The 43,963-nt window shown below is 62.0% G+C and carries 39 protein-coding genes; 12 read left to right on the top strand and 27 right to left on the bottom strand.

The window, feature by feature from the left end; translation table 11 throughout:
* Positions 1–58: 58 nt before the first annotated feature.
* Entirely contained in the window at positions 59–958 is a 900-nt protein-coding gene (gene folD / locus CN311_RS21555) for a bifunctional methylenetetrahydrofolate dehydrogenase/methenyltetrahydrofolate cyclohydrolase FolD (RefSeq protein ID WP_097575726.1), read from the bottom strand.
* A gap of 229 nt (positions 959–1,187) precedes the next feature.
* Positions 1,188–3,893 carry a Wzz/FepE/Etk N-terminal domain-containing protein gene (locus CN311_RS21560; protein WP_097575727.1) on the bottom strand — a complete coding sequence of 902 codons (2,706 nt, stop codon included), beginning with the start codon at positions 3,891–3,893 and terminating at the stop codon, positions 1,188–1,190.
* A 193-nt stretch (positions 3,894–4,086) separates the two neighbouring features.
* On the opposite strand from CN311_RS21560, the gene CN311_RS21565 reads away from it, so the two are divergent.
* The gene (locus tag CN311_RS21565) at positions 4,087–5,382 is read left to right on the top strand and encodes a lipopolysaccharide biosynthesis protein (protein ID WP_097575728.1); all 1,296 of its coding nucleotides are present in this window, start codon (positions 4,087–4,089) and stop codon (positions 5,380–5,382) included.
* A 311-nt stretch (positions 5,383–5,693) separates the two neighbouring features.
* Here the strand turns inward: CN311_RS21565 and pdxR are convergent, their stop codons facing one another.
* Entirely contained in the window at positions 5,694–7,100 is a 1,407-nt protein-coding gene (gene pdxR, locus CN311_RS21570; RefSeq protein WP_097575729.1) for a MocR-like pyridoxine biosynthesis transcription factor PdxR, read from the bottom strand.
* Positions 7,101–7,207: 107 nt separating this feature from the next.
* On the opposite strand from pdxR, the gene CN311_RS21575 reads away from it, so the two are divergent.
* The gene (locus tag CN311_RS21575) at positions 7,208–8,125 is read left to right on the top strand and encodes an NADP-dependent oxidoreductase (RefSeq protein WP_097575762.1); all 918 of its coding nucleotides are present in this window, start codon (positions 7,208–7,210) and stop codon (positions 8,123–8,125) included.
* A gap of 111 nt (positions 8,126–8,236) precedes the next feature.
* Here the strand turns inward: CN311_RS21575 and CN311_RS21580 are convergent, their stop codons facing one another.
* The 3 genes from CN311_RS21580 to CN311_RS21590 are packed head-to-tail and all read right to left on the bottom strand — an operon-like array spanning position 8,237 to position 11,126.
* On the bottom strand, positions 8,237–9,154 hold the full coding sequence (locus CN311_RS21580; protein WP_097575730.1) for a DUF6492 family protein: 918 nt from the start codon (positions 9,152–9,154) through the stop codon (positions 8,237–8,239).
* Positions 9,151–9,957, bottom strand: a complete 807-nt coding sequence (locus tag CN311_RS21585) for a WecB/TagA/CpsF family glycosyltransferase (RefSeq protein ID WP_097575731.1) — start codon at positions 9,955–9,957, stop codon at positions 9,151–9,153. Before CN311_RS21585 ends, CN311_RS21580 begins: the two co-directional genes overlap by 4 nt.
* A complete protein-coding gene (locus tag CN311_RS21590) occupies positions 9,954–11,126 on the bottom strand; it encodes a glycosyltransferase (RefSeq protein WP_097575732.1) in 1,173 nt (390 codons plus the stop codon). The genes CN311_RS21585 and CN311_RS21590 overlap by 4 nt, the downstream gene beginning before the upstream one ends.
* Before the next feature lie 172 nt (positions 11,127–11,298).
* On the opposite strand from CN311_RS21590, the gene CN311_RS21595 reads away from it, so the two are divergent.
* Positions 11,299–12,297 carry a glycosyltransferase family 2 protein gene (locus CN311_RS21595; RefSeq protein WP_097575733.1) on the top strand — a complete coding sequence of 333 codons (999 nt, stop codon included), beginning with the start codon at positions 11,299–11,301 and terminating at the stop codon, positions 12,295–12,297.
* Positions 12,266–13,585: an O-antigen ligase family protein gene (locus tag CN311_RS21600; protein WP_097575734.1), complete on the top strand. Its 1,320-nt coding sequence runs from the start codon at positions 12,266–12,268 to the stop codon at positions 13,583–13,585. Before CN311_RS21595 ends, CN311_RS21600 begins: the two co-directional genes overlap by 32 nt.
* Positions 13,586–13,817: 232 nt before the next feature.
* On the opposite strand, the gene CN311_RS21605 is transcribed toward CN311_RS21600, so the two are convergent.
* Entirely contained in the window at positions 13,818–14,705 is an 888-nt protein-coding gene (locus CN311_RS21605; RefSeq protein ID WP_097575735.1) for a DDE-type integrase/transposase/recombinase, read from the bottom strand.
* A 111-nt stretch (positions 14,706–14,816) separates the two neighbouring features.
* On the opposite strand from CN311_RS21605, the gene CN311_RS21610 reads away from it, so the two are divergent.
* Positions 14,817–15,953, top strand: a complete 1,137-nt coding sequence (locus CN311_RS21610) for a HigA family addiction module antitoxin (protein ID WP_097575736.1) — start codon at positions 14,817–14,819, stop codon at positions 15,951–15,953.
* 13 nt (positions 15,954–15,966) lie between these two features.
* Positions 15,967–16,443 carry a hypothetical protein gene (locus tag CN311_RS21615; protein ID WP_097575737.1) on the top strand — a complete coding sequence of 159 codons (477 nt, stop codon included), beginning with the start codon at positions 15,967–15,969 and terminating at the stop codon, positions 16,441–16,443.
* On the opposite strand, the gene CN311_RS21620 is transcribed toward CN311_RS21615, so the two are convergent.
* Positions 16,440–16,658, bottom strand: coding sequence for a histone H1 (locus CN311_RS21620; protein WP_097575738.1), 219 nt, complete (start codon positions 16,656–16,658; stop codon positions 16,440–16,442). The two genes, CN311_RS21615 and CN311_RS21620, sit on opposite strands and share 4 nt — an antisense overlap.
* Positions 16,659–16,847: 189 nt before the next feature.
* Between CN311_RS21620 and proC the strand changes: the two genes are divergently transcribed.
* The gene (proC, locus tag CN311_RS21625) at positions 16,848–17,663 is read left to right on the top strand and encodes a pyrroline-5-carboxylate reductase (protein ID WP_097575739.1); all 816 of its coding nucleotides are present in this window, start codon (positions 16,848–16,850) and stop codon (positions 17,661–17,663) included.
* 1 nt (position 17,664) lies between these two features.
* On the opposite strand, the gene CN311_RS21630 is transcribed toward proC, so the two are convergent.
* From CN311_RS21630 to CN311_RS21695, 14 genes are all read right to left on the bottom strand, one after another.
* Positions 17,665–18,057, bottom strand: a complete 393-nt coding sequence (locus CN311_RS21630) for a type II toxin-antitoxin system VapC family toxin (protein ID WP_097575740.1) — start codon at positions 18,055–18,057, stop codon at positions 17,665–17,667.
* Positions 18,057–18,299, bottom strand: coding sequence for a type II toxin-antitoxin system VapB family antitoxin (locus CN311_RS21635; RefSeq protein ID WP_097575741.1), 243 nt, complete (start codon positions 18,297–18,299; stop codon positions 18,057–18,059). The genes CN311_RS21630 and CN311_RS21635 overlap by 1 nt, the downstream gene beginning before the upstream one ends.
* Positions 18,300–18,400: 101 nt before the next feature.
* Complete coding sequence (locus CN311_RS21640; RefSeq protein WP_097575742.1) at positions 18,401–19,714, bottom strand: NAD(P)H-dependent oxidoreductase; 1,314 nt, start codon at positions 19,712–19,714, stop codon at positions 18,401–18,403.
* 173 nt (positions 19,715–19,887) lie between these two features.
* A complete protein-coding gene (locus CN311_RS21645) occupies positions 19,888–21,282 on the bottom strand; it encodes a multicopper oxidase family protein (protein WP_097575743.1) in 1,395 nt (464 codons plus the stop codon).
* A 343-nt stretch (positions 21,283–21,625) separates the two neighbouring features.
* Positions 21,626–23,482 (bottom strand): D-apionate lactonase family protein, encoded by a 1,857-nt coding sequence (locus tag CN311_RS21650; protein ID WP_097575744.1) that lies wholly within the window; start codon positions 23,480–23,482, stop codon positions 21,626–21,628.
* On the bottom strand, positions 23,479–23,853 hold the full coding sequence (locus CN311_RS21655; RefSeq protein ID WP_097575745.1) for a putative quinol monooxygenase: 375 nt from the start codon (positions 23,851–23,853) through the stop codon (positions 23,479–23,481). Before CN311_RS21655 ends, CN311_RS21650 begins: the two co-directional genes overlap by 4 nt.
* Positions 23,850–24,926 carry a Gfo/Idh/MocA family protein gene (locus tag CN311_RS21660; protein ID WP_097575746.1) on the bottom strand — a complete coding sequence of 359 codons (1,077 nt, stop codon included), beginning with the start codon at positions 24,924–24,926 and terminating at the stop codon, positions 23,850–23,852. The genes CN311_RS21655 and CN311_RS21660 overlap by 4 nt, the downstream gene beginning before the upstream one ends.
* A 3-nt stretch (positions 24,927–24,929) precedes the next feature.
* Positions 24,930–25,784, bottom strand: coding sequence for a fumarylacetoacetate hydrolase family protein (locus CN311_RS21665; RefSeq protein ID WP_097575747.1), 855 nt, complete (start codon positions 25,782–25,784; stop codon positions 24,930–24,932).
* The gene (locus tag CN311_RS21670; protein WP_097575748.1) at positions 25,785–26,801 is read right to left on the bottom strand and encodes a zinc-binding alcohol dehydrogenase family protein; all 1,017 of its coding nucleotides are present in this window, start codon (positions 26,799–26,801) and stop codon (positions 25,785–25,787) included.
* A 3-nt stretch (positions 26,802–26,804) separates the two neighbouring features.
* A complete protein-coding gene (locus CN311_RS21675; protein ID WP_097575749.1) occupies positions 26,805–27,623 on the bottom strand; it encodes an MBL fold metallo-hydrolase in 819 nt (272 codons plus the stop codon).
* A 123-nt stretch (positions 27,624–27,746) separates the two neighbouring features.
* Positions 27,747–28,766, bottom strand: coding sequence for a substrate-binding domain-containing protein (locus tag CN311_RS21680; RefSeq protein ID WP_097575750.1), 1,020 nt, complete (start codon positions 28,764–28,766; stop codon positions 27,747–27,749).
* An 86-nt stretch (positions 28,767–28,852) separates the two neighbouring features.
* Positions 28,853–29,869 carry an ABC transporter permease gene (locus tag CN311_RS21685; RefSeq protein WP_097575751.1) on the bottom strand — a complete coding sequence of 339 codons (1,017 nt, stop codon included), beginning with the start codon at positions 29,867–29,869 and terminating at the stop codon, positions 28,853–28,855.
* On the bottom strand, positions 29,866–31,398 hold the full coding sequence (locus CN311_RS21690) for a sugar ABC transporter ATP-binding protein (protein WP_097575752.1): 1,533 nt from the start codon (positions 31,396–31,398) through the stop codon (positions 29,866–29,868). The genes CN311_RS21685 and CN311_RS21690 overlap by 4 nt, the downstream gene beginning before the upstream one ends.
* 6 nt (positions 31,399–31,404) lie before the next feature.
* Complete coding sequence (locus tag CN311_RS21695; protein WP_097575753.1) at positions 31,405–32,340, bottom strand: ketopantoate reductase family protein; 936 nt, start codon at positions 32,338–32,340, stop codon at positions 31,405–31,407.
* A gap of 192 nt (positions 32,341–32,532) precedes the next feature.
* Between CN311_RS21695 and CN311_RS21700 the strand changes: the two genes are divergently transcribed.
* From CN311_RS21700 to otnC, 3 genes are read left to right on the top strand one after another with little or no spacing between them, the layout of a single operon-like run.
* The gene (locus CN311_RS21700) at positions 32,533–33,285 is read left to right on the top strand and encodes an FCD domain-containing protein (RefSeq protein WP_097575754.1); all 753 of its coding nucleotides are present in this window, start codon (positions 32,533–32,535) and stop codon (positions 33,283–33,285) included.
* A complete protein-coding gene (gene otnK / locus CN311_RS21705) occupies positions 33,282–34,538 on the top strand; it encodes a 3-oxo-tetronate kinase (protein WP_097575755.1) in 1,257 nt (418 codons plus the stop codon). The genes CN311_RS21700 and otnK overlap by 4 nt, the downstream gene beginning before the upstream one ends.
* Positions 34,535–35,173: a 3-oxo-tetronate 4-phosphate decarboxylase gene (gene otnC / locus CN311_RS21710; protein ID WP_097575756.1), complete on the top strand. Its 639-nt coding sequence runs from the start codon at positions 34,535–34,537 to the stop codon at positions 35,171–35,173. Before otnK ends, otnC begins: the two co-directional genes overlap by 4 nt.
* A gap of 24 nt (positions 35,174–35,197) precedes the next feature.
* Here otnC and CN311_RS21715 read toward each other — a convergent pair whose 3' ends face one another.
* The 4 genes from CN311_RS21715 to CN311_RS21730 all read right to left on the bottom strand — a co-directional run bounded on the left by CN311_RS21715 (position 35,198) and on the right by CN311_RS21730 (position 40,679).
* Positions 35,198–35,992, bottom strand: coding sequence for a glutamine amidotransferase (locus CN311_RS21715; RefSeq protein WP_097575757.1), 795 nt, complete (start codon positions 35,990–35,992; stop codon positions 35,198–35,200).
* Between the two features lie 85 nt (positions 35,993–36,077).
* Positions 36,078–37,079 (bottom strand): rhamnose ABC transporter substrate-binding protein, encoded by a 1,002-nt coding sequence (locus CN311_RS21720; RefSeq protein ID WP_097575758.1) that lies wholly within the window; start codon positions 37,077–37,079, stop codon positions 36,078–36,080.
* 46 nt (positions 37,080–37,125) lie between these two features.
* Positions 37,126–38,115, bottom strand: a complete 990-nt coding sequence (locus CN311_RS21725; RefSeq protein ID WP_097575759.1) for an ABC transporter permease — start codon at positions 38,113–38,115, stop codon at positions 37,126–37,128.
* Positions 38,112–40,679 carry an ATP-binding cassette domain-containing protein gene (locus tag CN311_RS21730; RefSeq protein WP_245440905.1) on the bottom strand — a complete coding sequence of 856 codons (2,568 nt, stop codon included), beginning with the start codon at positions 40,677–40,679 and terminating at the stop codon, positions 38,112–38,114. The genes CN311_RS21725 and CN311_RS21730 overlap by 4 nt, the downstream gene beginning before the upstream one ends.
* Before the next feature lie 263 nt (positions 40,680–40,942).
* Between CN311_RS21730 and CN311_RS21735 the strand changes: the two genes are divergently transcribed.
* Positions 40,943–42,139 carry an ROK family transcriptional regulator gene (locus CN311_RS21735; protein ID WP_245440906.1) on the top strand — a complete coding sequence of 399 codons (1,197 nt, stop codon included), beginning with the start codon at positions 40,943–40,945 and terminating at the stop codon, positions 42,137–42,139.
* 946 nt (positions 42,140–43,085) lie between these two features.
* Here the strand turns inward: CN311_RS21735 and CN311_RS21740 are convergent.
* Positions 43,086–43,565 carry a hypothetical protein gene (locus tag CN311_RS21740; RefSeq protein ID WP_133117232.1) on the bottom strand — a complete coding sequence of 160 codons (480 nt, stop codon included), beginning with the start codon at positions 43,563–43,565 and terminating at the stop codon, positions 43,086–43,088.
* Between the two features lie 152 nt (positions 43,566–43,717).
* Here CN311_RS21740 and CN311_RS21745 point away from each other — a divergent pair.
* Positions 43,718–43,963, top strand: a 246-nt coding sequence (locus tag CN311_RS21745; protein ID WP_133117233.1) for a helix-turn-helix domain-containing protein, incomplete at its 3' end; no start/stop codon positions are given.

Here is a 43,963-nt window from a genome sequence, read left to right on the forward strand (position 1 = left end):
CAACAGGAGCGGTGAGATTCGGCAAAGCTGCGACTTTCCAGGGTTCGGACCCGATGAACTAGAACGACGGCCGTTTCAATCCGGCCGCGAGATAGGCGGAAGCTAGCGTGTTGGCCATCAGCATGGCAATGGTCATCGGCCCGACGCCGCCCGGCACTGGCGTGATGGCGCCGGCTGTCTTCGCCGCCTCGGCATAGGCGACGTCGCCGACGAGGCGGGTCTTGCCCTCACCTCTTTCGGGCGCCGCGATGCGGTTGATACCGACATCGATGACGGTGGCGCCCGGCTTGACCCAGTCGCCCTTGACCATTTCCGGGCGCCCAACAGCGGCCACCAGGATGTCGGCGGTGCGGGCGAGCGCCGGCAAATCCCTGGTACGGCTGTGCGCGATGGTGACGGTGCAGTTGGCGGCAAGCAGAAGGTTGGCCATCGGCTTGCCGACGATGTTGGAGCGGCCGACGACGACGGCGTTGAGCCCGGACAGATCCTTGCCGCGAACCCGTTCGATCAGCAGCATCGAGCCGGCCGGCGTGCAGGGAACAAAGGCGGTCACGAGTTCGCCGGTGCCGAGCTTGCCGACATTGATGAAATGGAAGCCGTCGACGTCCTTTTCCGGTGCGATGGTCTGGATGACCTTGCCGGCGTCGACATGGCGGGGAAGCGGCAGCTGTACCAGGATGCCGTTGATGGCCGGATCGGCGTTGAGTTCGCCGATGACAGCAAGCAATTCCTGCTCGGAGGTGTCGGCCGGCAGCGTGTGCTGGAGCGAATGAAAGCCGCATTCCTTGGCGGTGCGGGATTTGGAGGCGACGTAGACCTGGCTAGCCGGATCCTCGCCGACGATGACCACGGCGAGACCGGGCTGGCGCGTGCCCTTTGCCACCAGTTCGGCGGTCAACTCCTTGACCCGCCGCACCACATCCGCGGCAACGCTTTTGCCGTCAATCACTTCTGCCATGAACCACCTTCAACACCGTTCCGCCCAAAGCACGTCGCGTCTAAAAGGATTCATGCGGCGCGCTTCGGATCTTGTCCCATGCAGGTCGTTGCCCTGCTTGCTCTCGCGGTCCGAGGGCAAGCTTCTGGGTACCATGCAGCGCGGCATTTTCACGAAAAATCGACCGGGCAATCCCGCCAAAGCGCCGTCTGATGCCGCTAACTCGAAACCGGCGGTGTTTATTCAGGGTTCAGAAATAGCGGCGGCGCGAGCGGTTCTCGGTGAGTTCGCGAACCGCTTCGCGGAATTCACGCAGGCTGGCGCGGATTTCGTCGACCGAGCTTTGCTGTTCATCGGCGTCCGAAGCGTGACGGGTCTCCTCCAGCGGGGCCTGAGGATAGGCTGGCGGCGCGGGCTGCTGCGGATAAGGCCCCTGCCCCGGATAAGGCATCATAGCCGGCGGATAGGGATAGTAGCCGGCTGGCGGCGGCTGCATCTGCCAGGGATAGCCCACCGGCTGTTGCGCAGAGGGGTATGGTTGCATGGGCGGGGCCGGATAGACGGCCTGCTGCTGCATCATCTGATGGGGTAGAGGCGGCTGCGGATACGGAGCATAGGCGCCTTGTTGGGGCTGCGGGTGACCTGCAGACGCCGTCTCGGGCGGGTAGTAGGGGGACGGATAGACGGGATGTTCCTCCATTGGCTTCTCGCTCTCGGCGACAGCGGGGGAGATGGGATTCCTGGAACGCGCAGTTTGTTCGCTTGATGTCCCTTTTTCGCTTGCCGCCTTACCGGGCATAATCTTGCGCACCGCCGACAGCAACGCGCCGACCGGACCCGAACGTTGCGTGCCAACGGCCTCGGCCGGCGGGACTGTCGGGGGCGCGGCCTGGTATGCCTTGTCCTCAAAGTGTGTCGGGCGCTCGTCGGCCCTGCGGCGCGAGCGCGAATTGGCGGTTTCGCGCAGGCTCTCATAGGCGCCGCGCATAGCGCCGAGACCGATACCGGAGGCAAGCCCTCCCAGCAACCCAGCCAGCACCATCACGGCGCGCGAGGGGCCGTTCGGTTCGAGCGGAGCAAAGGCCTTGGAGATCACGTTGATGTTGGCGGTGTTGATGTCCTTCTGCTCGCCGGTTTCCTTGGCGCGCAGAAGGTATTGTTCATAGACGGAGCGCTTGGCGGCGGCTTCGCGCTCGAGTTCGCGCAAGGAGACCAGGTCGCTGTTGACGTCGCCGCTGCGGACCTTCAACTGCGCCAGGCGGGAGGCGAGATCCTGCTCGAGCTGCACAGCGCGCTTCAGGTCGACCTGCAGCGAGGAAGCGATGCGGCGCAGTTCGGCGGCGATGCGGTCGCGCGACCCGGCAAGCTGGGCACTGAGCGCCTGGAGTTCGGGGTGGCGCGGCCCGAGCCGGATCGCGGCGCGATCGGCCTCCTGTTTGAGCGTCGCATATTGCGAGCGCAGTTCGCTCATCGTGTTGGAGTTGATCTCCTCGGGCAAGGTGCCGCTCAGAACCGAGTTCACGTCGGTCGAACGCGCGGACGCCGCACGAGCATTGAGTTCCAGCGTGCGGGCGCGGGCGATGGAAAGCTGCTCGTTGAGCTTGAGCATCTCGTCGTCGCTGATCAAATGGCCTTGCGCGTCGACCAGATCGTGCGTCGCCCTGAAATCCTCGACCTTGCGCTCGGCCGTTTCCACGCCCTTGCGCAGTTCATCGAGCCTGGCCGTCAGCTCGTCGGTCGCGCGGCCGGCGGTTTCGGACTGGATCTGGCCGAAGGTCTGCAGGAAGACATCCGTCATCGTGTTGGCGATGAGGGCCGACTTCTCGCCATTTTGCGTGGTGGCGCTGACGGAGATGACGAAGGTCTTGCCGCCGCGCTCGACCGAAAGGCTTTCGGCCAGATTGCTGACCGCCAGCGCCCGGCGGCGGACTTCGTCGGCGGCGCCCGGCCCGTCATTGCGCGCCAGGATAGACCGGATCAACGACATGACGCCCAGGCCGCCGGATTCTTGCCCATTGAACTCCGGGTCGTTGACGAGATTGAGCTTGTCGACAACCTTGTTGAGAACCGTGCCGGAGGTAAGCACGCGAACCTGGTTTTCGACGATGGCCAGCGTCGCGTCGGACGCGACCACCGATTGGGTGAGGTCGCGGTCGGTGAGCTTCAGGTCGCGCGGGTCGACGATCAGTTCGGTGGTGGCTTCGTATTTCTTCGGTGTCGAGAGCGCGACCGCGACGCCAAGCGCGGCGCCCAGTACCGTCATGGCAACGATCAGCATCTTCGACCGGGCAATGCCGCGTACGACCTGCATCGGATCGATCAGCGGCTTCCATGCGTCGGCATCCTCTCGGGAAGGCCGTTGCTCCTTGCTCGCATATCGAGGCTCGGGAGCGGCAGGCGGACGGCGGGCCTGGGAAACATCCGCGGTGACCGGTCGTTCCGGCTGCCAGGCTTGAGTGTGGCCGCCGCCTCTGACGGCTTGGTCGCGTGAAGGCGGTTGTTCCTCAGTCGCGTATCGAGGCTCGGATGCGGCAACGGGGGGCGCCTCGGCCGGCGGTTCCGGCTGCCGGGCTTGAGTGTAGCCGCCCCTGACGGTTTCGTCGCGTGAAGGTGGTTGCTCTTCACTCGCATATCGAGGCTCGGGAGCGGCAGGGGCCGGCCGCCGGTTGTATGTATAGCTATCTCCGGCAGCCTCGTCGGCGTCATGCGGCGTCTCGGCAGCCGAAATGGGATCGGCCTCGAATTGTGCCGTCTCGGCGGCCAGCAAAGGGTTCAGTCGCGCCTCGCGGCGCGAGCGGGCGAGCTGATGGCGTGTCGCGGCGTCCTCGCGCCATGACGGGTCCGCACGATCGCCGATCGAGACCAGCGAAGCGTCGTCCTCGCCGCGCACGGCCCGGCCGAGCGCCAGCAGGGAGCGCTCGCGCCTCCAATCCTCACGGTTTTCCCTGTCGACCATTGTCTCGGAGCTTGCCCTTGGCGGCTTGGGAGCGGCTGCAAATCGTTAAGCCACGCTAAACTGGCATAGGAAACAAAAGGTTAATTTCGAAAGGCAGAGGATGAAATTTCTCGCAAAGGTTGTGCATATTCTTGACACATCCAGAGGCTGCCGAACGGCACGTTAAGCTTTGCAATCTATGCTTTTGCGACGCATGACCGAGACCAGTGACATACCGCAAAGGCGGCCCCTCGCCCGGATCGGCGCTTTTGTGACCGAACGACGGGGGCTGGTTCGCGACTATCTCTCGGCGATCAGCGGCGCGGGCGGGCGGCTGGTGTTTTCGCTGGCCTATTTCATCGCGCTGGCCAACACGCTGTCCATCGCCGAGTTCGGCATGTTCGCCACCGCCTCGGCGGCCGGCGTGATGCTGTCGCGCATCCTGGCCTTCGGCTTTATCTCGGCGCTCTATCGCACCGCCACCATTCGCCCCAACCTCATCGGCACCTTCACCGCCGGCTTCCTGCTGCTTGGCGTCATATCGCTGCCGCTGCTGGCCGCAGCCTCCTACGGCGTCTACCTGATCTTCTTTGCCGGCACCGTGCCGCTGTCGGTCTTCGCGGCGATCGTGTTTGCCGAAGCACTTCTGTGGCGGCCGGTCGAAGTGGCGCTGATCGTCAACAACGGCCTCGGCAAATTCGGCCGCGCCGCCTTGCTGACGATCCTGGCGACAGCCCTGCGAGCGGTCGGCGCCGTGCTGTTCATGCTCGCAGCGCAGCGGACCATAGGTGTCTGGTCCTGGTATTATATCGGCGCCAATGCCGCCTCGCTGCTCGTCGCTTTCGGATTCTTCTATCCGCGCCAGAGGCTGCGGCTCAGGCTGGAACTTTATCTCAGGCGGCTCGCCGATTCCATCTATGTGGCCGGCGCCGAGGTGCTGTTCTACCTGCAGATGGAATTCGACAAGTTGCTGGTGCTGGCGATCGGCGGGCCGCATCTGGCCGGCATCTATGCCATCATCATGCGGTTGGTCGACCTGACGGCGATTCCGATCCGCACCTTCTCGATGATGCTGGCGCAGCGCATGATGCGGGCGCCGGAAATGCTGTCGCGCCTCGCGGTCAAGAGCGGCATCGAAGGCGGCGTCTTCCTGGTCTCGACGCTGGCGCTGGCGGCGCTCGGCATCGTGCTGCATTTCTTCCCCAACGCACTGGGCAAGAATGTCGCGGAGGCGGCCCCCCTGGTGGCGCTGGCGATCTTGGTGCCGGGATTGCGCAATCTGGTCGAATACCAGGCCGAGCTTCTGTTCGCACGCGGCCAGACAGCGGTCAGGGCGCTCAACCTCGGCCTGCTTGCCGGGCTGAAGGCAGTGCTTTTGACCTATGTGCTGACCACGATTGCCGACACGCCCAATCTGGTGCTGTCGCTCAACATCGTCTTCCTGCTGCTCTATCTCGCCTCCATGCTGCTGACCTATTCGGCGATGCGCAGACCGGCGAAGGCGATCTAGGGTAAAATTCAGCTAGCGGGCTGCCGCCAATGGCCGGGATGGGTGGAGTGTTGTCGCACCTGTTGTCCATCGGAACGGGCAAGGAACGCCACGAGCCATCATAGACACTTTCGCGGCGGACTGACTGAGTTGGGCAGACTGCAGATGGTCGGCTTTGGCGTTTGAAGAAACATTGCGGACGTTCAGCCCGGCGGACCAAGGTTCTGAAGCTCGGCCTAACGGTCCTTTTGACTGTTCCGGCGGAATGACTGCTATAGGTGGCTTGTGGACAAGGCCGTGTCCCCTTCAAGGATCGCTGAGCGCAAGTGGCGCTATTGCGCCGCCGCTTCCGCAAGCTGTCGGCAATACTGTGCAAGCCGACGTGTATCCAAGTTGGTCACGCCGAGCAGGAGCCCCTGCCACGGCTGTGATCGGACGCACCATTGAGAGAGTGGCGACGGAGCCAAGCCGAACGAGCGGGCGCGGCGGGCGATCTCTACGTCCGACAGAGAGGCTTTTGTCGAGACAATGACCGCCAAGCCGGCGGTGGCTTCGACTTTCAGCGACTCCGACCCGACCTGTGCGAGGCCCTCGAGCAGGGCCTGCCGCCGAGACGCGTAGAGGCGCTTCATGCGCCGCAAATGCCGAATATAGTGCCCCTCGCGCAGGAACTCGGCCACCGAGCCTTGGAGCGCCAGGGCCGGAGCCGGCGCCAGACAGGCGCATACGTCACCGAACCGGCCAGTCAGTTCGATAGGCGCAACGACGAACCCAAGGCGCAGAACTGGGCTGATCGTCTTGCTGAAGCTGCCAATATGGAGGACCCGTCCACCGTGATCGAGCGAAGCGAGCGCTGGAGCCGCCCGGCCGGTCAGCTGCAGCTCGCTCAGATAATCGTCCTCGATGATCCAGGCGTCGCTCCGCCGAGCCCAAGCGAGCAACGCTAGCCTGCGGCTCAGCGACATCGTCATCCCGAGCGGCGCATGTTGCCCTGGCGTGACGATCGCCAGCGCTGCGTCCTGAGCCCTCCGGACGCCGGAAGCGACATCCAAGCCTTCAGCGTCGACCGGAACGGCCGTCACGGTGATGCTGGCCAGATCGAGCGCTTTGCGTGTGATCGGGAAGCTCGGATCCTCGATCAAGGCTCGCGATCCCTCGACCTGCAAAGCGCGCACCGCCAGACCGATCGCCCCGGAATAGCCTGCCGCGATGAACACCTGGGCGGGACTACACCGAAGACCCCGCGCGATCCCGACATAGGCCGCGATCTCCTTTCGCAGCTGCGGATCACCCCGGGGATCGGGATAGCTGACCGGCAAGGCCGCTGCCCGCCGCGCCGCTCGCGCGAAGACGCGCGACCACAGCTTGAACGGAAAGGCGTCTTGCGAAGGTACGCCCATCTGGAAGGGCAGAGGCGGCGTTCCATAAGTATGGAACAGCTCCGGCAGGGGCGGCACGTCTGGCGGCCACAGGGGCGCCGATGAAGGCGACGGGCCCTCAGCGACGCGAGTGCCCGCCGCCCCCGCGCCGACCGCGAACTGCTCGTCGATGAGGCGCTGGTACGCGACGCGTACGGTGCCGCGCGAGACGCCGAGCTGAGCAGCCATGTCACGCCAGGAAGGAAGCTTTGCTCCCGGGTCTAGCCGCCCCGTCTCGATGGCGTCCCGGACCGCCCGGTAGATCTGCGTCGCCAGCGGCATCCTTGCGGCGCGGTCGAGATGGATGGACACAGTGGTCATGGCGCGATGGTACCATCATTCCCGCCAATCTTGGTCCTGTTTCATGACCAGAGCCGGACATATGTACCGACCACGCCACGTGACAGATGACCAAGGAGACAACTCCGATGAAGGCAATCGCAGTAACGGATCAGGCTGCGGGAACGGCCGGGATGAAGCTGGCGGAGCGCCCCGAGCCACAGGCAGCGATAAACGACGTCGTCGTTCAGGTTCATGCGTCGGGATTCGTCCCGACCGAGCTGACGTGGCCCTCGACCTGGACCGATCGCGTCGACCGTGACCGGACGCCATCGATCCCCGGGCACGAGCTGGCCGGAGTGGTCACCGCCCTCGGCTACGGTACGACGGGACTGTCGGTGGGTCAGCGGGTGTTCGGCCTCACCGATTGGTATCGCGACGGCACCCTGGCGGAGTATGTGGTCGTCGAGGCACGTAACCTCGCGCCGCTGCCGGGCGACGTCGACTTCGCGGTAGGCGCTAGTTTGCCGATCTCGGGCCTCACTGCGTGGCAGGGTCTGTTCGACCATGGCCGCCTTCAGGCCGGGCAGAGCGTCCTCGCGCATGGTGCGGCCGGCGCGGTCGGGTCGATGGTGACGCAACTCGCACGACAGGCCGGCGCCTATGTCATTGGCACCGGACGCGCTGCCGACCGTCTGAAGGCGCTCGACTTCGGCGCGAACGAGTTCGTCGACCTCGAGAACGACGCACTGGAAGACGTTGGCGGCGTCGATCTGGTGTTCGATGTCATCGGCGGCGACATCCAGAAACGGTCCTCGGGCCTGATTCGAGCCGGAGGGACACTGGTGACCGTCGTCGGGCCGCCCGACGCGCGGCCCGCCAATGGCCTAGCGATCGACTTCGTTGTCGAGTCCGATCGTTCACAACTGAATGAGATCGTCCAGCGGGTGCGGGACGGACGACTGCGGACGAACATCAGCAACATCTCCACCCTCGACGATGCCGTTTCCGCCTTCAACCCGACCGAGCGGCGCTCGGGGAAGACGATCATCCGCGTTCGTCCGTGAGCGACACGCGCCTGACCGAGATGAGGCGCTAAGCGGTCATATGCAGTACGGGGAACGAAGGTCGCCAACGGATCAACCCCGTCTTTCAGGTGATCGGATTTGACCCAAGGCCTAATCGAGCCCGATCAGGCGGCGGATGCGGCCGATGTCGGTGCCGATGAAGGACTGCATGCCGATGGCCACCTGTTCCGGCGCCATGGCGGCGACGAAGCGGCGGAACTCGTCATCCGACAGCGCTTCGCCTGTCCAGTGGACGCGGCAGAATTCCTCCGAACCGTGGAAATGGCCGGCGCCGTCGAGCACGTCGTCGACATAGCGGCCGTAGATCATGCATTCGGAAAATTTGCGCGCCGAACCGACGACCTCGACCCAGCCGCGCGCATGCACCTTCTCGATGCGGGCGCACATGGCCGTCACGGTTTCGCGGCGCCAAGCGATCAGCGTCGAGATATAGTCGTGCGTCGAGGATGCCTCGATGCCGAGCGCCAAGCCTGCATTACGCGACCAGATGCGATGCTCCTCATGGCCTTCGCTGGAAAGCGCCTCGTCACGGCGGAACAGGCGCACCTTGCCATCGCGCCAGAAGGCGTTTGTGTCGAAAGGCTTGAGGAAGGCCACGTCGGAGTCGCAGAAGATCAGCACGTCCTCGCGCGCATGCGCCGCTATCGCGATGCGGCGAAGCTGCTGCACATGCCAGCCGCGCAGCGGCATCGTCCTTGGGCTGAGCCAGATGCGCCGGCGAAACAGGCTGAGTGGATCGTCGAACGCGCGCAGCCAGCGCGGCAGGAGTTCCCGCTCGTCCACAATGGTCCGGCGGCTGTTCTCCAGCTGGCGAAACAGCGCCACGTCGCGATGCTCGACAAGGATGTAATGCTGCGCCACGCCGGAGACGTGGCGGTCGAGGGTCTCGCACAACAGGCGGCAACGTTCGAAGTCCGGCGCGTAGCTGGCCGTCACCACCGCCGCCGCTGGGATCTGGCGAAGGAGATCGGGCTCGATGTCGGCGCCGGGCACGAACCTGTTGTTCAATGGCCTGCTCCGGGGCTTGCTCCGGCAGGTTCGGGCTTGCCAAACAATTTCTGACGAATGACGCGCAACAGGAACACAGGGTTGCCGACGACGTAGCGGCGCCAGAGGCGACCCGGTTCGATCCACAGCCGAAACAGCCATTCGAGCCTGAGCCGGCGCATCCATAGCGGCGCCCGCGGCACCGTGCCGCTGAGGAAATCGAGCAGCGCGCCGACGGCGATCGGCAATGTGCAATGGCGCGCATCGATGTGGCGGGCGATCCACAATTCCTGGCGCGGCACGCCCATGGCGACGAGCAGAACGTCCGGATGCAATCTGGCGATCCGATCAATGATCGCCGGCTCTTCGGCTGGCGGGAAATAGCCATCGTGAATGACGACGAATCTGTGCTGCACCGCCAGCGCGGCTAGTTTTGTCGATGCAGCCTCGGCATTGACGCGCGTGGCGCCGAGCAGTCCCACGGTGAGCGGCCTGGTGGATGCCTGCAAAAAAGCCGGGACGAAATCGGTGCCGTTGAGATTGTCGGGAAACGGCGCGCCGTAGAGCAGTTTCGCCGCCATGTCGACGCCGACGCCGTCGGGCAGGATCAGAAAATCGTCGAGCGCTTCGGCAAAGACCGGATCCACACTGGCGATGTTGGCGTTGTGGGCATTGAGAAAGCTTACCTTGGTGAAGCGCCGCTCCGCGATCAACCGTGTCAGCAGGGCGACCGCCTCGTCCCAACGGATGGCGAGCACCGATATGCCCAGGATCGTCTTCAAACTGTCGACCCCAAAGGCGGTCTGGGCAGAATGCATGTTCACGCAAACGCCTCCTGCCTGACGGGGTTGAGCTTCTCCAGGCCAAGCCTGATCGCGGCATCGAGCGCTTTCACCTGCCGGCGATGGAAGGCGCTGCCATCGACATCCCTGACGTCGGCGGCCGCGGCTTCGAGCGCGGCGGCAAAGGCAAGCGGATCGTCGGTGACGACGCAATTGTCCGGACGATGGTCGATGCCGCGCAGCGAATGGCTGGTGGCGACGGAAGGCAGGCCGAGCTCGAAGGTCTCGATGGTCTTGAGCTGGACGCCGCTACCGGCCGTGCTGATCAGCGGGATGACAGCGGCGGCGCGCACGAAAGCCTGCGCGTCGGGCACACGGCCGACGAATTCGACGCCCGGATGTTTCGAGGTGACGCCCGACGGCATATTGCCGGCGATCCTGATCCGAAAATCGGGTTTGAGATGCGGCACTACTTTTTTCAGGAACCAGTCCAGGCCAATGCGGTTCGGCTGCCAGGTCCAGGTGCCGATCAGCGCCGCGTCGCAGTCGATGCGGCGCTTGCCCCTTTGCTTCGGCGCCTCACTGAACGTCACCAGAGGCAGCACTGCCGAGCGGTCGTCGGAAGCGACGCCGAGTGCCGCGCGATCTTCCTCAGCCAGGGTGAAGACGAAGCGCGCGCGGCGGCAGAGCCGTTCTTCCACCGTCTCGAGCAGCTTCGCTTCGCGGCGAAACAACAGGCGCTGGAAAATACTGCCCGCGGCCGCAGCGTTCTCCTCAGCCGAACTATGCTCGACATTGTGGGCGACGAAGATCGACGGCCGGTCGTCGAAGAGTTTTTCGAAGGCGCCGGCGAACTGCACCGAATTCAGGACATAGCCGTCGAAGGGCCCGGCGCGCTCGATGGCGGCACGGACCTCGCTGTCGGAAACGACGCGCAGCTTGACCGACGCGAAAGTAAGGCCGGAAAGCATCGCCCTTGCAACCCAGGCGAGCTTTTGTAGCGATGATGCACTTTCAGTGCGGACATCGACGGCGCCGAGCACGATGGTGTTTTGCGGATCGCTCGCCGGCTTGCCCGGCCAGGTGAAGCCGATCACGGTGACGCGCGCACCGGCGCGCCGCAAAGCAGCGATGATCGCGGCGTTGGCAATCTCGTAGCCCGAGGCAAGAGCACCGTCGGGCACGATCGATGTGGCGAACAGCAGATGCATCTCACCTATCCTGTCCGATGCAGCTAGCAAAGCGGGGTGAAGCGTTGATTAAGCGGCAACAATCGAGGGTTGAAGGCCACGGGTTTTGCCCGCCCGTCCACGAAAGGTGATTAACGAAACGTTATCATCGCGGTGCTATCGAGGGCCAAACTCACTTCTGGGCTGGATACGGATGATCCCTTCGCCATCGGACGGTTCGGTATCGATCGCGGGGCGGTCTCCGAAACTTGCCGTGGAGGCCGTCGAAGCCGTCGTCACGCTGCCGACCTTCAAACGGCCGCAACAGCTGCTAGCGACGCTGGCATCGCTCAAGGTCCAGGAAACCGGCAGACGCTTCGCCGTGATCGTCATGGAGAATGAAGCGGAAGCGCGCGAGGGCGCCAGGGCGGCGCTGCCGTTGTTCGAGCGCGGCGAGATGTCAGGCATGGTGATCGTCGCGCATGAGCGCGGCAATTGCAGCGCCTACAATGCCGGCTGGCAGACGGCGATCCTGCATTTTCCTGCTTTCAGGCACCTCCTGGTCATCGACGACGACGAGATCGCCGACCCGCAGTGGCTGGAGCGGATGTGCAAGGCGGCCGAGACGCTTCGAGCCGACATTGTCGGCGGCCCGCAAGTGCCCGACTTTGCCGAGGCGGCGCATGCGAGATGGGCTACGCACCCGGTCTTTGCGCCGCCCTACCGGGAGACCGGGCGTGTGCCCGCGCTCTATTCGTCGGGCAATCTCCTGGTGGGTCGCAACGTGCTCACCGCCATGGGCCCGCCCTTCCTCGACCTGAAATTCAACTTCATGGGCGGCGGTGATTCCGATTTCCTGAGCCGCGCCGCGCAAAGAGGCTTCGTGCTCGGCTGGTGCGCCGAGGCGAGGGTCAAGGAAAGCGTGCCGGCCCGGCGCGTCGAGGCCGACTGGATCCGTGCCCGCAGCCTGCGCAACGGCGTCATCTCGACACTGGTCGAGAAAAAGAAGCGGGCCGGCACGCCATTCGCCGGCGCCAAGGTCTTCCTGAAGAGCCTGGCGCTGCTTGCCGCCTCGCCGTTTCGCGGCGCGATCAGGCTGGCGCGGACGCGATCGCTGGCGATTGCCCTTTATCCCCTCCATGTAGCGCTGGGCCGCGTGCTTGCCGAATTCGGATATGCCAATGAGCAGTACCGGCAGCCTGAGAAGAACTGAGCGCGCGCCGCTCAGCGCTGCCTTCACGCGCGACGGCGTCGCCACGGCGATCGCCGCGCTGCTGTTCACCGTCATCCTGGTATCGTTCCGGCCTTTCCAGCCGGCCGGCGCCGAACTGACCGGCGACGGCGGCGACATCGTCAACCAGCTCGGCTTCGGCTCGCTTGGCGCGATCTCGATCTTCTCGCTCATGACATTCGCCGACCCCCGCGTGGTGCGTTCGCTGCTCAGCCCGTCCTGGCTGTTGATGCTGGGTTTCTTCATGCTGTCGGTGGTGATGGCGACCGATCCGCCGTCGGCGATGCGCGCTGCTTTCTTCACGCTGATCGGCATCATGACGATGGCGACGATCCTGGCGCTTCCGCGCGACGCCGAGGCGTTCTCGAAAGTCATCATCTTCACCATCGTCGTCGTCATGGGGCTGTCCTACATCGGGCTCATCGTCTTTCCGCACGAGGCCCTGCACACCGCCGATTCGCAGGAGCCCGAACATGCCGGCCTGTGGCGCGGCGTCTTCACCCACAAGAACATCGCAGGGCCGATCATGGCCTGCTTCAGCTTCGCCGGCCTGTATCTCTATCGGCGCGGGCAGCGGCTATGGGGCGCGGCAATCTTTTGCGCGGCCATGTTCTTCATGTTCCACACGGGGTCCAAGACGACCGCCGGACTGGTTCCCTTTTCAATCCTGATCGTCGTCTTGCCGAGCCTCATCGGCATGCGGCTCGGCACACCGATCCTGTTTGGTCTGGCGATCATCGCCACGGCAGTGGGAACGCTCGGCATCGTCTTCCTGCCGCCGGTGAAACATCTGGCGTCGATCTATTTCCCGGACCTGACCTTCACCGGACGCACGACGCTGTGGGAGTTCGCCGGCGACATGCTGGCGAAGCGACCGTGGACCGGTTATGGCTATGAGAGCTTCTGGGGCACGCCGCTGCTCCTGAACCAGGACCAGCCCTTCGACCGGCCCTGGGACATCAGAACCATCGTGCACGGCCATGACGGCTATCTCGACATCGCCGTGCTGATGGGCATCCCGGCGCTGTGCGTGGCGGTCTATACTTTCCTCATCGTGCCGCTGCGCGACTACATGCGCATTCCCCTGCGCAAGGAGAACATCTATCTCAGCGACTTCTTCATGATGGTGGTGCTGTTCACCGCGTTGAACGCCTTCCTCGAAAGCTTCTTCTTCCACCGCGCCGACCCGGTCTGGATGTTTTTCGTCTTTGGTGTCCTTGGCCTCAGGCAAGTGTCGCTGCGGCCGCTCGCGGTTCGTCTCCAGTCCTGATTCGCCCCAATCGAAGGGCTTTCCGGTAGTGGGTCAGTTTGAATTTTCGGGGTAGAGAATTTGAGTGCCTTGGTTGCATTCAGGGCAGTGTAACCACCTCTCGAACCTTCCTTTGTTACCGATTGGCACATCATAAACAGCGAGAGTTGCCTCGCAGAAAGGGCACGGTACGGGTTCTTTCAATGGCGACCTGTCAAGCTTTGACATTAAGGCCACCCATTTTTTAGAACTCTCAGACATCATTGGTCCGCTTCTTGTAAGGTCCGCGAGTTGCCGGCCTTTCGGCTTCCTTCGCTTCGATAAGCGCCACAATATCCGCGATTTCCCAAAGCTTGTCAGTAACGCCAGCGGCCATAGCCGGCGTAACGCGCAACGTCTTATGGATGCGGACGAAATTGTAATACATGAAGTGGAGCGCGACCGCGTTGGCGTGGGCTTCCACCTTCTTTGAGAAGCCGTTGGTCAGGCGCGTGAAGCGGCGCATATGCATCCGCATGGTGAAGTTTTGGCGTTCGGCAAATGACGTGCTGACATGCTTGATGTCTGGGTTGCCTTCGATCCGTTCTTTCCGCGCACCAGTGCATTCGGCAGGGCTGTAACGGCCCTTGGCGCTGTCCGGCGACGTGCCGTAAATCTTGACCAGCATGGCGTAATCAACGTCGCCGCCGAAAGCGCCCTCCACCGCTTCAAGGTAAGCCCTGTGGCCGTCGCTGGTCAGCTGGACGCGATTGGCGAGGCGGCGCGAAAGATCGTCAATGAAGGCCATCGCGTATTCGCTATCGCGACCGCCGACCAGCCAAGACATGACAAGCTTGGTGTCGGCATCAATGGCCGTCCAAGTCCAGGTATCGCCGGCACATTCCGGGGCGGCCTTGTCGGCCCGCACGTTCTTTTCCTTGGCATAGGTGAAGCTCCAGATTTCGTCTACCTGAATGCGCTTGCTGGTCAGGTTGCGAAGGGCTTCGTCCTGATAGGCCGCACACGCCGCGCCAGCATCCGAAAGGAGTTTGGCGACGGTGTTCTTGCTCATGCCCATGACGCGGGTGATGGCGCGGATCGATTGGCCCTCGACCAAGAGGTGGAGGATTTTGGAACGGGTCGCGGTGTCGAGCTTGTTCATGGATCGACAATACGCTTTTCCGATGCATAGTCAAGCATAAAGGTCAGTTTGCGATTTTGCGCGGGTTGGCCTATAAGACGGAATCAGAGTGCGGGGGCACAGGGGCAAAGCATGGAATACAGGACACCGGGCCAATTGATTGAAGCGCTCTTGAACGAAAGGGGTTGGTCGCAGCGTTCGCTTGCCGTCATTTTGGATAAGGGCGAAACGAGCATCAACAAATTGATTTCCGGGCAAAGCCGCGTCAGCGCGGAGATGGCTCTCGCGTTGGAAGAGGTTTTTGCAGTTGATGCCGAGCGCTTCCTAGAGCTTCAGCACCAATACGATCTAGCCAAAGCCAGGATTGAAGCCCGCCCCGATCCGGGGCGAGCAAACCGCGCCAAAATATATGGAGACCTTCCCGTAGCAAAAATGATTGAGCGCGGCTGGATCCAAGCAGAAGGCATCCGCGATACCGAAAATGTTGAGCGTGAACTACGCCGATTTTTTGGGGTCAATCGCTTGGAGGACGCCGAGATTATGCCGCACGCCGCGCGGAAAACTCAAACCAGTATTGAGGCAACGCCAGCACAAATGGCTTGGCTCTACAGGGTGAAGTCCATTGCAGAAGGAATGCTGGTCGGGACCTACTCGACAAAAGCCGTCGAAACCGCCATCGCGAACATAAAGCCCCTTTTGGGCCATCCTGAGCATATGCGGCGTGTTCCGCGCATCCTCGCTGAAGCCGGTATTAGGTTTGTAGTGGTTGAAGGGCTGCCCGGTGGCAAAATTGACGGTGTATGCCTTTGGCTCAACGAACGATCTCCGGTTGTCGGAATGACACTCAGATTTGACCGCATCGACAACTTCATTTTCGTCCTGCGGCATGAGTTAGAGCACGTCAAGAATCGTGACGGCATGAACGGTGGAGCAATGCTGGACGTTGACCTTGGTGGCGATGTCCATGTGGAGCTGGAAACAACGGTAGCTCAGCAAGAGATGGTCGCAAATGCTGCCGCCGCCGAGTTTTGTATTCCGTCAAAAATGATGGACGCCTTCATTAAGCGAAAGGCGCCTTACTTTTCTGAGCGTGACCTCATTGGCTTTGCTCGAACAATGAAAGTCCACCCCGGCATTGTCGCTGGTCAGCTTCAACGAAGAACTGAGCAATACCACAAGTTCCGCCAACATCTGGCGAGTGTTCGTGAGTACGTTATCCCAACAGCCGAAACGGATGGTTGGGGCGATATCCATCCAATCGAACCATAGGAACAAATCAACAATGGCCGGCCCAAAGACACTTCAAAAATTGATTGCTCTCTACCGGGTAAAGACCGGAGAGACGGAAATGGACCCTTCTAAAATCGCGGATTTTGCACTGGCAAATGGGGTAACTCTTCCGACCCCTGCGGACCCTAAGAAATTGCTTGTGCAGCAGATTAGCCAAGCGGCTCGCGAAGAAATGCGCGTTGATAGGACGACAGGACGCCCATATCGCGCGTATCACTCGCTGCCCGTACCGCAGGGCGGAGAGACCTTATTCTTCTGGATTGATATTGAAGACGCTTCGCGGGCTCAGATGGTTCGCTCCACCAATCGTCGCCGCGAGCATGTGGTTGGCGAATTGGTGCAGCTTAGCTTTGATCTCGATCATTGGGCCGCGTCCAACCCCAACGAAGAGCCGATTGAAGCAGAGCTTGATTTCAGTCTGGACGTTGAATGGCGGAAGGCTTCGGACGAAGAGGATGGGGCGGCCTAGCCGCCCTTTTTCCAGCGAGCTTGTGCGGCAACGGTCGCAATTTCTGACCTTTGCTCTGGTGTCAGTGTTTTCGCGCGAGCCTTGCCACCCTTAAGGCCGCCCTTGCGGGCACTGGCGAGCGGCTTCTTATCTTCGGTCTCGCCTGTCGCCAGATCGACAATCGACCTTGCCAACTGGTTCGGGTCGCGCGGGCGCTTTGGGTGCTTATCGGTCATAGCTTGAAGATGGCATGCGCTTCCGCCTATTTCCAGACAGAGCGTAGGAGAAAGCGCCTATTGTGATCGGGGCGGAATTTCAAACTGACCCACTACCGGCTTTCCCGCATCCTCGCGAGCGTCTATGGAGAGCCGCTCCTTTCAGGAACCGGATCCGGTTTCCGGGATCATTCTCCAGCGGAGGTTTCCATGACGATCAGGCTTGTTCTCGCCGGCTGCGGCAATATGGGTTACGCCATGCTGTCTGGCTGGCTGAAGTCCGGCAAGCTGGCACCGGCGGCGGTGTTCGTGGTCGAACCCAATGCCGAATTGCGCAAGCGCGCCGAAGCGCTCGGCTGCGGCGCGGCGGCGGACGCCGGCGGCATTCCGGCGGATGCAGTGCCGGCGCTTGTCGTCATTGCCGTGAAACCGCAAGTGATCCGCGACGTGACCGCCGCCTACAAGCGTTTTGACGACGGCCGCACCACCTTCGTCAGTATCGCCGCCGGAACCCCGGTCGCTACTTTCGAGGCCATTCTGGGCAATCGCGCGCCGATCATCCGCTGCATGCCCAACACGCCTGCTGCGATCGGCAAGGGCATGATGGTGGTGTTTTCCAACAGGCTTGTTTCGGACGATACCAAACGTTTCGTCGCCGACCTGCTTTCGGCGAGCGGCGAGGTGGCCGACATCGACGACGAAAGCCTGATGGATGCGGTGACGGCCGTGTCCGGATCCGGCCCGGCCTACGTCTTCCATTTCATCGAAGCGCTGACCGTGGCCGCCGAGAAGGCCGGGCTGCCGACGGCGACCGCCAAGCTGCTGGCCATGCAGACGGTCCATGGCGCCGCCTCGCTCGCCGCCGAAAGCAGCGAGGAACCGGGCGTGCTGCGCCAGCAGGTGACCAGCCCCAATGGCACGACGGCCGCGGCACTTGCGGTGCTGATGGGCGAGGAGCGGCTGGCAAACCTGCTGACAGAGGCTGTTGAGGCAGCGCGGCTAAGGTCGGTTGAACTGGGAAAGTAGGTTAAGCGAGATCGGTCCGCGAAAAGTCGTTGCCCTTGTAGAGCAACGACATGCTGCGGTTTTTCGCGCAGGCATAAGAGAGACAGTCGGCAAGATTGAGCTGGGCGGGGAGTCCGCGCCCCTTTCCGTAGTCTGAGAACGCCTGGATCGCGAGCTTGGCGTCGCCGGCGTCGATCGGCACGATTTCGATTTCAGCCTCGCGAAGAAACGCGTCTATCACGTCTCCGGCGACACCCGGCTGGACGGCAAGCATCGTTGAAAGCCGCATCGCCGCTTCAAGCACCACCAGCGCCGAAGTTATCCTTGCGGGCGCTGCCTCGATGCGGTTGCTCCACTCGACGGCATCCTCCTCTCCTGAAAGAATCGCGACAACCACGGAGGTGTCTACGAACATCAGGAATGCCCCCACATTTCATCGATCTCATCCCTCGTCACAGCCCGACCGCCCTGGCCCGCTCTGGCCTTGAAGTCTTTGGCAATAAGAGCCAGCCGCTCGGCCAGTGGAATGCGCCCGCTTTCCCGCTTCAATTCGGATTCAAGCGCTTCGATGACCGCCTCGGTCATCGAAATCTTGCGTTTGGCAGCAAGCTCTCGCGCCAATTGGCGTGCGCGCGGGTCCCTAATCTGAAGATTCATGTGACGGCCTCCGCTTTCGTTGTCACTACAATATAGAGATTTGTCATGACAATACCAGCGCGCTAGGCCAAAAGCTCCGACAGCTCCCGCTCTCGACGGCGTCAATCCCCATACAGCATCTCATCCTGCAGCCGGCGCAAGGCGAACAGCCTGGTCGTCCGGTCAGGCGCGGCATTGTCCGCCGTCAGCAATTCACCCTTCCTGACCGGTTTCAGCACCTTGCCGCCTTCGAGCAGGCCAACGGGCACAGCGCGATTGGCGCGGGCTTCTTCGACGGTCATGGTCCAGGAGCGGTAGCAGGTCTCGCCTATGGCGTCGAAAGTCTCTCCGGCGGCAAGGTCGCGCTTGGCCACCGCGCAGACTTCCGCGACCGGCTTCGGCAGCGGCACCATGTCCGCCTTGCCATACAGTGCGATGCGCGCGGCGGTCAGCGGCACTTCCAGTGAGGTCAAATGATAGGGCCGGAAGAAGCTGTAATAGGGACCGTGGCCGATATGGAGATCATCCATGCGCTCGATGATACGCGGATGCGTCGCCTCGACGATGACGAAGACGCCGGGCGCCACGCCCTTGCCGATCGTGTAGTCGACGACGCCCTTCCTCGACAGGATGCCGCCATCGGCGCGCGGGATCAGCACCTTGGCCAGTTCGTCGCGGTCGGCCTTGGGGCCGTGCATGCCGGCAATATCAGGCACCAGCCCGGTGGCGTTGGCGATGGCGCACATTTCGACCATGGTTTTCGAGCCGTCGACGAACTCGACCAGCATGCGCGGGTTCATGTTGCGGCGCAGCGCTTCCTCGCGATAATCGTCGGGCACGGCGTCGTGGTTGAGCGGATTGTTCTTGCCCTTGCCGGCCGAGACGATGGTGTAGCCGAGTGCCGCGGCGAACTCGATCAGTTCCATGCAGCTCGACGGCTCGTCGCCGGCGCCGACCGAATAGACGACACCGAGCCGGTCGGCCTGCTGCTTCAAATAGCAGCCGATGGTGACGTCGGCCTCGACATTCATCATCACCAGATGCTTGCCGTGCTCCATCGCCTTCAGGTCGAAATCGGCGGCGACGCCAGGTTTTCCCGTGGCGTCGATGACGACGTCGATCAGCGGATTGGTGACCAGCATCTCGTTCGAGGTGATGGCGATCTTGCCGTTCTCGATCGCTTCGGTGACTTTCGAAACGGCGTCCGCTTCGACGGCCATCGCCTCGTCGCCATAGGCGATGCGGATTGCGTCGCGAGCAGTGTGCGGTCGCCGCGTCGAAATGGCCGAGATCGAAATGCCCGGCATCAGCATGCCTTGCGTCACCAGATCGGTGCCCATTTCGCCCGAGCCGATGACGCCGATGCGCACCGGGCGGCCTTCACTGGCGCGCTTGGCGAGATCGCGGGCAAGCCCGGTCAGGGCGACATTGGTCATGCGCAGGCGTCCATGCTTCTTGATTTGCAGGCGGCAATAGCAGGGAATGGTCCCTGTTTGCCAACAAAACAGGCCGACGGCGGCAATTTCTCGCCGATCAATGCAATTCCCAAACGCTCGTCTCACCCAAACGCTTGAGTCCTTGAAGCCAATGCTGCTGGCCGGGCGAGACTTCAAACCACTCTGATATAGCTCGTCATTCCCGATTTCTGGTGCTCGATGACATGGCAGTGCAGCAGCCAGTCGCCGGGATTGTCGGCAACGAAACCGAGCTGAACCTTTTCGTTGGGTTGCATGAGATAGGTGTCGGAAATCATCGGCTGAACCTGGCGCGTCGAGGACGATAGCACCTTGAAGCTCATGCCGTGCAAATGCATCGGATGCGATTGCGGCGTCAGGTTTTCCATATCGATGACATAGCTTCCGCCGAGCTTCAATTCTGCCAATGGCGCGGTTGGATCCGGCGTATCGCCAGACCACGGCACCTTGTTGATGGCCCAGAAGCTGTAGCCGAGCGAACCGCAGATACTGTCGCTCGGGATGTTTTCCGCCGTGGCGCTGAGCGCCAGTGAAATATGCCTGGCCGCGGTGAGATCCACCTCTTGCACCGGATTGACCTCAAGCGGTGGAAGGTCGCGAATATCTCGTTTGAGAGAGCTTCCCGTCGCGCGCAATGTCGCCAGCACTTTGGGCCTGGTGCCCCTGACGTCCCGCAGGCTCACGATTGCCCCTTCTTCGTCGGGCATGCGTATGGCGAGTTCGATGCGCTGGCCAGGTCCAAGCAGCAAGGCATCGGGTGCAAAGCGCTGCGGCACGGGATTGCCGTCAAGCGCTATGACTGCCGCCTCGGCGCCCTCGACACGAAAGGCATAGATCCGCGTGACGTCGGTGATGGCGGCCCTGAGCCGCACCAGCCCTCCGGCCGGCGCGTCATATTGCGGCTGATCCTGCCAATTGGCGGTGCGCACCGTGCCGTAGGTGCCGGTTTTCGCGGCATCGCGCGGCCGGAACTGGTCGATGAACTGACCGTCGTCGCCGAGCCGCCAGTCACGCAGATTTATCACGACCTCGGAATCGAATTTGGGATCGCCCGGATTCTCGACCACGATCACGCCTGTCAGGCCGTGGCCCATCTGGGTCAGCGTATTGCAATGCGGATGATACCAGAACGTGCCGGCGTCGGGCGGGGTGAAGGCGTAATCGAAATGATCGCCGGTATAGACATAGGGCTGGACCAGAAATGGGACGCCATCCATCTTGTTTGGAACGCGAACGCCGTGCCAATGGATCGTCGTCGGGTCGTCGATGGCGTTGACGAGGCGCGCGGCGAAGGGCTCGCCTTTTTTCATTCTGAGCACTGGAGGCATCCCAGCGTTGCCATAAGTCAGCACATTTCTGGTCTGGCCGACATCCATCAGCTTCGCCTGGATCCTGGCTGTCTGCAGTATCACCGGCTCGGGCTTGGCAGCGGCCCAGCCGGCAAACTTGCCTATAGTGGAGAGCCCGACCCCACTCGCTCCGGCAATCGCCGCAGTTTTCAAAAGCCCGCGGCGCGTGAGTATGGTCATGATGGGCTCCAGCGTGAAAGACAACTGCCGTGGGAATCGCCACCTTGTATCGTGAGCGGGCAACCAGGGCCAATGCCGATATTGGCACATCGCATCTCGATGATGCCATTGCCACCAGATGACATTTGCTTGCGGGGGCGGTCAGTGGCTTGGATGCAGTCGGCATACTGAGATTTTGAGATTTGGCTGGTGCTTCGAAAGAGGGTTGAACCCTCTCTTACATGAATAATTTCAATTGCTTAGTAACCTTTTTGTAACATTGTGACTACCGGCAAAATGACCAGAGAATCGTTTCCCAATGAACGAAAATGGTTCAGGTCTACCCGATAGGCATCACCCCTGATCACTGGCATTGAAGAACCATTGACCGATATGGTCCCAAGGTGGGTTTATCGTGAAAAGCAGTCGTCATCCGGTTGGCAGTCTCGCCGATAATGGCAACCGGCCGTGCGCCTGATGGAAGTGAGAGGTTCACCGCTGACGGCGTCAGATTTGCAGCAAGGACACGGACATCGTCCTCACGACGATATCCTATGGCGGCTACGCCTGCGTGGTCGACCGAAATCTGATAACGCTCAGCTCCAGCTGCTGCCGCCAGTTCAGCGTGCACCGCCTGGATAGGACGACGAATTCCCGTCGGACCGAGCAAGCCGAACCAACCAGTCGGGGACGCGATTGCAAGATGATCGACGCCCGCTGCAGAAGCCTGTGCCGCGACGCCGACAGCAAAAGCCGCTCCGAATAACGCGCCGTGCCGGGGGTCCTCGCCTGCAGCGGGCATTCGCACACGGGCAGGATTTGGAGCCACGCTCTGTCCGTAGGGATTGTGGCGCATGCCGATCGTGCAGGGTCCGAGCCAGATCGGCTTTCCCGGGCACAGGCGTCGCGCCGTGGCGATGACGGAGGGATAGACGCTCAGCGTCTCCATGACCGACAGATCGTCGGCCGCGTGCACGATGGCGGCGTTGCCGAAGAAGACGAAATCGGCCTCGCCCGTCGGCGGATTGCGATTGAACTCGGTGAATAGCGACGGCGTGCCGGCGCCGATGGCGGCGGCGATCCCGCTCGCCCGGAGCGCAGTCACCAGTTCGCTGATCGGCCGCTCGCCCGGAGGCACCGAATTCGAGGATCGTGTCTTGAACTCGCGTCGTGGCGAAACCAGCACGGCGCCAGGTTTGATTTCCGACGATCGGATCGCGTCGGCAACCGCCTTCGCTTCAATGCCGGGATCGACGGCGTCCAGGATTACCTCGATCGCGAGGCGCGCGCCTGTCGCGGCGGCAAGGCTGGCGGCCTTGCGCAACACATCCGCGTCATGGCCGCGTGCGCTGTCGAAACGAATGATGACATCCTGCGCGGCACCGAGCAGCGCCGCGCCAGCCAGCGCTGATGGCAGATCGTCGGGATCGACGAACAAGGCCATGGACGGCATCCGCCCGACTGGCCCGCCAAGCGTCAGGGTGGCGGTTCCGGCGATTTCAGGTCGGCTCATCAAGGCCTTGGTCTCGATGGAAACCGTGATGCGCTGGATGTCTTTTGCTCGCTTGGCGATGACATAGGGCCGTGGCTTCGACAATGGACGCACATAGGTCTTGAACGAGGCGTCGGTCCAGTTGCGCTGGTCTTCCATCTCGAAGGCATCGCCTTCCATGGCGACGGTGCAGGTGATGCCGGGTGCCGGCTCATGCGTCAGCGCGTTGATGTCGAAGGCCGGCTGGTCGGGGCTGATCGCATCGGGAAAGACTGTCTCCTCGATCCGCCCGTCGCTATGTCGGATAATCAGCCGTCCGCCCGCGGCCTCCGAGGGATGCAGCACGACGAAACCGGTGCGATTGGTCGGGAAGTCGCTGAGCGCGACCCCTTCCGCCTCCAAAGTCAGCGCGCCGGACGCTTTGCCTGTTATTTTCATCCGATAGGAGAAGCTGCCCTGCGGCCCGGCGCAGAGCCCATCATAGGCGACCTCGAACGCCCCCTGGTCTTGCTCTATCGTGAGGTTCGTGAGTTCGGCCTTGTAGGTTCCCCATGAGGCATCGCGCGCCAGGTAGTTTATCGCGCGCACCACTTCGACGCCGGCGAAGGAGATCGTACGCAGATTGCCGTCTTCGAGGATCGCGGTCAGCGGTCCGGCGGTGAGCGTCCGGCGCTCGGCAACCGGCTCGTCGGTGCCGAACAGGTCGAGGGTGGCGGCTTGCCCGCTCACATCGGTTCCCTGATCTTGGCGTTTTCCTGCACGGAATAGGCGAGCACGGTCTTTCTGATCACGAGTTCGCGCGAGCGTTGATCGAACTGTCGGAAATGCTCCGAGCCAAGATGGAGATCGAAGGCCGCGCGATCCTTATAGATTTCATAGAGGAAGACCTGCCTTGGACTTGCCGCATCCGCTGGTGTCAGCACATCGAAGCGCAGGCAGTCCGGCTCCAGCTTTACGGAAAGAGCTGCATTCTCGGCGACCAGCCGATGGAATTCTGAGAATGCCCCTTCAAGCAATTCGAACGCAACGGTGATCGCAAAGGCAGTGGCGTCCAAGCCTTCCTTTGCACCTTTCGACGCCTTGTTCGGACCCGATGTCATAGCGCCCTCCGGTCACTTGAGACGGCGGCGGCGCTTGCCTTCCGCTGCGCCGGAACAATCGCCCGGTGTTCTTCTGCCGCGCGGTATGCGGCGTCAACCAGTGCGTATGTCCTGAGATTGTCACTTCCCGAGGTCTCGGCGGGCACACCCCGCCGGAGACAACCGAGAAAATGGCGGCAGGCAACGAACGCGCCCTCCTGGGCGACGTGCCAGCGATCGCTGGTCCATGAGCGCAGCGGAGAGCCAATGTCTTCCTCGGTCGTTGCTCCATTGCTGGTAACCCGCATGCGCGAGCCCTGAAGAACGATGATCGACCCATTGTCGCCTTCGATCTCCACCAGCGTTTCGGGGAACGGATCGGGGTCGCGTCTCGCCTCATATGTGCACTCGACGACGCTGACGGCGCCGCTGCGATGGCGCAGAAGCATCGTGGCTGTGTCCTCGGCCCGCACCTTGGGATTGCGGCGCTGCGTTTCACAGGAGATGCGTTCGACTTCGCCCAGGAAGAAACGTGCGAGGTCGAGCACGTGGATGCCCACATCGGCGATCGCCAAACGTTCCTCGTCATAGAAATAAGGTTGCGTGCGATAAACATCGAAGCCGGTGCGAAACATTATCCGGGCCCAACTCGGCCTGCCGATGGCGCCACTGTCAATGACGCGGCGCACATGCCGCATTGGAGTCTGGAAGCGGAAATTTTCATGCACCGCCAGCCACACCCCAGCCTTTTCGGCTGTGTCGACGATGGCGACGCAATCCTCCCAGGTTGGAGCAAAGGGCTTTTGCACTATGGCGGCGACGCCTTTGCCTATCGCCAACTCGCAAAGCGCCCGGTGCGTGTCGTGGCGGGTTACGATGTCGACGGCATCGAGCCGCTCGTTCGCGAGCATGGTTGCGGCGTCCGTGTAGGAAGTAACGCCGAAAGTTCGACCGGCTGCTTGTGCCTTGCCTGGATCGACATCACAGACCGCGGCAAGCACGGCGCCTTCGCCGACAAGGTCTTTCCACGCATGCAGGTGGTTCTGTGCGTAGAAGCCGCAGCCGATGACCCCGATGCGGATCCCCCTCGCCATTTTCTATCCCGCAACGATCGGCGTTCTGAGAATGCCAATGCCCTCGGCTTCGATCTCGACGACATCGCCGGCCTTCATGAAGATCGGCGGCTTCTGGAAGATGCCGACACCAGCCGGCGTTCCCGTCGATACAATGTCGCCGGGTTCGAGCGGGATATATTGCGACAGGAAGGATATCAGCAACGGCAATGAAAACAGCCAGTCCGAGGTGCTGCCGTCCTGGAGCGTCTTGCCGTTGAGCCGCGTCTTCAGCGCGACGTTGTCCGGATGCGGCATCGCATCTGATGTGACGATGCAAGGGCCGATCGGCGCAAAGCCGGCAAAGTTCTTGCCGATGGTGATCTGGTTGTCCTTGAACTGCACGTCGCGCGCCGAAATGTCGTTGAGCAACGTGTAGCCGAAGATCGCCGGCATCACCTTGGCTTCATCGGCCTTGTGCAGTTGCTCGCCGATGACGGCCGAGAACTCCACCTCGTAGTCCATCTGCTCGGTCCTGACAGGCTTTTCGACCGGCACGTCGGGGCCGACCACGGAGGTCGGCAGCTTGGTGAAGAAGAACGGCTCGGTCGGCATCTTCGCGTTCGGGTTCTCCTCGGCATGGCCCTTGTAGTTGATGCCCGAGCACAGCACCTTGCCCGGGCGGATCGGGGCTTCGAGCCTCACATCGGCGATCGCATAGTGCGGCGCCTTGGCGAGACCGGCGCGAATGCGATCCAGCATCTCCCTGCCGCCGAGCACGACCTCCATCACGCTCTCCGCAAGTCCGGCCTCGGTCAGGCAGGCGATTTGGTCGCCGTCGAGCACGCCGGCGTGATGATCATGGCCTCCCTTGGGGTGGGAGAAGGTAACGAGCTTCATCTAGTCCTCCGAAACGAATACGGCCTTGTGCAAAGCCATTGGATTGTCTGCGAGCTTCTGGAAGACGCCGGGTGCTTCGCCGAGCGCGAAGGAACTTGCAATCTTCGGATAGTGGATCTTGCCGGAGGCGAGCAGTTCAAGCGCCTCGGGAAAACAGTCGACCGAGGCGCGCGAACCGAGGATCGTCACTTCCTTGCGGGTGAAGTCGAGGCCCGGGAAGGTGATGCCCTGGCCCTTCTTGACCAGGCTGAGGATGACGATGCGTCCGCCGGCGGCGACGAGATCGATCGTTCGCTCCATCGCCGGCGCAGCGCCCGTCGCCTCCATGACCACCGGCATGCCTTCCCCATTGGTAAGTTCCATGGCGCGTTCGACCAGACCGGCTCCGCCGGCGACTGGGATCGCGCCGAGGTCGGCCGCGGTGGTCAAGCGCTCTGCCGACAGGTCCGTGGCGTAGACCTTTGCGCCATGCGCGCGCGCCACTTCGATGATAGCCAGCCCGATCGGCCCGGCGCCGAGCACCAATATCGTGTCCTGCGCGCCGACCATGCCACGGCGGCAGCCCTGCACGCCGATTGCCACCGGCTCCGCGAATGCTGCCTCGAAGTCGGTCAGCCCATCCGGCACGACATTGAGGTTTCCGGCCGGAGCCGTCACGAAGTCGGCGAAACCGCCCTCGCGATGGACGCCGACAATGGCCAGATTGGCGCAGCAATTGCGCTTGCCGACCCTGCAGGGATAACAGCGGCCGCAGCCGATGAACGGGTCGACTACGACGCGGGTGCCGATCGGCGGTCCGCTGCTGCCGGGACCATAAGCTTCGACCACTCCAGATATCTCGTGGCAGCCGATCCGGGGATAGCTCACATAGGGGTTCTTGCCGGTGTAGATGTAGAGGTCGCCGGCGCAAAGCCCGGCAGCCTTGACGCGGACCAGCACCTCTCCCGGCTGCGGCTCCGGCTTCGGCGCGTCGGCCATGCGGATCGAAAACGGCGCGTCGAAGATCGCTGCACGCATCGATCAGGCCGCCTTGGCCGGGCGCACGACCTTGCCGTCGCCGTCGAATTCGATCCAGTCGCCGGCGCGCAGCAGATAGGGGTCGGCGATCGTCTCGCCGCGCGTCCTGGCCTGCCGGTGGTGCTCCATATATTCGGCGACGTCCTTGTCGCCATCGAGTTTGATGTAGTGGCAGGGCAGCACGGTCTCGAGGCCAAGCCATTGCGTGGCGAGAACGCCCTCATACGGGCTCATCTCGCCGGTCAGCATTTCGCCAGGCATTGGGTTGAGATGCAGGATCTCCTGCGGATTGGCGATGCCGATGCAGCCGACATTGGGCCTATAGAGTTCGGCCTGCAGCTTGAGGTCCGAGAAGATCGCAGTGTCGCCATAGTGGTAGAAGCGCAAATTGTCGTCGGCATAGACGATGAAGGCCATCGGCACGCCGGAAATGAAGGAATTGTCCTTCAGCCTGATCTGCGACCAATGATGGCATTCGAGCGGCTGGATTTCGATTCCGGCCACCTTGACGCGAATGCCCCAGGTCGTGGCGCGGATCTGGTTGGCCGGAATGCCGCGATCCATCAGCCAGGCCTTCACCTCGCCGCCGCAAACGACCGGGCAGCCATATTTCTGCGCTATCTTGTCGGTGTCGCCGAGATGATCGAAGGCGGCGTGGCTGACGATGACGAGATCGACGTGATCGAATTCGGTCGACCTGGTCGCCGCGCCCGGATTCTGGTCGAGGAACGGATCGCACAGGATGCGCAAGCCGTCGCGCGTCAGGATCTCGTAAGCGGCGACGCCGTGGAAGCGCATGCGGGTGGTGGGGTGACGTGCCATTTTATGTCCTTGGCCATTTTGTGTGACTGGCCATCCGGCGGCGAGGGAGAGTGCGCCGCCGGAGGCTGCCTGGACCTTGGAATCAAGACTGAGCCTTGAACCAGGGCTCCGGCATGGTGCGGCCTATTTTACATTCAGCGCGGTCAGCACCTTGTCGACATTGTCCTTGGTGATCAGGATGACGCCGGTGTCGAGCGAATCCGGGATCGGGCGGCCGCCATCCTTCGAGGTAAGACCGGCCGACTTCAGCGTGTTGTGGTTATAGTCGTGCAGCAGCTTGACCGCGTAGTAGATGAACAGCTCGCGGTTCTGCACGACGATGCCGTCGACCCAGCCCTCCTTGGCCGACTTGAAGAAATCGGGCGTCTGCTCCATCGCTGTCACCTTGATGTCGCCGGGATTCTTGCCGGCTTCCCGCAGCGCGGTGACGATGCCGGCGCCGGATTCGGAATCGAAGCCTGCAAGACCGGCTATATCGGGATTGGCTGCGAGGATCGCCGCGGTCACCTGGGCCGCCTTCTGCGCGTCGCCGCCATCGTCCTCATTGGCGACGATGGTGTATTTGCCGCCGCCATTGGCCTCGATATAGGCTTTGAAGCCGGCCACTGCCTCGCGCATATTACCGGCGTTGATGATCGACATCGACGCGAGCTTGCCGCCATTCGGCAGCATTTCCATCAGCTTCTTGGCCTGGGCGACGCCGACCTGTGTCCAGTTCGTGCCAATATAAGCGAGACGGCCGGAGTCGGGCAGATCGCCGTCATCTACGACCGTCGGCACGCCTTGCTCCATGCACTTCTTGACGGATTCGGTCAGCGACGGATCCCAGCCACCGACGACGGAAACACCGCTCGGCTTCTGTGCGCAGACCTGGTCGACGGCGGAGATGAAGCCCGGCACGTCGAAGTCGGTCGGCCCGGCGACAATCACCTTGACGCCAAGTTCTTCGGCGATCCGTTTCATGCCGACATAGTCATACTGCACGAACAGCGGCAGGTTGGCCTTGTTGGAGATCCAGTAGTAGGTCTCCTTGGCGTCCGCCGGCCCGAAGGATGATTCCTGCGCGGTGGCCGGAAAAGTGTAGAGCAATGCGGTGGCAGCAAGGGCTGCGCCGGAGAGTATCGTTCTCACTATCGATTTCATGCCCGTTCCTCCTGATGTTTTTTGTAGTCCCAGTTCCTGCGTGTCATCCGGCTTGTCCGAATGCCTCCTCCCGTCCTCGCCTGATCTCAGGCGCGGCCGCTGGTCTTGAAACGATCGAGCGAGACGGCAAACAACAGGACCGTTCCCACCACCAGCCCCTGCCAGAACACGCCGATCGCATTGATAATCATGGCGTTCTCGATCAGTGCGATGAAAAGCACGCCGAGAATGCCACCGAGGATCGTGCCTTCACCGCCCTTCAGGCTCGCTCCTCCAAGCACGGTGGCGGTGATGACCTTGAGTTCGATGCCGACGCCGGCGTTGACGACCGCGCTGTTGAGACGCGCCGCGCCCAGCACACCGGCAAGACCCGCCAGCGCCCCCATGATGACGAATCCGATCAGTATGAGCCGATCGACGCGAATGCCGGAAAGCTGTGCCGCGCGAGGATTGCCGCCGATGAAATAGAACTGCCGGAAGAAGCGCGTCCGCGCCACCAGCCAGCCGCCGACGAGCACCAGCACCAGCATTGCCCAGAAAGGCGACTGTATGCGCAGCAGCGGGTCCGCAGCCCGTCCATAGGCGGCGAAGGCATCGGTGATCGGGGTGACGCCCGTGCCGGCGGTGACATAGGTCAGGCTGCGATAGATGGTGAGCGTGCCAAGGGTTGCGATCAGCGCGTTGATGCCGATGCGCGTGACGATCAAACCATTGACCAGACCGCACAGCGCGCCAACCAGGATGCCGACCAGCACCGCAACTTCTGCCGGCCAGCCCCACCAGCCGGCAACGACCGCGGCCCAGACGCCGGAGAAGGCCAGGGTTGAGCCGACGGAGAGGTCGAAGGTGCCGCCGATCATCAACAGCATCATGCCGCAGACAAGAATGCCAACGGGCGCGAGATTGAGAAGCACGGCCCGCATGTTGGAAGCGGTGGGGAAGTTGTTCGGGTAGAGGATGCTCATCGCCAGCGCCAGCGCGATGACGAGCACGAACAGCGTCAACTCTCTGGAATCGGCAAGGCGCCGCACGATTCGCACGAGAAGGTTCTCGCGCCGGTGCTCGGCATTCTCTGCCATCGGTTGCGTGATCTGCATCGTCATGCCTCTGCCATTCCTGGTTCCTTGCGGACTTCAGCCACCGAAGCGGTGTATCTGGTGGCAAGGCGTAGCACCTGTTCTTCGCTCGCCCCATCGCCCGGCAATTCGCCCACGGTTCGGCCTTCCGCCATCACGACGATGCGGTCGGCAAGCGCCAGCACCTCGGGCAGGTCCGAAGAAACGACCAAAAGGGCGACACCTCTGTCGGCCAAAGCCCGCAGCAGCCGGTAGATCTCTGAGCGTGCGCCGACATCGACGCCGCGCGTCGGTTCGTCGACGATCAAAAGGCGCGGTTCCATCGCCAGCCATTTGGCCAGCAGGACTTTCTGCTGATTGCCGCCGGAAAGATTGCCAACGATCTGGCGAACGCTTGGCGTCGCGATGCGCAGTTCGTCGACGAAATTCCTGGCCAGCGCCTCAGCCTTGCGGTTAGAGAAATTCGCGCCCGACGAGACCCTGGACAGAACCGTCGCGGCGACATTGTTGACGATGTCCATGCCGAGGAACAGGCCGGCCGCCTTGCGGTCTTCCGGCACCATGCCGATGCCGGCATGCTTGCCGTCCCATGGGCCTTTCGGATCGATCGTCGTGCCGCCGATGCGAACCGAGCCGCCGTGCCGGCGGCGGGCACCGAAGATCGCCTCGCAGAACTCACTGCGGCCCGACCCGATGAGACCGGCAAGGCAGACGATCTCGCCGGCCCGAACGGTGATCGACGCCGAGCGCACCAAAGGCGGCGCATCGACGTTCTGGGCCTGGAGCACGACGTCACCGATTTTCCGCCCCGCGGGGGAGCGCGAGAAATGCACGTCGCGTCCGACCATCAGGCGGATCAGTTCGTCTGTCGAGGTCTCGACGACCTTGCGCGTTCCGGCAAGCTTGCCGTCTTTGAGCACGGTCACGGAATGGCAAAGCGCAAAAATCTCGGCGAGACGGTGCGAGACGTAGATCACCGAAACGCCGTTGCCGGCCAGGCGGCGCACCACGTCGAACAGTTTTTCGGTTTCGGTCAGGGTCAGCGCCGCCGTCGGCTCGTCAAGGATGAGGATCCTGAGGTCACGCGACAACGCCTTGGCGATCTCGACGATCTGGGCTTGCGCCGGCGACAGCGCCGATACTTTCAGCGCCGGGTCGATGACGACGCCAAGCTGTGCGATCAACGCTTTTGCCTGTTCGCGCATGGCGCGGACGTTGACCTGGCCAAGCCACTGCGTCGGCTGGCGGCCAGCGAAGATGTTCTCGGCGACCGAAAGCTGCGGCACCAGCGAGCCTTCCTGATGCACGATGCCGATGCCGAGATCGCCGGCGGCTTTTTCGTCCAGCGTGCCGATCTCGGCGCCGTCGACCAGCACCGTGCCTTGATCCCGCGAATAGACGCCGGCAACGATCTTGCCGAGCGTCGACTTGCCGGCACCGTTTTCGCCAAGCAATGCACGGATCTCACCGCCGTCGACGCTCATGGAGACGTCGTCCAACGCCCGCACGCCGGGGAAGAACTTGGAAAGGCCGTTGATTTTGAGCCGCGGCGCCATGGCCCGTTATGCCTTGACCTGGAGATAGTGGGCCTGCTTGGCCTGGATCATCCAGACCATGGCTTCGTTGACGGGCGTTGCCACACCGGTGCGCTTGCCCGCGTCGACGATCGCTCCGTTGATCACCTCGATCTCGGTCTGCCGCCTGGCCTCGACATCCTGCAGCATCGACGCCTTGCCGCCGACCGCTTTCTCCAGCAACCCGGTGATGGCGGCCCAGCGCTCATCATAATCGAGCGCGATGCCTTGCGCTTTCGCCACCGCCACGACCTCTCCAAGGATGGCGGCCATCAGGCTCTTGGTGCCGTCGAAGGCGACGAGTTCATGTGACATCAAATTCAACAGCCCGGCGACCGGCAGCGTGCAGGCATTCAGCGCCAGCTTCTTCCAGACCTCGTCGAGGATCTTGTCCGACTGGGTCGTCTCGATCTGCGCCGCACGAAACAGCTCGATAACCTTGCCGAGCCGCTCGGAAGGTTCGCCGGTGAGCTCGCCGATGTAGGTCATGCCGGAGCCGGGGTGCTTGACGCGGCCAGGCGCCAGCAACGTGCCGCCATGGTAGGTCAGGCCCACCAGCACGCGGTCTTCGCCGACGATCGAGGCAATACGCGGCGCGTTGCCCCAGCCGTTCTGCAGGCTGAGCACGGCGGTCTCGCTGGCGATCATCGGTTCGGCGGACCGGATGGCAGCCTCAGTATGATAGCATTTGACGAAATTGATGATGAGATCGACCGGGCCGACGCTCGCCGGATCATCGCTTGCCGGCACCCTGATCACCGGCAGCGAACCATCCTTCTCCTCGATGGTCAGCCCGTTGTCGTTGATTGCCGTCACCGCCGCCTTGGATACGTCGATCAAAGTCACGTCGTTGCCGGCGCGGGCCAGATAGCCCCCGAATATCCCGCCCATGGCTCCGCCGCCGCCCAGAATGGCGATTTTCATGCATCTTCCTCCCTTGGCGATTGCAACGTTTGGCAATCGCAAAGCGTGTTGATTTGCCGGCTTTGGATTTTCGCCAAATCCGACACCCAGCCGATACTCATGGAGCCCGGCCTTATCTTCCCGCTTTCAATCCTGTGATTTCAGCATTGCAAGCTGTTGCATGGTTGTCAAGCATGATGGTATGAAAGGTCTATGGTCGACCCACTTGTCATAGAACGAAAAAAGCTCTTCGAGCACGTTGCTACGCATCTCGAAGGGCAGATCCTCTCCGGCAAACTCAAGCCCGGGGACCAATTGCCGCCCGAACGCGATTTGCAGTTGCGCTTCGGCGTCGGCCGGCCCGCCATTCGCGAGGCTTTGATATCGCTGCAGAAGGCCGGCCTCGTCGAACTCACCAATGGCGCCCGCGCCAAGGTGCTGATGCCGACAGCCAGCCACATCTTCACCGGCATGGCGCCTGCCGTCAGGCAGATGTTGTCGACGGAGGAAGGGCAGCGCTCCTTTCAGGGCGCCCGCATGTTCTTCGAAGTCGGCCTCGCTCGCGAGGCTGCCCGCACCGCGACGCCCTCGGACCTGGAAGCGCTAGGCGAGGCGCTGGAAGCTAATCGTTTGGCAATCGGCGATCGTGACCGTTTCACCAGCACCGACATTGCTTTCCATTTCGAGTTGGCGCGCATCGCCCGCAATCTCGTCTTCGTCGCCCTGCATGACCAAATTTCGGAATGGCTCAAGGAGCAACGCATTGTCACGCTTGCCGCCGACGGCCAGGAGCAGACGGCGTATGAGGCACACCGCGCCATCTACGATGGGATTGTCGCGCGCGATCCCGACCGGGCCGAAAAGGCGATGCGTGAGCATCTGGATCAGCTGACGACGATGTTCTGGCGCCAGCGGGCATGTGACCAGGAAGCAGATGATCATAAAATGGGCGACCACGACGCATGAAGATCGGCGTCATCGGCGACGATTTCACCGGCTCCGGTGACATCGCCAACACGCTCGCCAAAGCAGGCGCGCGGACTGTCCAGTATGTCGGCACGCCGATTGGAAAACTGGCGGACGGAAGCATCGAAGCTGCGGTGATCGCACTCAAAACGCGCTCTGTTGCGGCCGATGATGCCGTGGCTCAATCTCTGACAGCTTGCCGCTGGCTGGTTGTCAACGGCGCGGAGCAGATCGTGTTCAAGTATTGCTCGACCTTCGATTCGACGCCTGAAGGCAATATCGGACCCGTGGCCGAAGCGCTGCTGGCGGAACTGGACGCGCCGCTGGCCCTTGTCTGTCCTGCCTTTCCCGCCAACGGCCGCACGCTCTACAACGGACACCTCTTTGTTGGCGACCGACTGCTCAGCGAGTCGGGCATGGAAAATCATCCTCTGACGCCGATGACCGATCCCGACATCAGGCGGTGGCTTTCACTTCAGACACGGCTCAAGGTGGGGCATCTTGCGCTGCAAAGCTTGCGGTCGGGTGACGCGGAAGCGGCCTTGAGCCTTGCCAAACGCGACGGCGAAAAACTGATCGTCGCCGACGCGATCTCGAACGACGACCTGATGGCATTGGGCCGGATAGCCAAGACCCATCGGCTGGTCACTGGTGGCTCCGGTATTGCCATGGCCCTGCCTGGCAATTTCGGCATCCGCCCCGCAGTCGAAGGCCGACTGCAGTTCGATGGGGTTTGCGGTCCCGCATTTATTCTCTCCGGCAGTTGCTCGTCGGCGACACGCACGCAAATTGCCGCCTATTGCAGAAGCCATCCCTCGATGCGTCTTGACGCCGAGGACGCACTCGACCCGGATGCTGTCGTCGCCAGCTGCCTTAATTTCCTGATCACCCATAAGGGCTCTGGCCCACTGGTCTACTCGACGGCAGAGCCTTCCGAAGTGTCGGCGGCACAGGCTCGGCACGGGCGCGAGCGGTTGGCAGCACTGTTCGAGGCCATTTTCGCTGAACTCGCGGTGAAGGCGGTGACTGCTGGCTTCCGGCGTCTGGTCGTTGCTGGCGGAGAGACCTCCGGCGCTGTCGCCTCGGCGTTCGGAGCGTCGGCGCTTGAAGTCGGTCCGGAGATCGACGCTGGGGTGCCGGTGCTCATTCTCGACGGTGAGCCGAGGCTGGCCTTCGCGCTGAAATCAGGCAATTTCGGTGCATGCGATTTTTTCGAACGCGCGCTCCATGCCCTGAAAGGTGACGCCTCATGACCTTGGAAGAACGGCAACTTCGCGACGAGTTCTGCCGTTGGGGCGAATCCCTCTTCATGCGTGGCTATACGGCCGGCTCGTCGGGCAATCTGTCGGCTCGACTTGTCGACGGTTTCCTGGTCACGCCAACCAATTCCTGCCTGGGGTATCTCGAACCCGGCAGGCTGTCGAAGCTGGATACCCAAGGCATAGCCGTGTCCGGAGATGCTCCGACCAAGGAGATACCCCTCCACATGGCATTCTATGAGGCGCGGCCGCAGGCGGCAGGTGTCGTGCATCTTCACTCGACCTATGCCACGGCGCTTTCCTGTCTCGAAGAAACCGACCAGGATGACGCCATCCCGCCGATTACGCCGTATGTGGTGATGCGCGTCGGGCGGGTGCCGCTACTGCCCTACACCCATCCAGGGTCGGCTGACGTTAGGCCGTTGGTTTTAGCCAAGGCACAGGATCATGCTGCCGTCCTGCTGGCCAATCATGGGCCAGTGGTTTCCGGGCGCAGTTTCCACGATGCCGTCTTTGCCGCGGAGGAGTTGGAGGAAACGGCAAAACTGGTGTTCCTGACCAAGCGGCTACGTGTGCGACGACTGGATGAACGGGTGGTCGCGGAGCTGCAACAACGTCGACAAAAGTGAATGTCCATGTTGGCTCTTGCACGGTCATTCGGGCCCAGGTGGACTGCTCAGAGCCACCTCATCGTTGCCGGCGAGCCACCGCACCATGTTCGCCATCAGCTGGCCGTAGAACGGCCACCCAAGAAAATCCTGCGAGAGCCAGTGCGGGCCGATGTCGGTCGCCCAGGCGACCGTGCGGCCTCGGCCATGGTTGCGAACGGCAAGGAGCGGCCAGTCGGTGCCGCGATGGTGGCAAATCGCGAGAAGCCGGGACGAACCGTCGCTCCTGAAATCCAGCTTGTTCATACCGAGGATCGGCGGCAAAGGCATCTCCACCCCGGCAAAGATCGGGTGGGAGGACTGCAGAATGGACGCTTGCAATCCTTGCGGCACCTCCAGGCCGTCGCAAAACGGCAAACAGCGCACCGGCAGCACGTCTTCAACCGGGGTGTCGTGAAACCGCGCCGTCCCGAACATGCCCTGAAAGCCCATATAGCCGCCGGCCAACATCAGCCCGCCGCCGTTTTCGACATAGGCTTTCAGCACCTCGAGGCGGTTAACGCCGACACGCCCGGCGCGGGCATCCGGCGTGACCAGCAATGTCAGCGCGCCTACATCGGAAATCACTACCGCTTGATACCGGGCGAGCGCATCGAGGTCATAGGGAAACTCCGCGGCGCAGCGCTCGCCTCCGATCTGCGTGACTGAGATGCCCTCTATGGCCAGTGCGGCGTTGAAGGCCGTCGCGCCATTTGTCGAGGTCGCGCTTGTCAGCACATCGCCCCCGGCAGCGACCGACGTGATAGCCGCGAAGGTTTCACCTGCAAGCAACATGTTCATCTTCTCACCTGCACCAATCGGTCGATAAAAGAGACGCAGGGACGCCGATCATTTGGCGCCCCCACTGCGGATCCAGGTCGGCGGTTCAGAACTTGAACTCGGCCAGATTTTCGGGGGTCACGATCTTCGCCGGACCAAGGATCAATTCGCCGCCGGTCCCGATCGTGTACTCGCCAAGCCTGCCCGCCGTGAACTTCTCACCTTCCTTGCCGGTGATCTTGCATTGCGCAACGGCTTGGGCAGTCTGATAGGCAAGATAGCCGAGATCGGTGACGTTCCACCAGATGTCCTGTGCGGCGCCGTCCTTGATGTATTTGGCGATCAGAGTGGCGGGGGCGAGACCGGTGAGCTTGACCTTGCCGATGAGGCCTGCCTCCTCGAGTGCCCGAGCGGCCGCCGGGAGGCCGATGCCCGCCGGAACGATGATCACCTTGATATCCGGAAACGCCTGCACCAGCGCCAGCGCCTGCTGCTGGTTGATCTGTTCGCTTTCTTCGCCATAAGCGACCTGCACCAGCTTCATCTTGGCGAACTTCGGCTCGGCCGCCATCTTCGCCTTCATGAAGTCGATCCAGGCGTTCTGGTTGGTCGCCGTGGGCGTCGACGACAGGATCGCGAATTCGCCTTCACCACCGCTGAGATTGAATGCGCTTTCCAGCATCATTTCGGCAAGACTGTCACCCTTCACCTGATTCACGAACGCAGTCCGCGCATCGGCCGCCACGTCGGAGTCATACGAAATCACCCTGACGCCCTGCTGAACGGCGCGCTTCAGCGCAGGCGCAACGGCATTGGCGTCGTTGCCGGCAATTGCGATGACCCCGACCTTCTGAGACACGAGGCTGTTGATGAATTCGATCTGTGCCTCCGCCGTCGCCTGCGATGGGGCGACTTGGATAGCGGTGCCGCCAATTTCCTTCGCCGCCTCTTCGGCCCCTCCAAAAGCCACCTTGAAGTATGGATCAGTGTCGAGCTTGGGCAGGAAGCCGACCGTTACGGGCTCCTTGGCGCATTCCTGGCTCAGAGCCAGCGAGGTTGGTGCGAGCAGAACCGCGGATGCGAGCAGGGCTAATCTAAACGCTTTCATTGTTACTCCTCCATCAAAATTCGGGCTTGAAGAAAGGGGCCCGAGATCACCCCTTGGTTTCGCGCAAGGCGCGCGATCTCGAAAGCCGCTCCTGTGCGGAGCGCCAGTAATTGCCGACCAGCAGCGAACCGATCAGAAGCAAGCCGATGATCATGCCCTGTGCGTCGCCGCCGATCTGATTCAGTGCCAGCACATTGCGGATGACGGCAATCAGCACCAGTGCCAGCATGACGCCGGTCAAGCGACCCTTGCCACCAAAGACGCTGACGCCGCCGAGAAGCACGATGGTGATGACATCGAGCTCCATGCCGAGCGCATTGTTGGCGCGGGCGTTGGAAAGGCGCGCGGTATAGACGATGCCGGCAATTGCCGCGACGACGCCGGAGACGACGAACAGGTTCAGCACCATGCGGCGCGTGTCTATGCCGGAATAGCGTGCCACTTCGGGGCTGCCGCCGAGCGCGTAGATGCGCTTGCCGGTCGGCGTCTTCTGCAGGATGACGGCAAACACCGGCGCCAGCGTCAGGAAGGGCACGATGGTCCACGGTATCTGCGTGCCCGGCAGATTGTTGATGCCGAAATCGACGACCGCAGGCGGCAGGATGTTGACCGAACCGGTGCCGAGCAGGATGTAGCCTATACCTCGATAGAGGGCCATGGTGCCGAGCGTCACCACCAGCGCCTGCAGCCCCAGGCCGGAGACCAGATAGCCGTTGAAGGCGCCGAGTAGGCCGCCGACCACGAGCGTTAGCGGGATTGCCACCAGCGTCGGCACACCGGCCTGGACGAACAGGCCAAAGACCACGGATGTCAGCGCCAACATCGAGGCGATCGACAGGTCGATCTCGCGGGTGATGATGAGCAGCGTCATCGGCAGAATCAGCAATGCCTTCTCCGAGGCGCTCGCGGCCAGTTGCGAAAGATTGAAGCCGGAGACGAAATTCGGCACGAAGACCGCCGCGTAGAGGAATATGGCCAGACAGGAGATTGCCAGCAGCAGATCCCAGAAGTCGATCGAACGAAGGAACTTCCTCATCTCGCCCTCGCCTGTCTTGCCTGCTCCGCGCGCCGCACGATGAAGGTGTCGATGCCGATGGCGACCAGGATCACCAGACCGTAAACGCCCTGCAGCCACAGCGGGTCGACGCGCACCAGCGTCAGACCGTTCTTGATCACCAGCAGGGTGAGCGCGCCAAGGATGATGCCGAGCAGCGTGCCCGAACCACCGCGGATGGCGACGCCGCCAACCACCGCCGAAGCGATCACGGTGAGTTCGAAGCCGAGCGCGACACGAGCATCGATGGTGGCGTAGCGGGATGCCCAGAGCGCCCCGCACAGGCCGCCAAGCAGGCCGGCCATGCCAAAGGCCAGAAGGATGCGCCGATCGACGGGGATGCCGATGAGACGCGCCCCGTCCGGGTTGGAGCCGGTGGCAAACAGTTCGCGCCCAATGGCCGTGCGATAGAGCAACACGTAGCCGGCGCACAGGATGACAATGGCGATGACGACGATCAGCGGCACGCCGGCGATTTTCAGACCGGTCATGTCGAGCCAGGCCTGCGTGACCTCGTCGGCGCTGATCTGGTCGCCCGCCGCCCAGATCGAATTGAAGCCGCGAAAGATCGACATCGACGCCAGGGTGACGACGATGGCCGGGATCTTTCCCCTGGTGACGACAAGGCCGTTGATCAGGCCAGCGACAACGCCGACCGCGCATGCGGTCGCAAGGCCGATGCCGATGTCGAGTCCAGGATAGGCCTGAACCATGCTGGCCGCCATATAGGCTGAAAGACCGATCACTGCAGCGATCGAAAGGTCGATGTTGCGGGTGATCAGCACCAGCATCTGCGCGAGTGCCGCAACAACCAGCAAGGCAGCATCCATCGACACGGCGGTCAGGTTTGCCGCGCTCACCATGCGCGGGTTCAGAATGGTGACGGGAATGGCTACCGCCAATATCGCGGCGAGCAGCCCGAACTCTCGCCGCTTCAGGAAATCGAACGGTCCTCCTTTCTCGTCCTTGAGAGAGACACGCGCAGCCTGTGCTGCCGGGTCGACGCGTTCGTCCGTCTTCGTCGCCGCCTCTAGCACTTTTTCCTGGGTAGCTTCCCCGCGCGCGAATTCGGCCGTCTGGCGGCCTTCGCGAAGGACAACGATGCGGTCGCACATGCCGATCAACTCAGGCATTTCAGAGGAGATCAAGAGGATCGCCATGCCCTGCGCGGAAAGATCGGCGATCATCGCGTGCACCTCCGCCTTGGTGCCGACATCTATGCCTTGCGTCGGCTCGTCGAGGATGAGGACACGCGGTTCGGTACGCAGCCATTTGGCCAGCACCACCTTCTGCTGGTTGCCGCCGGACAATTCCTTGACCGGCTGCCCGTAACCAGAGAAGCGCAGCTTCATGCGCTTCAGCCAGTCCGCAACCAGGTCGATGGCGCGGTCCGTGCTGTAGAGGCCGGAGGCCGCCGCCTTGTCGAGTATTGGCAGCACGGCATTGTCTAGGATGGAGAAATCCATCACCAGGCTCTGGCCCATGCGGTCTTCCGAGACATAGGCGATGCGCGCACCCATGGCATCGCGTGCCGATGCGAAGCGCACAGCCTCGCCGTCGATCAGAATTTCGCCGGCGTCCGGCTGGTCGATGCCGAACAGCACGCGCGCAATCTCGGTCCGCCCGCTGCCAACCAGGCCGCCCAGCCCGAGCACCTCTCCAGCATGCAGCTTGAGGTCGATGCCGGCGAAGCCGCCGGCGCGCGAAAGCCCCCTCGCCTCCAGCACCAACGCGCCGGTGGCGTGATCACGTTCCGGATAAAGGTCGCTCACCTCGCGCCCGACCATCATGCTGATGGAGGCCGCGCGGCCCAGCTCCGCCTTGGGCTTGACGCCGATGAGACGCCCGTCGCGCAGCACCGCGATGCGGTCGGCGATGCGAAAGATTTCATCCATGCGGTGGCCTACGAACATCATCGCCACGCCGTGCAGCCTTAGATCGGCAACGACGCTGAACAGCCGCTCGACCTCGCGTTGCGACAATGCGGCGGTCGGTTCGTCCATGATCAGCACGCGCGCATCCAGCGACAGCGCACGGGCAATCTCGACCAGTTGCTGTTCGGAGGTGCGCAGTGTTCCCAGCCGCGTTGCCGCCGGCACGTCGAGACCGACGGTGGCCAGCACTTGGCGCGCGCCGGCCAGCATGGCGGTATTATCGATGCCGCCGAAGCGGTCGCGCGGCATGTGGCCGAGATAGATGTTCTCCGCCACCGAAAGATCAGGAAACAGGCCGGGATGCTGGTGCATGACCGCAATGCCGGCGGCTTGCGCGTCATGCGGCGTGTGGAAGACCGCCGGCTTGCCGTCAACCTCGACGTGACCACTGGTGGGGGAATGCACGCCGGCCAAAAGCTTCACGCAGGTGCTCTTGCCGGCACCGTTTTCGCCAAGCAGCGCCAGAACCTCTCCGGAGCGCAATTCGAAGGAGGCGTCCTTGAGGGCGATCGTGCCGCCGAAAGCCTTTGTCGCCTGAACCAGGGCAACCGGGACGGCCACGTTTCTCGTCGCCGCGGCAGCGGCTACGCCATGTGCGCCAGAGTGCAGCACCTCTCCTCCCTAGTCATTGCCTAATCACTGTTGTTTTTTCAATTTGCTATATTAAATGAAGCTTGACCGCAACAGGAAAATTGACTTCCATTAGCCCTGCAGGCACTGTCGTGTCGCGCATAAGCGCGGTCGGAATGCCTCGATCGCAGCAGCTTCAAAGTTGTAGGCGGCTAGGCTGGCTCGGTGAAAAACTGATCGGAGACGCCAGTTTGTCTGGAAAAGGCAGTAATTCTGTCAAAGTTCGGCATTACAATGAGCGTTTCGTGCTCGATGCAATACGCCGGCTGAAGGAGGCTTCCAAGTCTGACCTTGCGCGCGCCGCAAATCTGACGCCGGCCGCTGTCGCAACTATTGTCGACGGTCTGGAGTCCTCTGGTTTCGTAAAGCAAGTGGGAAAAAGGTTCGGGCAGCGCGGATCTCCTTCCACACTCTACAGGCTCACGCCGGAGCGGATCTACAGCGTCGGCATCAAGATCGGCCGGCGCGCGCTGGAAGCCGTGTTAGTAGACTTCGCCGGCGAGGTCCGGGCCCGCGAGTCGCACGAATACCGGTTTCCGGATCCCGATCTGGTGCTCAGGGCCGGAAATATGGCGCTTGCCAATTTCGACAAGGTGGTCGCCGGGCTTGGCGGGGCCAGCCTTGTCGGCTTAGGCATCGCTTCGCCCTATTTCCTGGGAGGCTGGAGCGAAGAGCTCGGCTTTCCCGACGACCTCGGCAACCGCTGGGACGCAATCGACCTTTCAACTTTCTTCGCCACAAGGCCGAAAACTCAGGTGTTCGTCGAGAACGACGCGTCATCGGCAGCGCTGGCCGAACTGATCCAGGGGGCCGGCGCTCGGTTCCGCGACTTCATGCATATCTCGATCGACACGTTCGTCGGCGGTGGGCTGGTGCAAGGCGGCAAGGTCCATACCGGTCCGCACGGCAACAGCGCTGCGCTCGGCCCGTTGCCGGTCTCGCCTTCAAGCCTCGATTCGGTGGCAGCCAAGCCGGCCCGCTACCAGAGCCTGCTACATCGCGCGTCGATCTATGTGCTGGTCAATCATCTCAAGTCGCGCGGCATCGAGATCAATCGGGTGCGGGAACTGGATCCCCTGCCGCCGGGGGCGCGCGTGCCTTTGTTCGAATGGATCGACGATTGCGCCAGCGCTCTGGTCGAGGCGATCATCGCCATCACCTCCGTCATCGACATCGAGGCGATCGTTCTCGACAGCATCCTGCCGCGGCCTATCCATCACGAACTCCTGGCAAGGGTGCAGACCCAGTTCAACCGGACCAGCGCCATCGGCATTGTCGCGCCGGAAATCGTGTCGGGACAATTCGGCCCCGAGGCCTCGCCGATCGGCGCGGCCATGTTGCCGTTCTCGGCACTGCTAGCTCCCGACAGCGGCGTGCTGATGATCGGCAAGGACCGAACAATGTTGCTGGATAGCCTTTCGAGGCTTGCCAGCCAAAGGTAGATAAGCAAGATGCTCAGCGATCTTGTGCGAAAGCTGGCCGTTCCGATTCAGGAGATTTCGAACGCGACCAGTCGCCAATTCCATCCGATTTGTTACGGCAGTTGCAACGTCAGAATGGACAAAAACCGTTGCAAGTCAACGACTTCAATACTTTCAACGGGATATACTGGTGCTGCGAGAGAGGATTGAACTCTCGACCTCTCCCTTACCAAGGTTCATGACTAAACGCCGAATTCACTTACGTTTTCCGAATGTTGCACGACGCCGCTTGATGCCCTGTGGCAAATTTGCGTCAATGGGTCCACGCTGCCGATCAAAGAGCGCGGCGACATTCCGGCCTCCCTCGTCGCTGTGTACGTACGTTTTCATGAAGAGTGCTGGCGACTTCCATGACGCCTCTAAGACTAAGGATCAGGGCGGTTTGACGAGCAGTCAATTTGCGACCGCCACCTGTGCCATGAGCGATCCGATCCGCCGCGTTCTCGATCGGTGTCTTCCACTCCAAATGAGCCGGCGCGATGCACCCCTCATGAAGTGGGCGGCATCATAGTGATGTGGATGTTGCAATAGCTGTCGCATTTGCTGTTCCGCGCGTCTTCGCATCTCGATGCCTTTCCGAAGCGTTAGGAGGGCATACCCCGCATAGAAACTCAAGATCGACCGATCAAGTTACTAAGAAGGATGGCGTCGAGATCAGCCGCCGGTGGGCGACACTCCCGGCGCACAACGCGATGGCGTTGTCCTCCGCTGTCGTCTCCCAAACCTAGAGACTCTTAAGATGGCGCGACGATGGACGAATGCCTTCAGCCATTACTTCCAGGAAGGGGAGTAACCCGTGTTTCGGCTACGCTTGCATCATAATTCAATGAATTATGAAAAAGTGACAAGTCGGCCGATGCTAACACCATCACATCGGCCGACTCGGATTTATGCTTTGTGCCTGGTATCACCACTTGATGCCAAGGTTCTTCCGAAAGAAGCTGTTCTCGCCGCCAAGGATATTACCGCTGAGGATTTCTCCCATGTCTATATGGGTCATGTTTGGAGGAAGAATAAGACTCAATCCTCCAGTGAGGTTGGCGATGGCCACATCCACAATCTGTTGCGCGGGAGCAAGGCCACTACGGCAGTCATTGATGCCCTGGTTCGCAGCCTCATTACCTTGCCGCTCGAATTCATTGAACGTCTGTGTCAAAGCGGTGTTGAGCTTAATATAAAGAGGCGAGCTGGTCTTGCCAGCTGCCTCCATCATCGAAACGACGGCGCGAATATCGGCAGTCTGTGCAATGTACTGGTCCGCTAACTGGGAATTCACAGCATCCGTGACTACGTTGCTGCAGTAGTCCGCTTTGGCTGACGTGGAAATGCCGACTGTCAAGACGGTTGCAACAGCGAGGGCGGAAGCGATTTTGACGATCTTAGACATTTGAGGCTCCTTCGGGTTAGTCAGCGTCATTGCTGATGGCCAAAGAAAGCCAGAGCGGGCGGATAATTGGCAGAATGGCAATTTCCCCGACGGGTAAAAGCAGATAGATTTCTTATTAATTTGGCCGCACCATCTACTTGGGAGTCGCCTAAGTGCCGAAATCAAAAGATAAAAATCATCCGGCGGTCCTGTCCTTAAAAGATTATCAGTTCCGCAAAAAAATCAGTCGAGAGGAGTTGGCGGAGCTGGCTGGAATTGGATACGGCACCCTTCAAAAGCTAATGTCAGGAGAGATTCCAACAGACACGACGCTAAGAACTATCGAAACAAACCTAGGGGTGAGGCTTCTTGCCTCCTATCAAATGGTCGCGCACCCCGACCTGGGAGAATATCCTCAG

It is taken from the genome of Mesorhizobium sanjuanii, assembly GCF_002529485.1.
In the GTDB taxonomy this organism is placed as follows: Bacteria; Pseudomonadota; Alphaproteobacteria; order Rhizobiales; family Rhizobiaceae; genus Mesorhizobium; species Mesorhizobium sanjuanii.

Coding starts and splice junctions, on each gene's coding strand:
- CN311_RS21605 (WP_097575735.1), bottom strand. CDS start 14,705: ATGAACAAGCTCGACACCGCGACCCGTTCCAAAATCCTCCACCTCTTG.
- CN311_RS21565 (WP_097575728.1), top strand. CDS start 4,087: ATGACCGAGACCAGTGACATACCGCAAAGGCGGCCCCTCGCCCGGATC.
- CN311_RS21660 (WP_097575746.1), bottom strand. CDS start 24,926: ATGGCGAGGGGGATCCGCATCGGGGTCATCGGCTGCGGCTTCTACGCA.
- CN311_RS21560 (WP_097575727.1), bottom strand. CDS start 3,893: ATGGTCGACAGGGAAAACCGTGAGGATTGGAGGCGCGAGCGCTCCCTG.
- folD (WP_097575726.1), bottom strand. CDS start 958: ATGGCAGAAGTGATTGACGGCAAAAGCGTTGCCGCGGATGTGGTGCGG.
- CN311_RS21600 (WP_097575734.1), top strand. CDS start 12,266: ATGAGCAGTACCGGCAGCCTGAGAAGAACTGAGCGCGCGCCGCTCAGC.
- CN311_RS21595 (WP_097575733.1), top strand. CDS start 11,299: ATGATCCCTTCGCCATCGGACGGTTCGGTATCGATCGCGGGGCGGTCT.
- CN311_RS21670 (WP_097575748.1), bottom strand. CDS start 26,801: ATGCGTGCAGCGATCTTCGACGCGCCGTTTTCGATCCGCATGGCCGAC.
- CN311_RS21615 (WP_097575737.1), top strand. CDS start 15,967: ATGGCCGGCCCAAAGACACTTCAAAAATTGATTGCTCTCTACCGGGTA.
- CN311_RS21720 (WP_097575758.1), bottom strand. CDS start 37,079: ATGAAAGCGTTTAGATTAGCCCTGCTCGCATCCGCGGTTCTGCTCGCA.
- CN311_RS21685 (WP_097575751.1), bottom strand. CDS start 29,869: ATGACGATGCAGATCACGCAACCGATGGCAGAGAATGCCGAGCACCGG.
- CN311_RS21665 (WP_097575747.1), bottom strand. CDS start 25,784: ATGAAGCTCGTTACCTTCTCCCACCCCAAGGGAGGCCATGATCATCAC.
- pdxR (WP_097575729.1), bottom strand. CDS start 7,100: ATGACCACTGTGTCCATCCATCTCGACCGCGCCGCAAGGATGCCGCTG.
- CN311_RS21590 (WP_097575732.1), bottom strand. CDS start 11,126: ATGCATCTGCTGTTCGCCACATCGATCGTGCCCGACGGTGCTCTTGCC.
- CN311_RS21635 (WP_097575741.1), bottom strand. CDS start 18,299: ATGAATCTTCAGATTAGGGACCCGCGCGCACGCCAATTGGCGCGAGAG.
- CN311_RS21620 (WP_097575738.1), bottom strand. CDS start 16,658: ATGACCGATAAGCACCCAAAGCGCCCGCGCGACCCGAACCAGTTGGCA.
- CN311_RS21630 (WP_097575740.1), bottom strand. CDS start 18,057: ATGTTCGTAGACACCTCCGTGGTTGTCGCGATTCTTTCAGGAGAGGAG.
- CN311_RS21680 (WP_097575750.1), bottom strand. CDS start 28,766: ATGAAATCGATAGTGAGAACGATACTCTCCGGCGCAGCCCTTGCTGCC.
- CN311_RS21645 (WP_097575743.1), bottom strand. CDS start 21,282: ATGACCATACTCACGCGCCGCGGGCTTTTGAAAACTGCGGCGATTGCC.
- CN311_RS21740 (WP_133117232.1), bottom strand. CDS start 43,565: ATGTCTAAGATCGTCAAAATCGCTTCCGCCCTCGCTGTTGCAACCGTC.
- CN311_RS21700 (WP_097575754.1), top strand. CDS start 32,533: ATGGTCGACCCACTTGTCATAGAACGAAAAAAGCTCTTCGAGCACGTT.
- CN311_RS21610 (WP_097575736.1), top strand. CDS start 14,817: ATGGAATACAGGACACCGGGCCAATTGATTGAAGCGCTCTTGAACGAA.
- CN311_RS21725 (WP_097575759.1), bottom strand. CDS start 38,115: ATGAGGAAGTTCCTTCGTTCGATCGACTTCTGGGATCTGCTGCTGGCA.
- CN311_RS21640 (WP_097575742.1), bottom strand. CDS start 19,714: ATGACCAATGTCGCCCTGACCGGGCTTGCCCGCGATCTCGCCAAGCGC.
- CN311_RS21575 (WP_097575762.1), top strand. CDS start 7,208: ATGAAGGCAATCGCAGTAACGGATCAGGCTGCGGGAACGGCCGGGATG.
- CN311_RS21695 (WP_097575753.1), bottom strand. CDS start 32,340: ATGAAAATCGCCATTCTGGGCGGCGGCGGAGCCATGGGCGGGATATTC.
- otnC (WP_097575756.1), top strand. CDS start 34,535: ATGACCTTGGAAGAACGGCAACTTCGCGACGAGTTCTGCCGTTGGGGC.
- proC (WP_097575739.1), top strand. CDS start 16,848: ATGACGATCAGGCTTGTTCTCGCCGGCTGCGGCAATATGGGTTACGCC.
- otnK (WP_097575755.1), top strand. CDS start 33,282: ATGAAGATCGGCGTCATCGGCGACGATTTCACCGGCTCCGGTGACATC.
- CN311_RS21655 (WP_097575745.1), bottom strand. CDS start 23,853: ATGACATCGGGTCCGAACAAGGCGTCGAAAGGTGCAAAGGAAGGCTTG.
- CN311_RS21690 (WP_097575752.1), bottom strand. CDS start 31,398: ATGGCGCCGCGGCTCAAAATCAACGGCCTTTCCAAGTTCTTCCCCGGC.
- CN311_RS21675 (WP_097575749.1), bottom strand. CDS start 27,623: ATGGCACGTCACCCCACCACCCGCATGCGCTTCCACGGCGTCGCCGCT.
- CN311_RS21715 (WP_097575757.1), bottom strand. CDS start 35,992: ATGAACATGTTGCTTGCAGGTGAAACCTTCGCGGCTATCACGTCGGTC.